This window comes from Burkholderia alba (assembly GCF_034721475.1).
Taxonomy (GTDB): domain Bacteria; phylum Pseudomonadota; class Gammaproteobacteria; order Burkholderiales; family Burkholderiaceae; genus Burkholderia; species Burkholderia alba.
In genome coordinates this window covers 1-57,671 of the sequence record NZ_JAWJWL010000030.1, presented here as the reverse complement: position 1 = coordinate 57,671, position 57,671 = coordinate 1, and the positions used below count along the sequence as shown (strand labels likewise).

The 57,671-nt window shown below is 67.2% G+C and carries 45 protein-coding genes (1 of these 45 running past the window's edge); 28 read left to right on the top strand and 17 right to left on the bottom strand.

The features are described from left to right. From RZR99_RS27080 to RZR99_RS27055, 6 genes are all read right to left on the bottom strand, one after another. On the bottom strand, positions 1-1,472 hold the 5' portion of the coding sequence (locus RZR99_RS27080) for a methyl-accepting chemotaxis protein (RefSeq protein WP_323122858.1). Its footprint begins 562 nt before the window's first position; 1,472 of the gene's 2,034 nt are visible here — the first part of the coding sequence; it begins with the start codon at positions 1,470-1,472; its stop codon lies off the left edge, out of view. A gap of 170 nt (positions 1,473-1,642) precedes the next feature. Further along, complete coding sequence (kch, locus tag RZR99_RS27075; RefSeq protein WP_323122857.1) at positions 1,643-2,815, bottom strand: voltage-gated potassium channel protein; 1,173 nt, start codon at positions 2,813-2,815, stop codon at positions 1,643-1,645. 126 nt (positions 2,816-2,941) lie between these two features. Next, positions 2,942-3,412 (bottom strand): 2,4'-dihydroxyacetophenone dioxygenase family protein, encoded by a 471-nt coding sequence (locus tag RZR99_RS27070; protein WP_323122856.1) that lies wholly within the window; start codon positions 3,410-3,412, stop codon positions 2,942-2,944. 146 nt (positions 3,413-3,558) lie between these two features. Further along, positions 3,559-4,380, bottom strand: coding sequence for a hypothetical protein (locus RZR99_RS27065; protein WP_323122855.1), 822 nt, complete (start codon positions 4,378-4,380; stop codon positions 3,559-3,561). Between the two features lie 91 nt (positions 4,381-4,471). Beyond that, a complete protein-coding gene (locus RZR99_RS27060; RefSeq protein WP_323122854.1) occupies positions 4,472-4,813 on the bottom strand; it encodes a hypothetical protein in 342 nt (113 codons plus the stop codon). A 112-nt stretch (positions 4,814-4,925) separates the two neighbouring features. Beyond that, entirely contained in the window at positions 4,926-5,906 is a 981-nt protein-coding gene (locus tag RZR99_RS27055; protein WP_323122853.1) for a LysR family transcriptional regulator, read from the bottom strand. 58 nt (positions 5,907-5,964) lie between these two features. Here RZR99_RS27055 and RZR99_RS27050 point away from each other — a divergent pair, with 58 nt between their 5' ends. After that, complete coding sequence (locus tag RZR99_RS27050) at positions 5,965-7,362, top strand: aspartate aminotransferase family protein (RefSeq protein WP_323122852.1); 1,398 nt, start codon at positions 5,965-5,967, stop codon at positions 7,360-7,362. A gap of 63 nt (positions 7,363-7,425) precedes the next feature. Next, on the top strand, positions 7,426-8,943 hold the full coding sequence (locus RZR99_RS27045) for a CoA-acylating methylmalonate-semialdehyde dehydrogenase (protein WP_323122851.1): 1,518 nt from the start codon (positions 7,426-7,428) through the stop codon (positions 8,941-8,943). Positions 8,944-9,161: 218 nt separating this feature from the next. Here RZR99_RS27045 and RZR99_RS27040 read toward each other — a convergent pair whose 3' ends face one another. Beyond that, positions 9,162-9,788: an HAD-IA family hydrolase gene (locus tag RZR99_RS27040; protein ID WP_323122863.1), complete on the bottom strand. Its 627-nt coding sequence runs from the start codon at positions 9,786-9,788 to the stop codon at positions 9,162-9,164. Here RZR99_RS27040 and RZR99_RS27035 point away from each other — a divergent pair. Continuing rightward, the gene (locus tag RZR99_RS27035) at positions 9,748-10,092 is read left to right on the top strand and encodes a hypothetical protein (protein ID WP_323122866.1); all 345 of its coding nucleotides are present in this window, start codon (positions 9,748-9,750) and stop codon (positions 10,090-10,092) included. The genes RZR99_RS27040 and RZR99_RS27035 overlap by 41 nt on opposite strands. Positions 10,093-10,255: 163 nt before the next feature. Here the strand turns inward: RZR99_RS27035 and RZR99_RS27030 are convergent, their stop codons facing one another. From RZR99_RS27030 to RZR99_RS27020, 3 genes are all read right to left on the bottom strand, one after another. Continuing rightward, on the bottom strand, positions 10,256-10,921 hold the full coding sequence (locus RZR99_RS27030; protein WP_323122850.1) for a glutathione S-transferase family protein: 666 nt from the start codon (positions 10,919-10,921) through the stop codon (positions 10,256-10,258). Positions 10,922-11,405: 484 nt separating this feature from the next. Continuing rightward, positions 11,406-11,780: a COG4315 family predicted lipoprotein gene (locus tag RZR99_RS27025; RefSeq protein ID WP_323122849.1), complete on the bottom strand. Its 375-nt coding sequence runs from the start codon at positions 11,778-11,780 to the stop codon at positions 11,406-11,408. 290 nt (positions 11,781-12,070) lie between these two features. Next, positions 12,071-12,868, bottom strand: coding sequence for a helix-turn-helix transcriptional regulator (locus RZR99_RS27020; RefSeq protein WP_323122848.1), 798 nt, complete (start codon positions 12,866-12,868; stop codon positions 12,071-12,073). A 122-nt stretch (positions 12,869-12,990) separates the two neighbouring features. On the opposite strand from RZR99_RS27020, the gene RZR99_RS27015 reads away from it, so the two are divergent. Further along, positions 12,991-14,397, top strand: a complete 1,407-nt coding sequence (locus RZR99_RS27015) for an APC family permease (RefSeq protein WP_323122847.1) — start codon at positions 12,991-12,993, stop codon at positions 14,395-14,397. A 17-nt stretch (positions 14,398-14,414) separates the two neighbouring features. Further along, complete coding sequence (locus RZR99_RS27010) at positions 14,415-15,512, top strand: DmpA family aminopeptidase (protein ID WP_323122846.1); 1,098 nt, start codon at positions 14,415-14,417, stop codon at positions 15,510-15,512. 108 nt (positions 15,513-15,620) lie between these two features. Here the strand turns inward: RZR99_RS27010 and plcR are convergent, their stop codons facing one another. Both plcR and RZR99_RS27000 read right to left on the bottom strand, forming a co-directional pair. Next, positions 15,621-16,244, bottom strand: coding sequence for a phospholipase C accessory protein PlcR (gene plcR / locus RZR99_RS27005; RefSeq protein WP_323122845.1), 624 nt, complete (start codon positions 16,242-16,244; stop codon positions 15,621-15,623). 11 nt (positions 16,245-16,255) lie between these two features. After that, positions 16,256-18,400, bottom strand: coding sequence for a phosphocholine-specific phospholipase C (locus RZR99_RS27000; RefSeq protein WP_323122844.1), 2,145 nt, complete (start codon positions 18,398-18,400; stop codon positions 16,256-16,258). 731 nt (positions 18,401-19,131) lie between these two features. On the opposite strand from RZR99_RS27000, the gene RZR99_RS26995 reads away from it, so the two are divergent. From RZR99_RS26995 to RZR99_RS26980, 4 genes are all read left to right on the top strand, one after another. Beyond that, positions 19,132-21,681 (top strand): GH92 family glycosyl hydrolase, encoded by a 2,550-nt coding sequence (locus tag RZR99_RS26995; RefSeq protein ID WP_323122843.1) that lies wholly within the window; start codon positions 19,132-19,134, stop codon positions 21,679-21,681. 720 nt (positions 21,682-22,401) lie between these two features. After that, on the top strand, positions 22,402-24,009 hold the full coding sequence (locus RZR99_RS26990) for a S10 family peptidase (RefSeq protein ID WP_323122842.1): 1,608 nt from the start codon (positions 22,402-22,404) through the stop codon (positions 24,007-24,009). A 31-nt stretch (positions 24,010-24,040) separates the two neighbouring features. Further along, positions 24,041-24,439: an EF-hand domain-containing protein gene (locus tag RZR99_RS26985; protein WP_323122841.1), complete on the top strand. Its 399-nt coding sequence runs from the start codon at positions 24,041-24,043 to the stop codon at positions 24,437-24,439. Between the two features lie 338 nt (positions 24,440-24,777). Then, on the top strand, positions 24,778-26,679 hold the full coding sequence (locus tag RZR99_RS26980) for a Xaa-Pro dipeptidyl-peptidase (RefSeq protein WP_323122840.1): 1,902 nt from the start codon (positions 24,778-24,780) through the stop codon (positions 26,677-26,679). A 119-nt stretch (positions 26,680-26,798) separates the two neighbouring features. Here RZR99_RS26980 and RZR99_RS26975 read toward each other — a convergent pair whose 3' ends face one another. From RZR99_RS26975 to RZR99_RS26965, 3 genes are all read right to left on the bottom strand, one after another. Further along, the gene (locus RZR99_RS26975) at positions 26,799-28,412 is read right to left on the bottom strand and encodes a histidine-type phosphatase (RefSeq protein ID WP_323122839.1); all 1,614 of its coding nucleotides are present in this window, start codon (positions 28,410-28,412) and stop codon (positions 26,799-26,801) included. A gap of 153 nt (positions 28,413-28,565) precedes the next feature. Next, the gene (locus RZR99_RS26970) at positions 28,566-28,796 is read right to left on the bottom strand and encodes a hypothetical protein (RefSeq protein ID WP_323122838.1); all 231 of its coding nucleotides are present in this window, start codon (positions 28,794-28,796) and stop codon (positions 28,566-28,568) included. Between the two features lie 128 nt (positions 28,797-28,924). Beyond that, positions 28,925-31,120 carry an FUSC family protein gene (locus tag RZR99_RS26965; RefSeq protein ID WP_323122837.1) on the bottom strand — a complete coding sequence of 732 codons (2,196 nt, stop codon included), beginning with the start codon at positions 31,118-31,120 and terminating at the stop codon, positions 28,925-28,927. Positions 31,121-31,325: 205 nt separating this feature from the next. On the opposite strand from RZR99_RS26965, the gene RZR99_RS26960 reads away from it, so the two are divergent. Further along, complete coding sequence (locus RZR99_RS26960; RefSeq protein ID WP_323122836.1) at positions 31,326-32,312, top strand: LysR family transcriptional regulator; 987 nt, start codon at positions 31,326-31,328, stop codon at positions 32,310-32,312. Positions 32,313-32,471: 159 nt separating this feature from the next. On the opposite strand, the gene RZR99_RS26955 is transcribed toward RZR99_RS26960, so the two are convergent. Then, positions 32,472-32,774, bottom strand: a complete 303-nt coding sequence (locus tag RZR99_RS26955) for a DUF4148 domain-containing protein (RefSeq protein ID WP_323122835.1) — start codon at positions 32,772-32,774, stop codon at positions 32,472-32,474. Between the two features lie 305 nt (positions 32,775-33,079). Between RZR99_RS26955 and RZR99_RS26950 the strand changes: the two genes are divergently transcribed. From RZR99_RS26950 to RZR99_RS26910, 9 genes are all read left to right on the top strand, one after another. Next, positions 33,080-33,541, top strand: coding sequence for a VOC family protein (locus RZR99_RS26950; RefSeq protein WP_323122834.1), 462 nt, complete (start codon positions 33,080-33,082; stop codon positions 33,539-33,541). Then, positions 33,538-33,882, top strand: a complete 345-nt coding sequence (locus tag RZR99_RS26945) for an ArsR/SmtB family transcription factor (RefSeq protein WP_323122833.1) — start codon at positions 33,538-33,540, stop codon at positions 33,880-33,882. Before RZR99_RS26950 ends, RZR99_RS26945 begins: the two co-directional genes overlap by 4 nt. Beyond that, on the top strand, positions 33,879-34,358 hold the full coding sequence (locus RZR99_RS26940; RefSeq protein WP_323122832.1) for an SRPBCC domain-containing protein: 480 nt from the start codon (positions 33,879-33,881) through the stop codon (positions 34,356-34,358). The genes RZR99_RS26945 and RZR99_RS26940 overlap by 4 nt, the downstream gene beginning before the upstream one ends. A 613-nt stretch (positions 34,359-34,971) precedes the next feature. Beyond that, positions 34,972-36,711 (top strand): cholesterol oxidase substrate-binding domain-containing protein, encoded by a 1,740-nt coding sequence (locus RZR99_RS26935; RefSeq protein WP_407655506.1) that lies wholly within the window; start codon positions 34,972-34,974, stop codon positions 36,709-36,711. Between the two features lie 535 nt (positions 36,712-37,246). Then, positions 37,247-38,509, top strand: coding sequence for a cytosine permease (gene codB / locus RZR99_RS26930; protein ID WP_323122830.1), 1,263 nt, complete (start codon positions 37,247-37,249; stop codon positions 38,507-38,509). Between the two features lie 4 nt (positions 38,510-38,513). Further along, a complete protein-coding gene (locus RZR99_RS26925) occupies positions 38,514-39,749 on the top strand; it encodes a PucR family transcriptional regulator (RefSeq protein ID WP_323122829.1) in 1,236 nt (411 codons plus the stop codon). Beyond that, positions 39,746-41,002, top strand: a complete 1,257-nt coding sequence (gene codA / locus RZR99_RS26920; protein WP_323122828.1) for a cytosine deaminase — start codon at positions 39,746-39,748, stop codon at positions 41,000-41,002. Before RZR99_RS26925 ends, codA begins: the two co-directional genes overlap by 4 nt. A 270-nt stretch (positions 41,003-41,272) precedes the next feature. Beyond that, on the top strand, positions 41,273-42,598 hold the full coding sequence (locus RZR99_RS26915; RefSeq protein ID WP_323122827.1) for a chloride channel protein: 1,326 nt from the start codon (positions 41,273-41,275) through the stop codon (positions 42,596-42,598). 270 nt (positions 42,599-42,868) lie between these two features. Next, positions 42,869-44,191: a TIGR00366 family protein gene (locus RZR99_RS26910; protein ID WP_323122826.1), complete on the top strand. Its 1,323-nt coding sequence runs from the start codon at positions 42,869-42,871 to the stop codon at positions 44,189-44,191. A 62-nt stretch (positions 44,192-44,253) separates the two neighbouring features. Here RZR99_RS26910 and RZR99_RS26905 read toward each other — a convergent pair whose 3' ends face one another. Further along, positions 44,254-45,399, bottom strand: coding sequence for an acyltransferase family protein (locus RZR99_RS26905; protein WP_323122825.1), 1,146 nt, complete (start codon positions 45,397-45,399; stop codon positions 44,254-44,256). Between the two features lie 1,164 nt (positions 45,400-46,563). Here RZR99_RS26905 and RZR99_RS26900 point away from each other — a divergent pair. The 9 genes from RZR99_RS26900 to RZR99_RS26860 form a co-directional block, all read left to right on the top strand. Further along, complete coding sequence (locus tag RZR99_RS26900; RefSeq protein ID WP_323122824.1) at positions 46,564-47,490, top strand: type VI secretion system protein TssA; 927 nt, start codon at positions 46,564-46,566, stop codon at positions 47,488-47,490. A gap of 30 nt (positions 47,491-47,520) precedes the next feature. Continuing rightward, positions 47,521-48,072 carry a type VI secretion system contractile sheath small subunit gene (gene tssB, locus RZR99_RS26895; RefSeq protein ID WP_323122823.1) on the top strand — a complete coding sequence of 184 codons (552 nt, stop codon included), beginning with the start codon at positions 47,521-47,523 and terminating at the stop codon, positions 48,070-48,072. Then, positions 48,069-49,580: a type VI secretion system contractile sheath large subunit gene (tssC, locus tag RZR99_RS26890; protein WP_323122822.1), complete on the top strand. Its 1,512-nt coding sequence runs from the start codon at positions 48,069-48,071 to the stop codon at positions 49,578-49,580. The genes tssB and tssC overlap by 4 nt, the downstream gene beginning before the upstream one ends. 153 nt (positions 49,581-49,733) lie before the next feature. Continuing rightward, entirely contained in the window at positions 49,734-50,261 is a 528-nt protein-coding gene (locus tag RZR99_RS26885; RefSeq protein ID WP_323122821.1) for an Hcp family type VI secretion system effector, read from the top strand. Between the two features lie 77 nt (positions 50,262-50,338). Further along, complete coding sequence (locus RZR99_RS26880; protein WP_323122820.1) at positions 50,339-50,764, top strand: GPW/gp25 family protein; 426 nt, start codon at positions 50,339-50,341, stop codon at positions 50,762-50,764. Positions 50,765-50,780: 16 nt separating this feature from the next. Next, a complete protein-coding gene (gene tssF / locus RZR99_RS26875) occupies positions 50,781-52,643 on the top strand; it encodes a type VI secretion system baseplate subunit TssF (protein ID WP_323122819.1) in 1,863 nt (620 codons plus the stop codon). Then, entirely contained in the window at positions 52,640-53,620 is a 981-nt protein-coding gene (tssG, locus tag RZR99_RS26870; protein WP_323122818.1) for a type VI secretion system baseplate subunit TssG, read from the top strand. The genes tssF and tssG overlap by 4 nt, the downstream gene beginning before the upstream one ends. A gap of 2 nt (positions 53,621-53,622) precedes the next feature. After that, complete coding sequence (gene tssH, locus RZR99_RS26865) at positions 53,623-56,328, top strand: type VI secretion system ATPase TssH (protein ID WP_323122817.1); 2,706 nt, start codon at positions 53,623-53,625, stop codon at positions 56,326-56,328. 168 nt (positions 56,329-56,496) lie between these two features. Beyond that, positions 56,497-57,671 (top strand): type VI secretion system Vgr family protein (locus RZR99_RS26860; protein ID WP_323122816.1); only part of this gene is annotated, 1,175 nt, incomplete at its 3' end.

Sequence of the window (57,671 nt, the reverse complement as noted above, 5' to 3'; positions counted from 1 at the left end):
CCGCCGTCCGTCGCCGCTTCCGAGGCGCCCGAGACCAGCGCGTTCGCCTGCGCCGCGTGCTCCGCGTTCTGCTGTACCGCAGCCGTGATTTCCTCCATGCTCGCGGCGGTCTGCTCCACGCTGCTCGCCTGGGTCGCGATCCGCGCGGCCATGTCGCTGCTGCCGGCGGCGATCGTCACGGTGCCGTGCGCCATGTCGGTCGACCCGCGTCGGACCTGGGCGACGATCCGCGCGAGCCCGTCGCCGATGCCGTCCACCGCATCGATCAGCCGGCCGATTTCGTCGGCCCGCGCACGCGGGCCTCGATGCGATGCATCGTCGTCGGCCGCGCCGGCGCCGCCGCGCCGGGCGCCGACACGCACGCTCAGGTCGCCGGCCGCGAAGCGCTCGGACGCCTTCGCCGCCTCGTCGAGCGGCCGGCTCACCAGCCGCCGGACCAGCACCAGGAACAGCGCCGCGAACGCGAGCACGAACCCGCCGCCGATCGCGAGGAACAGGTTGCGGGTCGAGCGCATCCCGGCCATCACCTCGTCGTCGACGGCGATGCCGCCGACCAGCCACTGCCATTCGGGTACGGTGACGAACGACACGAATTTGGCGCGCGGCCCGTCGTCGCGGGCGGCGGGGTCGGCCGACCGGTAGGACAGTTGCCCCTGCTTCGCGGAGAGCATGGCGGCATACGGCGCGACCGCCTCGTCGGCGCGCTGGCCGGCGCGGTCGGGATGGACGATGAAGGTGCCGCGATTCGGCCCGTTCGACGCGTCCAGCACGAAGTAATAGCCGTGCTCGCCGATTTTCAACTGGCGGATGCCGGCCTCGACGAGACTGATTTCCGCGCCGACGTCGATCCCGACGAACAGCGCGCCGATGATCCTGCCGCCCGCATCCGCGATCGGCTTGTACTGCGTGATGTAACGCTTGCCGAACAGCCCGGCCAGGCCGGTATAGGTCTGACCGGCCATCAGCGGCCCGTAGGCCGGGCCCTTGCGGTCGAGGAGGGTGCCGATCGCGCGGCTGCCGTCCTGTTTCTTCAGCGACGTCGTGACCCGCACGAAGTCGTCGCCGGTGCGCGCGAAGACGGTCGCGATCGCGCCGCTTTTCTGCAGGAACTGGTCGGGAATCGAGAAATCGAGGTTCAGCGCCTTGCCGCCCGCGCTGAGCAACGGCGTCGCGACGCCGCCGATGTCGATCTTCTGCGCGTTGTCGAGCGCGTAGTCGGGCGGCAGGAAGCTCGCGAACAGGTTCATCGAGCGCCCCGCCTCCGACGACAGGGCCTGGTCGAACAGACCGATCATCGCGGCGATCGACCGGTCCTTCTCGTCGATCCGGGTATGGACCTGATCGCCGAGCTGGCTGCCGGCGACATGCGTCAGCGCCCAGGTGAAGACGGCGAACAGGAGGGCAACCAGCGCGCAGGAAAACACGGCGAGGCGTGCACCGACGCTCGCGCGATTGAGAAATGGCACGTTCATGAAAACTCCGGTATTGCAGAGAGGGGGTGGCGGAACGCACGCGTCACCGCTCGCTCATGCAAGGTCTACGGCATATAGACAGGATTCTTTAATTTTGTAAGATGCCGCGGACCGGCACCGGATGCGCCGCGCGAACCCGCGCCGCGCGCCCCGTTCGCGGGGCGCGGGCGTCAATCGGCGTTCGCGCCGAACAGCAGGTGGGAGACGAGTGCGTTGTCGATGGTTTCGTCGTTCAGCGTGCGCGCGAGCAGCTCGCCCGCCAGCTGCTGCGGCGAAAACACCATGTCCGGCTTCAGCAGCCGGAGCCGCCGCAGGTTGCGGCTGTCGTTGACGAGCGCGACGGTGCGCACGGCCGGCGCCAGCTCCTTGATCGCGAGCACGATGAACGCGTTCTCGGAATCGTCGGCGCGCAGCGCGAGCACGGCGCGGGCGGTGGCGGCGCTGGCGTTCTGCAGCGTCGCGGTGTCGCTCGCATCGCCGATCACGAGATCGGCGCTCTCCGGATAGCTGTGCTCGACGTTGACGGGCACGACCACCGTCACCGCGTAGCCGCGTTTCTTGAGGCCGTCGTACACGCTGTGGGCGATCGGCGATGCGCCGACGATCAGGTAATGATTCTTGCGGATCACGTTCGAGATCCCTCCCTTGACGATGCGTTTCAGATTGCCGCCGATCACGGGGCCGATGACCGCGCTGATCGACGTCGCGAAGATGGTGATGCCGAGCACGATGATCGACGCGGTGAAGAGCCGCGCCGTGCTGGTGTGCGGGACGATGTCGCCGTAGCCGACGGTCGACATCGACACGATCGAGAAATACACGGCCGTGCCCAGATCGCGCACCGGCGGCGCGAACTGGTCGCCCAGGTAGAGCACGCCGAACACCGCGTAGATCAGCAGGGACACGATGCTCAGCAGCGCGAACAGGCCGCTCGCGGCGACGCTCGCGCGATCGAAGCGCCGCCAGTAATAGAGCAGCGCGACGGCCAGCACGCCGGTATACGCGAGCACCACCTGGCTGCGGTAGTCGCCGACCACGCTCAGCGCGCCGGCCGCGGCCAGCAGCAGGAGCGACAGCACCCAGGCGACGCGGGCGCGCAGCACGACGCCGATCGCCATCGTCGCGAGCCCGGCCGCGATCACCACTTGCGGCAGCACCAGCAGGCCGGACGTGTCGATCAGATGCAGCACGTAGCCGAGCCAGTCGCCTTGCCGTTCGATCCGTGCTTTGCGGATGACGGGATGCAGCACCATGAAGCCGTCGAGCGCCAGCAGCAGCGCGAGGTACCACTGCGGACCGATCGGCGCGAACAGGCGCCGCAGGAATGTCGTGAGTGTCTTCATCGAAGGGCGGCGCGCACCGTGCGCGCCGGGGTCGGGTGGAGCCAGCTCGAACTTATACCATCGAGGGCCGGACAGACGCCGGGCGGCGCCGGCGCGATGCTCGCGCCGGACGGGCCGCCGGCCCGGTCAGCGCGTGACGAACGGCGCGGCGCCGCGTGCGGCGCTCCGCTCGAACTTGCGCTGGCGCAGCAGCGCGACCCGGCAGTTCTCGCGCGCGGCCTCGCGGCCGTCCGCATCGAGCAGCACCAGATCGCCGCGCATCACGTTGAAGGTGATCACGTCGCCGGCGGGGGGCGACAGCGTTTCGGGCGTGTGGTGCGAGCCCGCCGGTTCGAGCACGGTGCTGCCCGGCCGCGCGATCCAGTCGTATTCCCGGTAGCGCCATTCGCCTTGCAGCGTATAGACGAACACCCGGCCGTCGTGCCGGTGGCGCGGCAAGGTCATGCCGACGGGCATTTTCAGGAGCACGGTGAGTTCGTCGCCGGCAACGTCGATGTGCAGGTACTTGATCGCGAGCCCCGGCAGGCCGGGGTCCATCGGCAGCCAGGGCAAGTCGTCATCCTGCAGGCAGGAGATCGGAGGCAGGGCGTCGAGCATCGTGGGCGGGCGGATGAATGGTTCGAGGGCGGATTATCGCAGACCGCCCGGCCGGTGCGTTGCCGGGCGGCCGGGCGCGCATGGCCGGGTGCGGCGGCTTCCGCCCGGCGTTGCGCATGGCCGCGTCCCGCCGCGCTCCCCGGCGCTCAGGCGGCCGCCAGCAGTCGGTCCGCATAGCGGCGATACAGCCAGCCGCTGCAGGCGCCGGACACGGTGGCGCCCACGAAGGTCAGGGCGCCGCCGGCGATCGCGAACAGGAGGGAGAGGGCGTCGAGATGGAGGATCGGCGCCAGGTGAAGCTGGATCAGGGTCAGCGCGATCGTCGCGACGATCATCGGCAGGCTTGCGACGAGGTGCGTGAGGCTGATGCTCCAGACATGGTCGGCCGAATCGCGCCAGCCCGCCCGCCAGTCCGTCCGCCGGTTCAGCGCGGCGTGGCAGAACAGCAGGCTGATGCGCACCGAGACGAAAAACAGCACGGACCCGACGCCGACGCTGAACAGCCCGATGAGAAAGACGGCCGCCGCGCGCTTCATCGGCCAGAAGTGCAGGATCAGGAAGATCGCGCCGGCCGTGAGCGCCAGGGCCAAGAACATGAGCAGGGTGTACGCGAGCGTCAAGCGGACGTAGCGCCAGAAGGGCGAGCCGAACTGGCGGTGCGGGCGGGCGACCGGGGCGCCCAGGACCGTGAACCGCATCGCCTGGACGGACCAGCCGAACAGCAGGGCCAGCGTGATCAGGGTGCACGCGAAGACGAGGCCGCTGGCGGCGAGCTGCATCCCGGCCGGGAGCGAGTGCCGGGTGGCGGCGATGAACTGCCGCAGCGCCTTGAGGGCGCCGTCGGCGACGAGCATCAGCAGCCAGATCGTCAACGCGGTGCCCGGGCCGGCGCGCAGGATGCCGAGCGCATCCCGCCACGCGCCTTTCACGCAGGCGCCGAGGCCGATGGTTTGAGGGTCTTGTTGCATGTTTTTCTTCCTCCGGTTGAGCGGACGGCGGCGCGCGGGCGCCGCGCCGTCCGTGAGCGTGCGGGATGGCTCGCGCGCGCGGCGCGTTGGATCAGGGGGTGTCGGACGGATGCTGCGAGTCGCGCTCGGGTACCGCGCCCACGTCGGAATATAAGCTGACGATGCGGATCTTTTCCCACGAGCCGTCCTGCCAGACGAGCTTGAAGACGGTGCCGGGCGGCAGGCTCGCCAGGCCGTGCGCGAGCCGGTATTGCGCCGCGCAGGCGGTTGCGCCGGCGGTCCGGATCACGGGATCGGATTCGATCGTCGTATCCCGCACGTTGTTCAACTGCGCGCATAGCGGCGCGCGCGTATCGATTTCGACGGCGGCGCCGGCGCGCGCCGCGCCCGGCAGGGCAAGCGCGCCCAGCAGGACGAGGGTGGATCGGTTCATGGACGGCCCCGGTGATGGCATGTAGTTGTTCGTTCCGGCTGCCGGGATATTACGTGAGATTCGGGTGATCCACCCGCGTTCGCGCGATGGACTCGCGCGGGCCGGACGCCGCTCACGGCCCCGCGTCCCGTGCCGTCCTGCCCGGCACCGCATCCGGCAACGGCGCATGCGCGTCCGCGAGATGCGATTGGAACAGCAGCGCGGCTCGCGACGGCCGCGGCGAGCGCCGCAGCAGGCTCACGAAGCGGCACGCGTAATGAAAGCGCTGCGGCGCGACCGCCTGCATCAGCCCCTTGCGCTCGAAGCTTTCCGCATAGTGGTCGGGCAGGAAGCCGAGGTACTTGCCGGACAGGATCAGCGTCGCGATCGATTCCTGGTCCGACGCGGTGGCGCTGCGCGTCAGCTTCGCGCGGTGGCTCAGTTCCATGTTCGGCGAATGGAACCCGAGGCCCGCGAACGCGTGCCGGCGCACCTGGCTCCAGGTCAGCCGGCCGTGCGGTGCGTCGAACAGCGGGTGGCGCGTGCCGCAGTAGAGCAGCATCCGCTCGTCGAACAGGTCGCCGTACACCAGGCTGCCCGAGCTGCGGTGCGCGGGGATGATCCCGACCTGATAGCTGCCGTCGATCACCCCGCGCTCGACCTCGTTGGTCGACGCGACATGCAGGTTGAGCTGCACGTCGGGCGCCTCGTCGCGAAAACGCCCGATCGCGTCGCCGAGCCGGGCCTGCGGGTTCGTCGCGGTCTTGTCGAACACGGCGATGTGCAGCTCGCCGCCCATCCGGTCGTGGATGCCGTCGACCCGGCTGCGGAACGCTTCCATCGACGCGAGCAGCCGCAGCGTTTCCTCGTAGATCGCCTGGCCCTCGGGCGTCAGCGTGAAGCCGGCCCGGCCGCGCCGGCACAGCACGAGCCCCAGGCGGGTTTCGAGATCCTTGACGTGCCGGCTGATGGTCGAGATGCCGATATTCAGTTCCAGTTCGGCCGCCGCCATCCCGCCGCACTGCACCACGCCCTTGAACACCCGCAGCAGGCGCAGGTCCATGTCGCTCAACTGCCCCAGCAGCGCGCGGCTCTTCGGTTTTCTTACTTGCATAAAAGATCAAGTAAACATTGATATTGAGTTATTTAAAAGACTATCTGGCGACCCAACAATGCGCAACATATTCATCACGAGGAGCGCCCGGGCGCTGACCGACATGACCGTTCTGACCGCACCGCACCAGGCCGACAGCCTTCGCACCGACGCCGAATGGCTCGACGCGCACTGGATGCCGTTTACCGCCAACCGCCAGTTCAAGGCCGATCCGCGGATGATCGTCGAGGGCAAGGGCGCGTACTACACCGATGCGGAAGGCCGCAAGATCTTCGACGGACTGTCGGGCCTGTGGTGCTGCGGCCTCGGCCACGGCCGCACCGAGATCACCGACGCGGTGAGCCGCCAGATCGCGCAGCTCGATTACTCGCCCGCGTTCCAGTTTGGCCACCCGAAATCGTTCGAACTGGCGAACCGGCTCAAGGCACTGACGCCCGCCGGGCTCGATTACGTGTTCTTCACCGGCTCCGGTTCCGAGGCGGCCGACACGTCGCTCAAGCTGGCCCGCGCTTACTGGCGCGCGAAGGGCAAGGGCACGAAAACCCGCCTGATCGGCCGCGAGAAGGGCTACCACGGCGTGAATTTCGGCGGCATCTCGGTGGGCGGCATCGGCGCGAACCGCAAGCTGTTCGGGCAGGGCATCGACGCCGATTTCCTGCCGCATACCCAGCTTGCCGCGAACGCGTTCTCGCGCGGCCTGCCGGAGCAGGGCGCCGAGCTGGCCGATCGCCTGCTCGACCTGATCGCGCTGCATGACGCGTCGAACATCGCCGCGGTGATCGTCGAGCCGTTCGCCGGCTCGGCCGGCGTGATCGTGCCGCCGAAGGGCTATCTGAAACGGCTGCGCGAGATCTGTACCGCGCACGACATCCTGCTGATTTTCGACGAGGTCATCACGGGCTTCGGCCGCGCCGGCGCGATGACGGGCGCGGAAGCGTTCGGGGTGACGCCGGACATCATGAATGTCGCGAAGCAGGTGACGAACGGCGCGCAGCCGCTCGGCGCGGTGATCGCCAGGAAAGACCTCTACGACACCTTCATGGCGGCGGGCGGCCCGGAGTACATGCTCGAATTCCCGCACGGCTATACCTATTCCGCGCATCCGGTCGCATGCGCGGCCGGCATCGCGGCGCTCGACCTGCTGGTGAAGGAGGATGCGATCGGCCGCGTGCGCGAGCTGGCGCCGCATTTCGAGGCCGCGGTGCACGGCCTGAAAGGCGTGCGCCACGTGGCGGACATCCGCAACTACGGCCTCGCCGCCGGCCTGACCATCGAGCACGCGCCCGGCGAGCCGGCGCGCCGCCCGTACGAGATCGCGATGCGCTGCTGGCAGAAGGGCTTCTACGTGCGCTACGGCGGCGACACGATCCAGCTCGCGCCGCCGTTCATCGCCGAGAAGCGCGAAATCGACAACCTGATCCAGGCGCTCGACGAAGCGTTGCGCGCGGTCGACTGAGCCGCCGCCCGATCCCGCCGCGTCACCCGATTACACGACTACCCGATTGCATAGAAAACAGCCATGAAACACGACAGCAGCGTCACTTCCACCATCGGCCACCTGATCGACGGCAAGCGCGTCGACGGCGGCAGCCGCGTCCAGCCGGTGTTCGATCCGGCGACGGGCGCGTCGGGCAAGAGCGTCGCGCTTGCCGACACGCTCACCGTCGAAGCCGCGATCGCGTCCGCGCAGGCCGCGTATCCGGCCTGGCGCAACACGCCGCCGCTCAAGCGCGCGCGCGTGATGAGCCGCTTGAAGGTGCTGCTCGAGGAACATGCGGACGAGCTGTGCGCGCTGATCACGGCGGAGCACGGCAAGGTGCTGCCCGATGCGCTCGGCGAGCTGCAGCGCGGGATCGAGAACGTCGAGTACGCGAGCTACGCGCCGGAACTGCTGAAGGGCGAGCACAGCAAGAACGTCGGCCCGGCGATCGATTCGTGGAGCGAGTTCCAGGCGCTCGGCGTGGTCGCGGGCGTCACGCCGTTCAATTTCCCGCTGATGGTGCCGCTGTGGATGTGGCCGATGGCGGTCGCGTGCGGCAACACGTTCGTGCTGAAGCCGTCGGAGCGCACGCCGTCGTCGACGCTGAGGATGGCCGAGCTGGCGCTCGAGGCCGGTTTGCCGCCGGGCGTGCTGAACGTCGTGAACGGCGACAAGGAAGCGGTCGATACGATCCTGTCCGACGCGCGCGTGAAGGCGGTGAGCTTCGTCGGCTCGACGCCGATCGCCGAATACATCTACACGACGGGCTGCGCGCACGGCAAGCGGGTGCAGGCGCTCGGCGGCGCGAAGAACTTCGCGGTGGTGATGCCGGATGCCGACATCGGCAACGCGGTGAACGCGCTGATGGGCGCGGCCTACGGCTCGTGCGGCGAGCGCTGCATGGCGATTCCGCTCGTCGTCGCGATCGGCGACGCGACGGCCGATGCGGTGGTCGCGGGGCTGTCCGCCGAAATCGCGAAGATGACGATCGGGCCGGGCGTCGACGCGGGCAGCGACATGGGGCCGCTCGTCACGCAGCAGCATTTCGACAAGGTCAAGGGCTTCGTCGACGCGGGCGTCGAGGCGGGCGCGAAGCTGGTGGTCGACGGGCGCGGCGTGAAGGTGGCCGGCCACGACGGCGGCTACTACCTCGGTCCGTGCCTGTTCGATCATGTGAAGCCGGGCATGCCGATCTATCAGCACGAAATCTTCGGGCCGGTGCTGGGCGTCGTGCGGGTCGCGTCGCTCGAAGAGGCGATGGCGCTGATCGACGCGCACGAATACGGCAACGGTACCTGCCTGTTCACGCGCGACGGCGAGGCGGCGCGCTGGTTCAGCGACAACATCCAGGTCGGCATGGTCGGCATCAACGTGCCGCTGCCGGTGCCGGTCGCGTACCACTCGTTCGGCGGCTGGAAGCGTTCGCTGTTCGGCGACCTGCATGCGTATGGCCCGGACGCGGTGCGCTTCTACACCAAGCGCAAGACCATCACGCAGCGCTGGCCGTCGGCCGGGGTGCGCGAGGGCACGGTGTTCAGCTTCCCGTCGAATCGCTGATCGGGCGAATCCGCCGGGTTCGGCGGTGGCGCTTTGGAAACCCGTCGCGAGACGGGTTTTTGTTTTGGGGGCGGGGAAGGCGGGGCGGACAGTCGGCGTGCCGTCGGCAGCGGCCGCGGCTCCGCCGTTGCACGCGAACGCTCGCTCCCGGTGCGGCCCAGGCCGCGAGCCTCCTTCCGTTGCGTTGCCGGACACGGACACGCGGATCTCGGCCCGTTTCAACGCATGGGCCCGCCGTTCCATCGAGCGGCAAACCCGGCGAGATCGATCAGGTTATCGCCGGCGCCGTCTGCCGAAACGCCCCACTCCTCTGCCGGCGTGCCCGCTCGATTGACCCAGAAAACCGGATAGCCGAATCTCTTTGCCCCGGCCACATCCCAGCCGCCGAACGCCGCGAACAGAATGCGGCGGCGATCGATCCCGAACCCATCCACGCCCATCCGGTACGCGCGTGGGTCGGGCTTGAATGCACGCACGCGATCCGTGCTCGGATGCGGCTCGAAGCGTCCTTCGAGCCGCGAATTCGCGATCCACGCGTCCAGCATCCTCATTGTCGGATTGGCGAGAATGGCGAGACGAAGGCCCTGCCGCTTCATGTCCGTGAGCGCGGGAAACGCATCGGGCCACGCCTTGACGCCGAGCCATGCCTGCATCAGGCCATCGCTTTTTTCCGACGTCAGGTCGAGCGCCTCGGGGTGCATTACAATCCTGAAAGCGAATGAGCTTGCCTGATGGGGCGTTGCGCCTCGCGCGCGCGAGGCGGGTCTGCCGGTCAGGCTGAATGTAACGAGATGGAGGTGGGAAATGAAGGAGGCTGTACAGCGCGTTCTGCTAAGTATGGGCATCTGTCTGTTCGCGACTTCGGCATTTAGCGAACCCCCCAGCGTGACCGACGGATGCATGAACGGCACGAAGTGCGCCACGAAGGACTTTGACCTGGAGTCCGCCGTGGCGGCACAGAATGCCAACATAAAATCGGCATCGAAAGTCGACGGTAGATCAAGTGCAACGGTTCCCGCATGGTCGAGCGCATTTGACACCCATTCTGTTCCGGGCGGAACGTCCGTCGACAAATGGCGCGCAGAGATCGATCGACGTGACCAACCTCGCAGCGCCGGCCTGCCGATGCAGCCGGTTACTCAACGTTGAACGCGCGCGGTCCGCGAACGCACGCCGAGAGGCATGGTTCGTGGGCCGCTTGCGATCGATGCGCAGCCGAAACGCGGCGCCCGACATAGCGGGCATGCAGCGCGCGCAGCGCTCGGCGAGATCCGACAACGAAGTCGCGTGCCAACCTGACCCGCAACCCTCATCAACCGGCCGACTGCCGCGCGGTGAAAACCGCCAGCTGCGCGTCGAAAGCCCGCTTGTACGCGGGCCGCGCTTCGCCGCGGGCGACATAGGCGGAGAGGTTCGGATAGTCGTCCAGCAGCCCCGATACTTTCAATCTGAGCAACACCGCGATCATCATCAGGTCGCCCGCGCTGAACGCGCCATCCAGCCAATCGGCGTCGCCGAGGCGATCGGACAACTCGCCCAGACGGACGCGGATGCGGCTCTCGACGAGCGGCAGGCGCTCTTCGTACCAGGGCTTGTCGCGCTCCAGGAACTTAGTGACCTGGAGATCGAGGATCGGCGCCTCGACCGTATTGACCGCGGCAAACATCCAGGTGATCGCGCGCGCCCTGGCATTCGCATCGTCAGGCAGCAGGCCCGCATGGCGCTCCGCGATATGGAGCACGATCGCTCCCGACTCGAATAGCGCGAGCGCGCCTTCCTCATAGGTCGGAAGCTGCCCGAAGGGATGAAGCGCCCGATGCGCGGGCGCCTTCATTGCGCTGAAGGAAAGGAGACGCACCTCGTAGGGTTGGCCTGTTTCTTCAAGCGCCCAGCGAACCCGCATGTCACGCGCGAGCCCCTTGCCGCGATCGGGCGATTGTTCAAAGGCGGTGATGACGGGGAGCAGTGGAGGGGGCATGCGGGTTCTCCTGGGTCGGATGTCTCATCGCGTGCCGGATACACCATTCCGCGCACACTGGCTCGACGTTCGAAGTCGGGTTGGATCGACATCCATGAACGGCTTTTTCTTCGAATATCGGCTTCGTATTCAATCGGATTGCCCGGTTGCGGACCTTCATGGCGGGCAGGCCCAGGCCGGGGAGCGACATCCGCGGCAATCCGCGAAGCACCCCCGGGCGGGCACGGGAAAGGTCGCGTCCGGGGCGCGGGGCCGGCACCTGGGCCGCGCGCGTCGATCCGCGGGCATGGCCGGATCGCTGTACCGCAAGCCGGGCGGGACCGCGCAAGCGGTTCCACACGCGTGAACGGGCCTCGATGCTACGAAGCGGGCCATGACGAGCATGGGCCGGCTTCCAAACCGCGAGCCCCCGGGCCGAGAGACCGGCGCCGAAGTCAGCCGCTCGCCGCCCGGACCGGCGGCGAGCAGGTAGCCACCGTACCGCTCACTCCTTGACGGCGTGCCACACGTCCTTGAAGCCGTCGCCCTTCGCGTCGCCCTTCGCCATGTCCTTCTGGAAGAAGTACAGCGGCTTGCCCTTGTACGCCCATTGCTGCGAGCCGTCATCGCGCTTGATGATCGTGTAGTCGCCCATCGGGTGATCGGTCGCGCTGGCCTTGTAAGGCGGCCAGTAGGTTTCGCACGGGCCGTTGCAGGCGCTCTTGCCGGCATTCGCCGGATCCTTGTCGAACGTGTAGAGCGTCATGCCGTTGGCCGCGACGAGCGCGCCGCCGCTCGACATCGCGGGCATGTCGTCGGCGTGGGCGGCGAGCGACGCGAGTCCGAACAGGACGGCGGCTGCGGCGTAAGCAATCTTCATGGTGTTGTCTCCAGACTTCCGGGTGAATGGGATGACGCCGACGCGGGGAAGGCGGGGCGGGCAGCGTCGTCAGGAAGACGACCGTGCATCCCGTTTATTCCCCGTGGGGCGCACTTTTTTTCGTGCGGCCGCAGCGGCGTCCGGAACCAGCCGGCGCTGCGGCCCGCTGGCGGACGCGCAGCGGGCTATTGCGCCGCATCAATCCGCGCGGCGCGCCGTGCAACCGTTCAACCATAGGCGGTTTCTTCGTCGGAGGAAAGGGGGACAGCGCGGCGCGCGAGGCGCCCCGCTCATCGGACGTCCTGTCCGAGCGCCTGCAGGAACAGCGAGAAGAGTTCCGGCTGCGACGAAATGCCGAGCTTCGAATACAGATGCCGCCGATGGACCTTGACGGTTTCCGGCGAGATCGCCAGCCGGTCGGCGATCGCCTTCGACGAATTGCCGCGCAGCACGAGCCGCGCGATCGCCATTTCGCGTTCCGACAGCAGCTCGGCGCCGAAGCTCGCGAGCGCGCGTTCGACCCGCAGCGCGACGTCGCTCTCGCCGCCGGCGCGCGCGGCGTCGCCTTGATGCTTCCAGTGCTGGCGGATCGTCGCGAGCAGCCACGGCGCGCAGGTGGCGAGCCGGCCCAGCGCGTCGACATCGAAGCGCTCGCGCGCGCCGAGCGACAGCGACAGCAACGCGTCCGGCTGCGTGCGCACGATGATCTGCAATTCGTCCTCGCCGACCGCGTCGCGGAAGTAACTGAGGAAATACTCGCTCTGCCGGAACAGGTCGGGCGCGACTTCCTCGAGCCGGTAGCAGCCGTCCGCGATGCCGTCGTGCGCCGCCTGCAGGAACGGATCGAGCAGGTACAGGCCGTTCAGATACAGCGGCACGGGCGACGGCGCATCGGTGCCGCCCAGGTCGTACTCGTCGAGCACGACGGGCACGCCGTCGCGGCCGATCGCGGTCGCGAGCGCGTTGTCGAACGGAATCATTTCGTTGAGCAGCAGAACCAGGTGTCGCCAGAAGCGAGGCTGACCGAGCTGGTCGATCGCCCGGCCGAGCGCCTGGTGCATCGCCACTTCTCTGAACAGGTGCTGCATGCGTGTCCCGGATTGGCGTAACCCCAAGGGGGAATAGCGGCGCGCAAATTGGCTTCCTAGACTGCGCGCAGTTGGTGGTCCGAGTATGGGCTTTCAAAAATCCCGCAGCAAAGGAGAACAAGATGGCGATGATGTCGGAGTCTTCCGGCGCGGTGCAGACCGCGCCCGCCGAACCGGGCGCGCCCAGCGCGCTAAGCCGGTCGCTGAGCGTGCGCGACGTGGTGATGATCACCGTGTCGGGGGTGACGCCGGCCAGCTCGATCTTCGTGATCGCGCCGTTCGCGATCCAGCAGGCGGGCAGCGGCGCGGTGCTGTCGTTCGTGATGGGCGGGCTGCTCGCGTTCGCGTTCGCGCTCTGCTACGCGGAGCTGAGCGCCGCGCATCGAAGCGCGGGCGGCGAGTACGTGATGGCGAAGCGCGTGTTCGGCCGGCTGCCGGGCTACCTGACCTTCGTCGCGGTGCTGTCGGTCAGCGTGTTCATTCCGGCGGTGCTGGCGGCGGGCGCGGCGCCGTACCTGAACAACGCGCTCGGCACGCAGTTCAGCAACCAGTCGGTCGCGCTCGCGATCGTGCTGCTCAGCTACGCGCTCGGCATCCTGAACATCAAGACCAATGCGTGGATCACCGGCGCGTTCCTCGTGATCGAGATCGTCGTGCTCGCGCTGATCGCCTGCCTCGGCTTCGCGTCGCCGCATCGCGGGTTCGACGCGCTGCTGCACCCGGTGGTCGCGAACGGCGCGCTGCTGATACCCGCGACGGCCGCCGCGATCATGCCGGCCGTCGGCACCGCGATCTTCTGCTACAACGGCTTCGGGTCGGCGGCATACCTCGCCGAGGATCTCGACGGCGGCAACCGCAACGTCGCGAAGGCCGTGATCTATTCGCTCCTCGTGATCCTGCTCGTCGAGCTGATTCCGCTGACCGCGATCGTGCTCGGCGCGCCGTCGTTCATCGAGCTGAGCAAGAGCGCGGACCCGATCGGCTACGTGGTGCGCGAACTCAGCAACCCGACCGTGTCGCGGGTCGTGAGCGGCGGCATCTTCCTGTCGGTGTTCAACGCGATCATCGCGATCGTCATCATGGTCGGGCGGCTGCTGTACAGCAGCGGCCGCCATGCGCTGTGGGCACGCCCGTGCAATCATGCGTTCACGCGCATCCATCCGCGCTTCGCGTCGCCGTGGCTCGCGACGCTCACGCTCGCGATTCCGTCCACCTTCCTGATTTTCGTGTCGAGCCTCGACGAGCTGACCGCGTTCACCGTCGACCTGCTGCTGCTGATCTATCTCGCGGTGGGACTCGCGGCGCTCGCGAGCCGCCTGGTACGGCGCGACGTCGAACATCACTACCGGATGCCGCTGTGGCCGCTGCCGCCGCTCGTCGCGATCGCGGGCGCGGGCTACACGCTCTACACGACGATCGCCGCGGCCGCGAAGCCGACCGATCTCTACATCATCGCCGGCCTGCTGGTGTTCGCGCTGTTCATGTATGCGGGCTGGGCGCGCCATAGCAACACGTTTCGAGAACTTTGAACGACGAGGAATCAAGCATGCGTACACGGGATCTGGGTATCCGCATCGGCCGGGGCACGCCGGGCCGCTTCAACGCCATCACCGACGTCGCCGGCGTGCGGGTCGGCCATCACACGCTGGATCTCGACGCGGGCGACGCGTCGGTGCACACCGGCGTGACGGTGATCGAGCCGCGCGCGGGGGCGGCGCACGACGAGCCGTGCTTCGCCGGCGTGCACGTGCTGAACGGCAACGGCGACGCGACCGGGCTCGAATGGATTCGCGAAGCGGGGCTGCTGACCACGCCCATCGCCTATACGAACACGCACAGCGTCGGCGTGGTGCGCGATGCGCTGGTGGCGGCCGAGCGCGACCGCGCGCGCGGCCGGCTCTACTGGTGCATGCCGGTCGTGATGGAGACGTTCGACGGCATGCTGAACGACATCTGGGGGCAGCACGTGACGGCCGGCCACGTGCGCAGCGCGCTGTCGGCCGCGCGCTCGGGGCCGGTGGACGAAGGCTGCGTCGGCGGCGGCGCGGGGATGATCTGCCACGAGTTCAAGGGCGGCATCGGCTCGGCGTCGCGCGTGCTGGCCGAGCGGGAAGGCGGCTGGACCGTCGGTGCGCTGGTGCAGGCCAACTACGGCCGCCGCGAAGCGCTGCGGGTGGCCGGTTATCCGGTCGGCGAGGCGCTGGCCGACCTGCCTTCGCCGTTTCGCGAGCCGGAGGCCGTCGGCGAGCCGGGGATGGGATCGATCGTCGTCACGCTCGCGACGGACGCGCCGCTGCTGCCGCATCAATGCCGGCGGCTCGCCCAGCGCGCGAGCGTCGGGCTGTCGCGCGTCGGCGGCGGCACGGAGGATTCGAGCGGCGACATCTTCCTTGCGTTCGCCACAGGCAATCGCGGGCTGCCCGCCGCGGACTACGGCCGGCCCGGTACCCCGACCACCGCCGTGCAGATGGTCAACAACGACCACATCTCCGCGCTGTTCGTCGCGGCCGCGGAAGCGGTCGAGGAGGCGATCGTCAACGTGCTGGTCGCGGCAACCGATCTGGAGGCGCGCGGCGCGCGGGCCGAGGCGATCGGCGGCGCGCGGCTGGTCGCGGCGATGCGGGAAGTGGGGTGGCGGGGGTAAGGCCGCCGCATCGTCCGGCGAGGGGCGCGCAGGCGGCGGAGCGTGCCCGGCCACGGCCTTTCGGGCGGGAAACCGGCGCGCAGCAGCAGCCGCCGCGCGCCGCGCGTGTCAGTGCCCGTTACTCGTCGCATCGTCTCCGTAGATGCGCTTGCGCAGCGCTCCGAGGCGCAGTTCGAGCACCGGACGCTGCTGCTCGCGATCGGGGATCGCCGCCGTGACCTCGGCGATGATCCGGCGGCTTTGCGCCGCGTACTCCTGATCCTGCCGTTCGCGGGCGGGCGATGCCGCGCGCGCCGGCATCGCGAGATCGCGCAGCTGCTCGCGCAGCGCGTCGCTGCGGGCGGCGCGTTGCGCCGGATCGGGTTCCGCGTCGGACCACAGCAGATCCGCGAGACCGGCCGCGCCGTGCGGGTCGATCCTGCCCGCCTGCGCGTCGCGCCGCAACTGATCGATCAGGTGCCGCGCACCGTCCTGCCGCGCGGCGGCGCTCATCGTATCGCGCTGCGCCGCGAAGGCTTCGAGCTGCGCGCGGAAATCCGCCGGCGGCGTGGTGGGGGCATTGAGCATCGAGGACTCCTGTCGGGATGGGGATGGGGCCGGGTCGAGCGCGGTGTTGCCGGCCGGCGGGGCCGCGCCCCCCGGCGCGGGTCGAGCGGCGAGCAGCACGGCCGAGATCGCGACGACCGCGAGCGCGGCGGCCGACGCGCCCCACAGCATCTGTTGCCTGTTCATGACGGACTCCTTCACTGGATGCGGCTGAACAGCGGATCGGTGACGCTGGCGCGGCCGGTCTCGACGTGTCCCGCCAGCGTGCGCAGATAGCCGGTTTCGGCGTCGGTCGTCACGCCGAAGTCGTACCAGCCGCCGCTGCCCGACAGATCCCACAGCTGCTCGACGCTCGCGCCCGCCGCGATGCTGCCCGAGCGGGCGGCGGCGCCGTAGCCGCGGTCCGAGACCGTCACGTTGCGCGTCGCCGCGCCGGCGTTGCGCACGCGCACGACGAGATTGCCGTCCGCGCGATAGCCCGCCGTGACTTCGAGCGCCGCGCCGCCGCCCGCGACCGCGCCCTGGAAGCCGCGCTGAAAGCCGTTCGGACCGGACACGGTGAAATCGTAGCGCCCCTGGGTGTCGCGAGCGGGCGACCATTGATCGCTCAGCACACGGCCGCTCTGGATCGTGTAGAAACGCGGGCCGTCCGTGCCCAGCGCGTTGTCGACATGGAACACGGCGGCCGAGGCGCCTGCGTCGTTGCCGGGTACCGCCTTGCCGCTGTTCGAGAACGTGAGGCTGAAGGTGCCGGCGCGCGCGTCGATCGCCGCCTCGGCGAACAACTCGTACGGCACCGGCCGCAGCTTGCGCTGACCGGGTTCCTGCACGGGCAGCGGCGCGTTCTGCGCCGGGTAATCGGACGGATAGCCGGGCTTCGACAGGTAGTACTGAACCCAGTACGCGTTGTCGAGCTGGGCCTTGGTCGCGGTCAGGTTCAGCAGCCCGGCCGGCACGTCGCGATCGGCGGTGCCCGCGAAGTCGAATGCGGACGTCAGATCGCCGCATACCGCGCGCCGCCACGGCGTGATGTTGGTTTCGTACACGCCGGGGTATTGATCGACGAAACGCTTCTCGATGAAGCGGATCACCGACGTGTGATCGAAGACCTCGGAGCAGGTCCAGCCGCCGGCCGACCACGGCGACACGGCGATCAGCGGCACCCGCGTGCCGAGTCCGATCGGCAGGCCGGAATTTTTCTCGATCTCGCCATTGGGGCTGACCGTCGACAGTCCCTTGCCGGGCTTCCAGGGCGGCACCGGCGCCGTGACGTGATCGTAGAAGCCGTCGCCTTCGTCGTAGCAGAGGATGAAGACGGTCTTTGCCCAGACGGACGGGTTCGACGTCAGCGCGTCGAGGATCCGCGACACGAACTCCTCGCCGAACGACGGCCCCCACCACGGATGCTCGGACGACGAGAACGGCGGAACGATCCACGACACCTGCGGCAGGCGGTCGGCGAGCACGTCGTCGCGCAGCGACGAGATGCCCCGTGCCGTCATGCCGCGCTGATACAGCGGCGAACGGGTGGAGGCGGCCTTGAACTGCGAGAACCACGCGAGCGCGTTGCAATCGAAATTGTTGGTGTTGTCGATCCGGTAGCGGCTCGACAGGAAATTCCACACGTCGTTGTACGACCCGACACCGCCTTCCTGATAAATCCGCCAGTCGATGCCCGCCTGTTGCAGCCGCTCGGGAAAGGTCGTCCACGACACCGACGCCTTCTTGTCGCCCATGAAATTGCTGGTGGCCACCTCGCTGCCGTCGGCCTTCGGCGACGCGGTGCCCGTCATCAGATACAAGCGGTTCGGGTTGGTCGGCCCCATCATCGACTGGTGATACGCGTCGCAGATCGTGAAGGCCTGCGCGAGCGGATAGTAGTAGGGCAGATCGGTGCGCTTGAAATAACCCATCGCTTCCGGCCACTGGACCGCCATCCAGCGGTCGTTGCGGCCTTCGTTCCACAGCGAGTGGAACGGATCCCAGTCGTGATATTCGGACGTCATCCACTGCGCCCAGGTCTTCGAGGTGTCCAGGTGCCAGGGTACGTAATCCCTGCCCTTGTAGTTCTGATACCAGATCGGTTGACCGTCGGGGCGCTTCACCGCGCGCGGATCGTTGAAGCCGCGCACGCCGGGAAAGGTGCCGAAGTAATGATCGAACGAGCGGTTTTCCTGCATCAGCACGACGATGTGCTGGACGTCCTGCAGCGTGCCGGTCACGCGAGCGGGTTCGATCGCGAGCGCGCGGCGGATGCTCGCGGGCAGCGCACCGGCCAGCGTGGCCGCGCCGGCCGCCTGGCCCGCGCGAGTCAGGAAGCTGCGTCTGTCGAGACGGGTCATCTGAATTCACTCCTGGTTGTCGTTGTTCCGGACTGGGGATGGCCGCACGGCCGTGGACGGCGGTGGCCGGACCGCGTGGCGCGACCCGGCGAGCCGGATCAGGGTGGTGCTTGGACAGGAAAGACGCGATGGACGACGAATGGCGCATGGCGCCGCGACCCGATGCCGATTGGCTGCATCGGTGAAATGCATCGTAGACCCGCCGATTTCACGGATTTTTCCGATGACGACGGAAATGAGCCTTGGAACGACATTGGCAATGCGCGGAAAATAATCGATTGAATCGCGCGGCAATTATCGAGTGAGGGGTTTGTATATTTTTGTATGCGCCGACTGGCGTGGGTACCGGTTTCATTGCGTAGAGCCAAGCCTGTCAAGGATTCGATGGCACCTTTGTACGCCCGCGATATGACCCGTCAATGAAAATCGGCGATATCCGTCGGATTAAATGTATCGCTCTACTTATAAAATTTCGGTTTTAACTAAACCAGCTAAACATGTGTCGGCGCCGATTATTTTCACGGAATCGGATGACAGCATTGCCGACGTCGTCGTATATTGAAAAAAACAGTGGTAAATCAATTGTTTATCTGGTTTTCATAAACGGACGGCCGCCTGCGCGAATCGCCGTGTCGAGCGTTGCCGGCTCGGCCGGCGACGCGCAGCGCAGGCGGGCGAGCCGTCGAGCGTACCGGCATGACCGGCGAGACAGGCACAGGAGGGAGGGGACGATGATACGAAGAGGAATGACGCTGACGAGCGCCCTGGCGGCGCTTTGCGTGGGGCTGGCATCGTGCGGCGGCGATTCGCTGTCGACGACCGTCGTGCCGTCCGCGACGGCAGGCGGCGCGAGCGGCAGTACGTCGAGTAGCGTGTCGACGCCGACCGGCAATTCGACAACGACCGCGACGGCAGGCGGCGCGAACGGCGGCACGTCGAGTAGCGTCTCGACATCGACCGGCAATGCGCAGCCGACCGCCGCGCCCGACACCGCGGCATCGGCCCCCGCACGCCCCGAAAAGAATGCCGACGTGTCCGTCGCGCGCTACGTGAACCCGCTGATCGGCACCGACTACGCGACGCTCGCGCCCGCCGATCCGGTCGGCTCGGGCCTGGGCGGCGGCACGTTTCCGGGCCCGACGCTGCCGTTCGGCATGATGCAGTGGAGCCCGATGACGCCCACGGCGCAATACGACGGCTCGGTCGGCGACGGCTCCGGATTTTCCGGCGGCTACTGGTACGGCGACAAGGCGATCAAGGGGTTCAGCGTCCTGCATTTGAGCGGAACCGGCTGCTGGGCGAACGGCGGCTACCTGAACGTGATGCCGAAACTGAGCACCGGCGCGAGCAGCCAGACCGGCTTCAGCCATAGCCAGGAAACGGCGCAGGCGGGCTACTACGGCGTCACGCTGCAAAACGGCATCAAGGCGGAATTCACGGCGACCGCGCGCACCGGCTTCGCGCGCTTCACCTACCCGGCGCTCGCGGCCGGCCAGCAGGCGACGATCGCGCTCGATCCGACCGTCCTCAACAACCGCGCGCAAGGCACGACGGCCGACACGATCCGGCAGGTGGGCGACCGCGCGCTGTCCGGCCGGATCGCGGGCGGCGGCTTCTGCTGGGCGGGGCAGGCGGTACCGGTCTACTACTACGCGGTGTTCAGCAAGCCGTTCGCCGCGCCGCTCAAGCTGAAGAACAATCAGCCGGTCGCGGCGACGTTCGCGGCGGACGCGGCGAATCCGGCCGTGCTGATGAAACTCGGCATCTCGTTCGTCAGCGAGGCCAACGCGAAGGCGAACCTCGATGCGGAAAATCCCGACGCCGCCGCGAACGGCGCATCCCACTGGGACTTCGACGGCACGCGTCAGGCCGCGTCCGCCGCGTGGGACGCGCGCTTGAACAGCATTCAGGTGACGGGCGGCAGCGAGGCGGACAAGACCAAGTTCTACACCGCGCTCTATCACGCGTCGCTGCATCCGAACGTGTTCAACGACGTCAACGGCCAGTATCCGGATTTCTTCACGTCGAGCCAGACGCCGCCGACCCGCACCGTGGATACGGGCCGCACGATGTACGCGAATTTCTCCGGCTGGGATATCGACCGCTCGTTCATGCAGCTGCAGGCGCTGCTCGACCCGGTCCGCGCCGGCGACATGGTGCAGTCGCTCGTGAAAGACGGCGCGACCTGCGGCGCGCTGCCGCGCTGGGCCTACTTCAACACCGAGACCGGCGTGATGCCGGGCGACGCCGGATCGCTGATCGTCGCGAACGCGTACGCGTTCGGCGTGCGCAACTTCGATACGGCCACCGCGCTGTCGATCATGAAGCGCAGCACGAAGCCGGGTGCGAATTGCGCGGGGTCGCCGACCATGGGCAGCCGCGCCGATTTCGACGCGCTCGGCTACGTGCCGTCGTCCGGCACGTCGGACGACAATCAGAGTGCATCGAACACGCTCGAATACGCGCTGCGCGACTTCGCGGTGTCGCGCTTCGCGGCCGCGCTCGGCGATACGCAGACCGCCTCCGCGCGGCTCGCGTCGAGCGGCAACTGGAAGAACCTGTTCCACGACGGCTCGATCCAGCCGAAGACGGCGGCCGGCGCGTGGTACACGAGCGGCCCGGGTTTCATGGAGGGCAACGCGGAGCAATACACGTGGTACGTGTTGCAGAACCTCGGCGGGCTGTACGCGAAGATCGGCTCGAATGCGTCGATCGTCGCGCGGCTCGATACGTTCTTCACGAACGTCAACATCGGCACCGAGAAGCCGTATTTCTACGCGGGCAACGAAGTGACCTTCGCGATCCCGTGGGCCTATGCGTGGGCCGGCGCGCCGAGCCACACGCAAAAGGCGCTGCATACCACGCTGGGCACCGCGTTCGACGCGGGGCCGGGCGGCTTGCCCGGCAACGACGACCTGGGCGCGGTGTCCGCGTGGTACGTGTGGAGCGCGCTCGGTCTCTACCCGGTCGTGCCCGGCGTGGGCGGCCTCGCGGTATCGAGTCCGCAGTTCGAGAAGATCGACGTGCGGGTGGGGCAGGCCGACGGCAGCTACCGGCTGCTGCACATCACCGCGCCGGGCACGGGGTCCGCCGACAGCGCGTCGTTCTACGTGAAGTCGCTGCGAGTGGGCGACGCGGCATACCTGTCCGCGTGGCTGCCGTTCTCGACGATCAGCGCGGGCGGCACGCTCGGCTTCGAGATGACGGGCGACCCGGCGTCGAGCACCTGGGGCACCGATGCGTCGACGATGCCGTCGTTTGCCGATACGCCCGCGCGCTAGCGGCGGCGCGATCGATCTTCGCGTGAAGGCGGGCGCGGCGTGGCGGCCGCGCCGGTTGCATGGGTTCGTCGAGCGGCGCGCGTCCCGGCCGGAAGATTCGTGTCGGCTGCTTGCGCGCTTGACTCGCCGTCCGATGGAAATGCGTGAAAATCCCGCGATCGATCCATATGACGGGATGGCGCAATGACGATAGTCGACAGGAAATAATTTCTGAATCCGCATCCCTGTACTTATTAAATTTACCGATTTTCAATCGAACCGAGAGCAATGAAATAGATGTATCGGTTTGGCGAATTTATCCCGTCGCCGGTTTGAGTCGCGTGAAATTCAACTCGCCCGGCTCGAATCGGCGATTTGAATCGGGCGAGCGCGGTGCGCGGGCGCCGGGCCGAACCGATCGCCTCAAAACCCTTGTTGGTAAAGGGATATGGGGAGAGGGCGGTCGTCGAGCCCGCGTCCGGAAAAACCTGCCGGCGAGTCGTCCGGCCGTACCCGACCTGATCCGCGGTTCCGCGGAGGCCGGGTATCGTCTGCTTAATTGGATGAATTTATATCGATCCGGGATAACGTTCGATGCATTAGTTTTGCTATCGTAAACAAATGAAAATATTTATGAAAACCGGTTTTTGAATACTGGATTACGTGTCTTTCATCGAGTAAAGTGATCTGGTAATTTTTGGTAATAATTATTCATTCACCATTAATAATCAGGCGGGCGACATGAAATTGATTCGGACACGGGCAGGGTGGGCCGTCGTGTGTGCGGCGCTGTTGGTGGCGGCGTGCGGCGGCGATGATTCGAGCATCGGCATGGGGCCGAGCGTATCGAGCAGCGCGAGCGCGTCGAATGCCGGCGCGGCGGGCCAGGCGGCCGGCGCGGCGGCGGACGCGCCATATCAGGATCCCAACACTTACTCGTTCCGCGGCAGCGCATCGTTGTCCGCCGCCGCGGCGGTCGAGAAGGCGGCCGTCACGCATCACCAGATCGTGCTGAACGGCAAGACCGTCAACTACACGGCGACGGCCGGCCACCTGACCGCGAGCGATCCCGGCACCGGCAAGCCCGAAGCGTCGTTCTTCTATGTCGCGTACACCGTCGACGGCCAGCCGGCGAACACCCGCCCCGTGACGTTCTTCTACAACGGCGGCCCGGGTTCGCCGACGGTCTGGCTGCATCTCGGCTCGTTCGGCCCGAAGCGGCTCGTGACCGGCATGCCGAACGCGAACACGCCCACTCCGTTCCCGCTCGTCGACAACCAGGAGACGCTGCTCGACACGTCGGACCTCGTGTTCGTCGATGCGATCGGCACCGGCTATTCGCAGGCGATCGCGCCGAACACCAACAAGACGTTCTGGGGCGTCGACAAGGACGGGCAGGCGTTCCGCGATTTCGTGATCCGCTACGTCGCGGCGAACCAGCGCGGCGCGTCGCCGAAATACCTGTTCGGCGAGTCGTACGGCACGCCGCGCACCGACGTGCTCGCGAACCTGCTCGAAGTGGCGGGCGTGAAGCTCGCCGGCGTGGTGCTGCAGTCGTCGATCCTGAACTACAACAGCAACTGCGACATGTCGGACGGCGAAAGCTGCGGCGGCTTCGTGCCGAGCTACGGGCTGGTCGGCGGCTACTACCGCCTCGACAAGCCGAATCCGATCGACCTCGCGCAATACGCGACTCAGATGCGCACGCTGACCGCCGACCGTTTCGAACCGGCCGTGCAGGCTTACCTGCGCACCGGCGCGCAGCCGTCGCCGGACCTGATCGCCGCGCTGTCGAACGCGACCGGCGCGAGCACGTCGGTGTGGCAGCGCTACGTGAACCTCGATCCGGGCACCTATCGCGCGAAGCTGCTGTCGGGCACCGCGATCGGCCGCTACGACGCGCGCGTCAACGTGCCGGTCAACAGCCCGCTGAACGGCGGCGATCCGTCGAGCACCTACATCACGAAGCCGTTCACCGACACGATCGCCACCTATCTGCCGAACGTGCTCAAGTACACGGTGAAGACCACCTACGGGATGAGCAACAACGAAACGATCGGCACGTGGAACTGGCGCCATGACGGCCTCGCGATGCCCGACACGGTGCCGGATCTGGCGGCGGCGCTGACGCTCAATCCGTCGCTGAAGATCCTGTCGCTCAACGGCTACCACGATCTCGCGACGCCGTTCTACCAGACCGAGCTGGATCTCGGCCGGCTCGGCGCGCAGCCGAACCTGACGATCCGCAACTACCAGGGCGGCCACATGGTGTACCTCGACGATACGTCGCGCCCCCAGGAAAAAGCCGATCTCGTGACCTTCTACAACCGCACGCCGGCCGCCCGCTGAGCGCCGCCCGAATTCGCACAGGAGCAGAAACATGAAGATTTCATCGATGCTTGCATGGGCCGTCGCGCTGACGGCGGGCGTTGCGGCGCTGCAGCCGGCGCTGGCGCAGACGGACGACGCGGCGGCCGGCCGCGCGCGCGAAGCGCAGCTCGGCGATCCTTACGTGCCGCCGGCGGCACGTAAGGCAACCGCCGGCACCGACACCAGCGGCGCCGCGCTGCGCGCGCAGGTGGCGAGGAAGCTGCAAAGCCAGTTCAACGACGCCGCCGCGCAACGCAACGGCACGCTGACGCAGGAGCAGGCCCGCGCGGCCGGGCTCGGCTACGTCGCGAACAATTTCCGGCAGATCGACGCGAATCGCGCCGGCCGGGTGTCGTTCGACGACGTGCAGCGCTATATGCAATCGCAAAGCGCGATGCAGAACCGCTGACGCGCCGCGTGCCGATCCGCGCGGCATCGTGCGGATCGGGCCGTAGCGCATCGGGCGGAGCGCGCGCCGTTGCGCGCGCAGTCGCCGGCCTCGACAGGAACCGCCGACGCACGGGTTGCGACGACCCGTGCGCGGGTTCGTCGCGTCCGCTCGATCGACGCGCGTCGCGCGGCATCGCGCCGCCGACGCGCGGACCGCCCCCTTTGACGCCGCGCATCGCGCCGCGCATCGCCTCCCGATACGCGGCGCGGCCTGCGCTCGCGAAGCGCGTCAGGCGCCTGCCGACGCGGGTCGTCGCGACGCGAATACCAACCTGTGGATTCATGAAGGGGATGCTCATGCAGTTGAAATTCCAGCTTTGGACGGCCGGGCTGGCCGCCGCTGCCGCGCTGGCCGCCTGCGGCGGCGACGACGGCGGCACGCCGCCCGCCGCGAATCAGGCGTCGCAACCGTCCACCGTCACCGTCGCGCCCGAACCCGCGCCGTTCAAGCCGCCGACGCCGGTGGCGGAAGTCGGCGCGCAGTTCGCGTCGTCGCCCACCGGCCTGCCGTATCCGAAGCTCGACACGCTGTATCCCGGGCACGACGGACCGACGGTCGACAACGGGATGATCCTGCCGTGGCTGTCGATGCGCGCGCCGACCCGCTTCAAGGTAACGGTGCAGACGCCGTTCGACACCGATCACGACGGCAAGCCGGACCGTATCGCGCTGCGCGTCGTGCAGCCGGCGGAAGTCGCCGAAGGGCTCAAGACGCCGGTGATCGTGCGCCCGTCGGTGTACTACGCGGACCCGACCTATGCGACGCAGGCGCGCGCGCCGTTCCTCGGCGAAGCCGAGTATCTGCGGATGGGTTTCACGATCGTCTACGCGGATTCGATCGGCACCAACGAATCGGACGGCTGCTGGTCGGTGATGGACTCGGTCGAGCGCGACGCGATGTCGAGCGTCGTGCGCTGGCTCACCAACGATCCGGCCGCGCCGGGTTTCGACGAGCAGGGGCGCAGGCTGGCCGCGAACTGGTCGACGGGCCACGTCGCGATGGAAGGGATCTCGTACGGCGGCACGCTGCCCACGATGGTCGCCGCGACCGGCGTGCCCGGCCTCGAGGCGATCGTGCCGGTCGAGGGGATCAGCAGCGGCTACGACTACTTCCGCTACAACGGCGTGATCGCGGACATCGACGACACCGTCACGCTCGGCGACTACATGCAGGAGGAGCAGGCGCCAAGCCGCGCGTCGATCTGCGAACCGGCGCGACTCAAGGCGGTGGCCGATTCCGACGACACGACCTATGCGTACAACGCGTTCTGGAAGGCCCGCAACACGGTGTCGCTGGTCGACCGGATCAAGGCGGCGACGCTGATCGCGCAGGGCCAGGCGGACAACAACGTGAAGACCAAGAACGCGACGCAGCTTTACGACGCGCTGTACCGGAGCAACAAGCCGGTGCAGCTCTGGCTGCACAGCCGCAATCACGACGATCCCGCCTGGCAGAAAGAGTGGCAGAAGCAGATCCTGATGTGGTATTCGCGCTATCTGTTCGGCGTGAACAACGGCGTCGAGCGGCAGCCGACCTATGTGCGCGAGACGCCGGCGGGCGACATCCCGGCGGGCGCGACGCTCGACACCGGCGAGAACGATACCGGCGACACGCTGGTCGGGCACTGCCACTCCGGCCACAATCCGCGCGACTGCATTCCGACCGGCGAACTGTTCATCAAGGAAGACGCGTGGCCGAAGACCGCGCTCACGCCGTACTACCTGCACGGCAACGGCGCGACGGGCGGCCTGCTGACCCCGGATGCGTCGGATGGCCCGCAAGCCCCGTCGGTCGGTTTCAGCAAGTCGGCGGGCGTGAGCTACGAAACGAAGCCGCTCGCGAATGCCACGCGCTATGCCGGCGCGATCAAGGTCGCGATGCGCGGCCGCTTCGCGCCGTCGGTGACGAACGTGAAGGCGACGCTGTCGGTCGACGGCCACGACGTGACCTACGGCTGGGCCAACCCGCGTTTCTACAAGGGGCTGGACGCGGCGCAGAACATCGCGCCCAACACGCCGTACGACTTCGTGCTCGAGATGATGCCGCGCGATTTCACCGTGCTGCCGGGCAGCAAGCTGAAGCTGACCTTGCAGGGCTACCAGGGAACGTCGCAGGTGACGCTGGACCTGACGCAGAGCGCGCTGCAGATGCCGATCGTGCCGAAGGTGCGCGCGGCGGAGGTGATGCGCGCGAACTGAGCGCGGCGACGGCGGCCGGACACGCGCGGTCCGCGGCGATCCGGCCGCCGCGATGCAAGGTTGTTTTGGCCTTGGACGCGCGGCTTCACGGCCGCGCTTTTTTTGTCTGTCGTGCCGGCTCAGAGGTAGCCGTAGCAGCGCCTGAGCTGCGCATAGTCGTAGAAGTGGCTGGCGGGCGACAGCTTCGCGCCGTCGCAGGCGGGCTGGAAATCCGTTTCGCGCTCGTTGTACAGCATCTTCACGATGAGCCGCGAGCCGTTGCCGTACACATCCCATTGCAGGTTCGCGGCCATCGGCGAGACCTGGTCGCCGCGCCACGGGTTGTTCGCGTACGCATAGGTTTGCGCTTGCGGCACCGGCACGAATACCTTTCTCAGGTTCAGCCGCGACGCGAACGGGATCACGATCTCCGCGTGCGTGAAGCGCAGTTTCGCGGCGTTCGTGCGGTCGCCCTTCGCGATCGCATCGATCTCGCCGAAGAAGTCGTCGAGCAGCCCTTGCGCCATCCGGTACGTGACCGGATTCGCTTCGCGAATGCCCGGCCCCTTCTGATAGAAGTCCTGCGCATCCTGCATATACGCAAGGAATTCCGCCTGCGGGGCCGCGATGTATTTTTTCAAGGCGATGCCGCCGGTCTCGGCACTCATCGCGGGCGCCGCCTGCAGCAGGTTGTACAGCACGTTCACCGCGTCCACGGCCGACCGGATGCGGGTCTTGCCGTCGCCCTTCAGCGTATTGACGAACTTGCCGTCCGCGGAGGCGAACGCATAGGTGCCGGTATTCGAGAACGTGTAGCCGGCCGTGCCGAGCTTCGCGACGAACTCGGGTTTCAGCAGGCCGGCGAGCACCGTCCGCGCGACGTCGGCGGCTTCCGGCGCGGCCATGATCGCGTCGAGCTTCGCGTTCACGGCCGCGTCGTTCGCATACGCCTGGTATGCGATGCTGCTCTGGTAGGTCGCGTAATACGGGTCGTCCGGCGATGCGACGAGATCCGTCGCGGGCTTGAGCGCGTGGAAGTACAGCAGGAACCGGTTGGTGCCGGCCGGCTGCGCGAGCGGCGCGCCTTGCGGATAGAGCGCGGGGGCGGCGGGCAGCGTGATCGCCGCCGCGAGCGACGGCCGGTTGGCGGCCAGCGCGCCGCTGAAATAGCGCGAACTGTCGACCGCGCGATCCTGGCCGGAGCTCACGACGACGATGCGGCGGCTCGCGTCGAAAAGCGCGGGCAGGCGTTGCAGCAGCCGCGCGGCGAGCTGCTGGTGCTCGCGGATGCCGGTCTGCGTGAGATTGCCGTAGCCGGGCGTCGAGATCCCGGCCACGCCGTAGCCGAGCAGCGCGTTCGCCTTCATCATCGTCAGCGTGTCGGCCTTCAGCTGCTGCCCGAGCGGAGTCAGCGCGCCGTCGGCGTCGGCCTTCAGCAGCATGTCGTAGACCGCGCCGTCGTATTTGAAACCCGACAGTCCGCGCGAGCCGTGGCGGGCCACCATCTCAGTGTAGAGCGGCGCGTAGCCGGCCGGCGGTGCCTCGTAGGTCGACGCGTCCTGCTGCGGACGGTAAGGCGTCTTGGTCTGGTAGTACGTGGCCGGCGCGGGCGCGGGATCCGGCTTGCCGGCGGGCGTGTCGGGACGCGAAGTCGCGGGCGTGCCGATCTGCGGAGCGGTGGCGGTGTCGCCGCCGCAGCCGGATAGCGCAACGAGCAGGACGAGGACGGCGGGATGGGCGGCTGGGCGTTTCATCGAGGCGAGGGCGTGGAACCGGGGATCCGGCGCGTCGCCCGGTCAGGCTGCGCGGCGCGTGAGGCGAGCCCGGAGTGTCGCAGACGATTTTGACAGTAGAAAGTCAGATATCGGAAAGCCGTTCGTGAACTTCGCGAGCCGCGTCGCGTTGCTTCAACTGCCGAAGTACACGTTGCAGAAGCTGACGGGACCCACGCAGTCGTTCGCGTCGCGGGCGGGCGTGTGCTCGACGGGTGTCTTGCCGGCGCTCTGCGCGAGCGGCGCGGCGGGGGCGGAAGGCGTCGTCGGCTGCGCGGCGGCGGGTGCGCCGCTCGGTTGCGCGCAGGCGACGGTAGCGGCGACCGACAGCGACAGGGCGACGACGGCGATGGACAGCGGCTTCATGGTTTTCTCCTGGATGATGACCGTTGGGTTGGCGGTGGCGAAACGATATGACCGCCCGCCGCGCGGATTAAGCGCCCGGCATGGGGAGCAGCTTTCCATCCCGTACAACGATCGCGGCGCGGCCGGCGTCAGCGCCGCGCCGCGCGCGCCGGGCGATTGAACGGCGCGTCGCGGTCGAGCAGCGCGCTGCGGATGAAGTGCAGGCAGCCGACGATGCGCAGCATCCGGTGGCGTTCGTCGGCGATGCCGTACCACGCGTGCCGGGTGAGCTGAACCGAGCGGATCGCGGTATCGACCGCGCCGAGCGCGTGCGCGAGGCGGTCGGCATCGGGCTCTTCGAACAGGCGCGGCAGCGTGCGCAGCACGCGGTCGATCGCGTCCGTCCAGCGCTGCGCCTGCGTCGGCTTCGATGCGTCGAGCGCCTGCAGTTCGACGCGCAGGTCGATGACCGCGTGGCCGACCTCGAGTGTCGCGAGCAGCCAGCACAGCGCGTCGCGATGCTGCCGCGAACGTTGCGTGAGCAAGGTGCGCAGATGCGACATCAGGTCGTGCGAGCCGGACTGGAAGCGCGGATTGAGGCCCCGCAGCGGGCCGTCGCAGGCCAGCGTCACCTGGCGGCGCAGGTCGCGCGTGATCTTGCCGGTCAGCCAGCGCATGTCGGTGGGGAAGATCACCGCGAACGCGACCGCGGCGGCGAGCATCGATACGACGAGCGCGAGCCCGTTGTTGATCAGCAGGTCCGGCGCGTAGACGATCACGTTGTCCGGGCCGGCCAGCAGGCAGAAGAACACGGCGAAGCCGATGCCGTAGCCGGACATGCCGGGCCGGGTCGCGAGGAACGCGCCGAACGCGAGCACCGGGGCGAGCGCCGTGCACAGCAGCGGGAAGCCGTCGATCTCCGGATAGACGTGGCAGACGAACAGGTAGCCCGTCAGCGTCGCGAGCGCCGCGCCGGCGGCCATCTGCGCGACGAATTTCGGCGCGCGCGGCGCGGTCGAACTGAGCGCGCAGGCGATCGCGGTGCCGATGACCGCGAGCCCGCCGCTCGGCCACGCCGACGCGATCCAGAATGCGCTCATCGCGCCGAGCGCGACGACGGTGCGCAGGAACGTGAAGCCGACGAAGTACGCGTTGGTCTTCGCCGTGTAGCGCGTGACGGACCGTTCGAGCACGTGGCTGTCGAGCGCGAGCGATGCGTAGGTTTCGGTATAGCCGAGAAATTCGTCGACGAAGCGATAGAGCAGTTCGACGGCCGTATCGAAATCGAGCACGCCGTCCGGGCCGGCGCCCTCCAGGTCGCGGCGCGACGCGCGGGCGCGCTTCGGCAGCGCGGCCAGGAAGCGGCTCAGGTCGAGCCAGGCGCCGGTCGGCTTGACCGCGCCGCGCCCGATCTCGCCGCGCAGCGCGTCGAACACCGAGGACAGCGCGTCGACATGCGGCGCGAGCGCGCGCGTCACGGCCTCCGACGGCTGGGCACGCAGGCGCTTCAGCAACTGATGAAACGCATGGAGCCGGGTACACGCGTGCATGAATTCGCTGTTCAGCCGCGCGAGCCGCCGGCTGCGCGCGCGCATGTGCGGATCCTCGAACGACGCGAACGCCCGGTTGGCCTCGAAGCCGACGATCTCGTCGACGAAATCGGCGAAGCGCCGCTCGAATGCGCCGCGCTCGATCCGTCCGCCCAGCGTCTGCGACGCGAACGTCACGAAGCCGAGATGCCGCGCATTCAGCGAACGCATCAGCGCGCTGCTCGAACTGAGCGGCAGGATCAGCGCGCTCACGGCGCCCGAGCAGAAGATGCCGACCGCGACCTCGGCCGCGCGCGTGAGCGCGGACAGGAACAGCGCGTTCGGCGTCGTCACGGCCGGGATGCCGATCAGCGCGGCGGTGTAGCCCGCGAGCACGTAGCCGTACCAGCGGAAGTGGCGGTTGCGCACGGCGGCGGCGATGCAGCCGCCGACCCACAGCGCGATGCCGGCCAGGTACAGCTCGGGCTGCTGCGCGAACAGGCCGCCGAGCAGCAAGGCCGCGACCAGCCCGACGCCCGTGCCGACCACGCGATAGAAGCTCTTCGCGAACACCATCCCGCTCATCGGCTGCATCAGCACGAACACGGTCGTCATCGCGATGCGCGGCTGCGACAGGTCGAGCCGCATCGCGATGCCCATCGCCAGCAGCGCGGCGGCGACCGTCTTGCTCAGATGCAGCCAGACGAGCCCGTCGCTCGTCGCCCAGTGCCGCCCGAGCGCGTGGGCCTGTTGCAGCCGGTTCCGCCATCGTTGCGGATCGACGAAGGTTCGCTCTGACGCAGACTCGTGCTTCATGGTGGGGGACGGTGCTTCTGGCAGGCGCGGATCGACGGCCTCCGGCCTGCGCAACCACGCCAGTGCGACCGGAGAAGCGCCGATTGTAGGAGTGGGCCGCGCCTGCATTAACGCAGCGGCCGGGAAACCAGAGTTTCCGTGGGCGCAACAATGCGGATGCGGCGCGGGAGGACAATGGCGCCTCCTCAGCAGGCTTCGAACGGGAATGGATACGCTACAGAACATGCGAGTGTTCGCGCGCGTGGTGGAGGCGGGCAGTTTCACCGCCGCCGCGCTATCGCTGAATTCGACCACGGGCGCGATGTCGCGCGCGGTCTCGGAACTGGAGGCCCGGCTGCGCACCCGCCTGATGAATCGCTCGACCCGGCGTCTCGCGTTGACGCCCGCCGGCGAAAGTTACCTGCTGCGCTGCCGGCAGATCCTCGCCGACGTGGACCGTGCGGAGGAGGAGGCGAGCTGCGCGCACGAACGCCCGGCCGGCGTGCTCCGGATGCACAGCTTCGCCAGTGTCGGCCAGCACTATGTCATGCCGGCGCTGACCGCGTATCGCGCGCGGCACCCCGACGTGTCGATCGAGCTGACGCTGTCGCAGCGGATGCCCGACCTGTTCGACGGCAGCAATGACGTCGCGGTGGTGACCGCATCGTCGCTGCCGGATTCGGAGCTGGTGTCGCACCTGCTCGGCGCGACCTTCAACATCCTGTGCGCGTCGCCCGACTACCTGCGCGAGCATGGCGCGCCGCAGCGTCCGCAGGAATTGACGCGGTATGACTGCCTGACCTTGCAGACCCCCGCGTTTCCGACGCACGAGTGGCTGCTCGAAGGGCCGGACGGCGTCGAGCGGATCGAGGTGAGCGGACCGGTGCAGACCAATACCGCGGAATCGCTCGCGGTCGCGATGCGCGGCGGAATCGGGATCGGCATGCTGCCGCTCTACGCGGCGATCGACGACTTGCGCAGCGGCGCGCTCGCGCGGGTGCTGCCGCGGCATACGCTGCAGAAGATGAATGTCTATGCGCTGTATCCGTCGCGCCGGTTCGTCGACGCGAAAGTGCGGACCTGGGTGGAGTGCCTGCGCGCGCAGATGCCGCAACTGATCGCCCGCGACGAAGCGATGCTGGCCGCGCTCGGCGGCGATGCGCCGTATGCGATCCCGGCGGTTGCGCAGGCGGGGCATGCGCTCAGTCATTGACGTGGTATCGCGGGCCGGCCGCCTGCTTCGGCGCGGGTAGCTCGATAGCGACGGAGCGCGAGGACACGAGGACACGAGGACACGGCCGGCCTGCACGTGCCGGCGGCCGGCCCGCCCGCGACCGGCCGTCCGCTGCCGGTCGCGCTTCCGCCCATCGCGCTACCGCGCGCGCATCGCGGGCGCTCCCGCCTGCGACGTGCCGGCCGCCGCCGGACCGTATGCCGCCTCGGTCGCCTGGCGTGCCGCGAGGCGCCGGGTGTCGAGTCGCCGCTGGGCCGCCTGGATGTCGTCCGGGTAGTTCGACTCGTTGCCGCGCGCCGGCTGGTAGCCGACCGACTCGAGATCGATCAGCTCCTGCACAACCTGCGCGCGCGTGAGCGGGACGTTCGACGACTGGGCGAACGAGAGGGCCGGTGCGGCAAGCAGGACAGCTGCGGCAGCGGCGGCGACGATCGGTTTCACTATGACCTCCGGAGGGATTCGATGCAGTTCGTGACGGCGTGTCTGAACTGTTGACGGCAGTCTACGCAGCGGTGTCCGCCGGAAAAACCCCGGATCGGCGCACGCAGCCTTCCCGATCGAACAACATTGGAAACAGCCGGGATGGCGAAGCGATGGAATCGGCGGTCACGGTTTCGCGACCGGTTCGCTATCCCCGTCGGCGTCGCGCGGGGGCAAGCAGGCGGGGCCGGATCCTCAATGTCCGGATTGACAAACTATTTAACGATGGGGAGAATTATTTTCGTCAACGTTAAAGGAATCGAGCGATGAGTTCCTCCCTCCGTCATCCGGCGCTCGCCAGCGCCGTGTTCTATCGCGACCCGGTCGCCGCGCTCGACTGGCTCGAACGCGCGTTCGGATTCGAGCGCAGCATGATCATCACCGACTCGGACGGGCGTCTCGCGCACGCGGAGATGACGTTCGGCGACAGCTACCTGATGGTCGGCGCCGAGTGGGCCGACTACATCGCGAGCCCCGAGGCGGTCGGCGGCAAGAATACGCAAACCGTGCACGTGCAACTGACGGACGGGATCGACGCGCATTGCGAGCGCGCCCGTGCGGCGGGCGCGGTGATCCTGCAGGAACCGCAGGACGAGTTCTACGGCGATCGTACCTATCGGGCGCGCGATCCCGAGCGGCACGTGTGGACTTTCGGCCAGACCGTGCGCCACGTATCGCGCGAGGAAGCGGAAGCGGCCAGCAACCTGAAGATCGAGGGCTGGCGTTGAGCCGTGCGGCGCGCGCTTCGGCCGCGCTGGACCGCACGCTGTCGGCGCTCGCCGATTCGAACCGGCGCAGGATCGTCGAACTGCTGCGCGAAAGGCCGCTGCGCGCCGGCGAGCTGGCCGACGCGGTGGGCCTGTCGCCGCCCGCGTTGAGCCGGCATCTGCGCACGCTGAAAGCCGGTGGCCTGATCGAGGAGACGCATCCCGAGTTCGATGCGCGGGTGCGCATCTACACGCTGCAGCCGAAACCGATGGCCGACCTGAAAGTGTGGCTCGAGACGACCGAGCAACTGTGGGCCGGCCAGCTCGCCGCGTTGAAGCGGCACGTGGAGCGGCGCCGATGAGCTCGCGCGTGCTGGTGTCGCTGCGGATCGACGCGCCGCCCGACATCGTATTCGACGCGTTTACCCGCGATATCGCATCGTGGTGGCAGCCGAACCGGCTGTTCGCGTTTTCGCCGGACCGGCCGCCGGGCGCGCTGCGCTTCGAGCCGCGCGAAGGCGGCCGTTTTACCGAAACCTATCCGGACGGCGAGGTGTTTGAAGTCGGCCGGGTGCTGCGCTGGGTGCCGAGCGAACTGCTGCGCTTCACATGGCGGCAGGCGAGCTTCGCGCCGGACCAGCGGACCGAGGTGGAAGTGCGTTTCGATGCGGTGGAGGCGGGACGCACGCGGGTCACGGTCGAACATACCGGATGGGACAGCGTGCCCCAAGCGCACGTCGCGCGCCATACGTTCCCGGATCAGGTGTTCCTGCAACGCCATGGCGAGTGGTGGCAGGCCCTGCTGCGGGCGCTCAAGGGCCGCAGCGAACCGGATTAGCGGCGGGGTGCCCGGCGGTCGCCCCCCGGGCTGTTCGATCTCGCGATGCGCGTCGTGATCGCGGCGATGTATCCGGGTAGCCGGCGGCCGGGCGCGGTACCGCGATCGTTGTCGCTTGGATGGAATCTCATTTGACGGCAACGCCGTCGATCAATTCGCCTGGAAAAATCTTGATTGAAAACGATCGAATTTATCGAAATTTTTAAAAGATTAATTTGGATAAATGTGATCATAAAATAATTCATAATAGATTGGTATATCTAATGTTTGGCGAAAATAAGATCATAAATCCAGACGTAGAAACCATATCGGTTTCTTCTCTTCTCCGGTAAGGCATTTTCCGAAGTTAGAGGGCTGCGATGCCTGCCCGTCTGACCATGACGTTCGCCTTGACTCCCCGGTGCGACTGCATTAAAACCGGGCCTGTCCGATTGGATGGCGATGGGTTCGTCAATTGTCGATTCGGCATGTTTTTATAAACAATCCGATTGATCAATTCCAGGAATTTCATGCGACTGATTGTCGATCAGGTTGCCGATATGGCGCAGCCAAATCCGATCCGGACATTCACAATGAAGAACAAATCGAGAGATAAAAATCAATGACCGATTCAATGCGAGACCAATCCGAACCTTCCCGCCGGGCATTCCTGTCCGACATGGCCAAGCTTGCCGCCGCGGGGGTCGTCGCGGGATGGACGCCGATCTACCAGATCGCCGCTCACGCGCAGACCGCTTTGCCGACCCCGCCGGACTTTCCGGCCGACATCGCGCTCTACAAGCAGGCCTTCCAGAACTGGAGCGGGGAAATTGCCGTATCGAACGTGTGGACCGCCGCGCCGCGCTCGGCCGACGATGTCGTCGCGATCGTCAACTGGGCGCGCGCTAACGGGTTCCGCATCCGGCCGCGCGGCCACATGCACAACTGGTCGCCGTTGACGATCGCCCCGGGCGGCGCACCCGCTCAGGTCGTGCTGCTCGACACGACGCGCTCGTTGACCGCCGTCGCGGTCGATACGTCGTCGAGCCCGGCGCGCGTCACCGCGCAAACCGGCGTGTCGCTCGAATCGCTGCTTGCCACGCTGGAGCAATACAACCTGGGCGTGACGGCCGCGCCGGCGCCCGGCGATATCACGCTCGGCGGGGCGCTCGCGATCGGCGCCCACGGCACGGCCGTGCCCGCGACGGGCGAATCGCCGCAACCCGGCCATACCTATGGGTCGCTCAGCAATCTGGTGCTGTCGCTGACCGCAGTGGTGTTCGACCCGGACAAGCAACGCTACGGGTTGCGCACGTTTCAGCGGACCGATCCGGAGATCGGCGCGTTTCTCGCGCACGTCGGCCGCGCATTCATCGTCGAAGTGACGCTCGAAGCCGGTCCGAACCAGCGGCTGCGCTGCCAGAGCTTCGTGGACATCCCGGCCTCGGAACTGTTCGCCTCCGCCGGCTCGCGCGGCCGGACGGTCGCGTCGTTCCTCGAGCGGTCGGGCCGGATGGAGGCGATCTGGTTTCCGCAGACCGCCAGCCCGTGGCTCAAGGTCTGGACGCCGACGCCGAGCAAGCCGTTCCTGTCGCGCGCCGTCACCAAGCCGTACAACTATCCGTTCTCGGATTCCATTCCGCAGTCGCTGTCGGATCTCATCAAGCGCATCGTGATCGGCGGCGAGCGCTACCTGACGCCGCTGTTCGGGCAAACCCAGCTGGCGATCGCGACCGCCGGTCTCGGGCTCACGTTGAGCGCCGATATCTGGGGCTGGTCGCGCACCGTGCTCCAGTACATCCGCCCGACGACGCTGCGCGTCACGGCGAACGGCTATGCGGTGCTCGCGCGCTACGCCGACGTGCAGCGCGTCATCCACGAGTTTGTGCAGTTCTATCAGCAGCGCGTCGACGTGTACAAGGCGCGCGGCGAATATCCGATGAACGGTCCGCTCGAGATCCGCGTGACGGGGCTCGACCAGCCGGCGGATGCCGGCGCCGGCGCGGTACCCGCGTCGCTGTCCGCGCTCAAGCCCCGGCCGGATCACCCGGAGTGGACCGTCGCCGTCTGGTTCGACATTCTGACGCTGCCCGGCACGCCGTCCGCGAACACGTTCTATCGCGAAGTCGAGCAGTGGATGCTGTCGAACTACACCGGCTCGTACGCGACGCTGCGCCCGGAATGGTCGAAGGGCTGGGGCTATACCGACACGGCCGCGTGGGATGACGACACCATGCTCGGCACGACGATTCCCAATCTCCATCGCGAGGGCCAGCCGGCCGCGAGCGGGTGGGATGCCGCGCGCAACACGCTCAACCGGTACGATCCGCATCGGATCTTTTCGTCGCCGCTGCTCGATCGCCTGCTGCCGTAAGCCGCCCGTTCCGGCCCGCGGAAGCGAGGCCGGGGGCGAGCGAAACGCCTTCGGCCAATAGGCTTCGTCCGGCGGGCGGCGCGCCCGGCGTTGTCTCGCGACGCGTGCCGAGCGTGATGGTGTAAGGGCCGTGGCCTCGGGCCCGCAGGGGCCCGGGCCGACCTTGCGCGTGACGTCGGCCGGCATGCGATCCGGTCCGATCGTGCATTGACGCGATGGATGTGCCGCGGCGTCCGCCGCCCGTCCTTTTTAAATCGACGCCGGTATTGCGATTCGTCAAACGAAGCCATGCGCGGCTTGCACCGGATTTATTTACCGCTTCAAGGCGTAGCGCTTTGCACATTAAAATGGCGGCCTGACCGCCAGTAAGCCCCTCCACGTAGTGCATCTTGAACTGTTTCGATCGTTCGACTTGCAGCGTTTCGCCTAATTTCAGGGATTCACGACATGGCATGCGATGCGCGGTCAGGCCGTGTACTGCGATCGCAGCACGTCACCCGTCACCATTTGCGCTGAAACGCTGGGGATTAAAACGATGACAAAACAAGGCGAATTTTCATTAAGCGAAGTACCGAGAGAAGCGCGCAAGGGCTTGCTGTCGATCACGATGGTGCTGCTCAGCTTCACGTTCTTCACGGGCACGATGTTCGCGGGCGGCAAGATCGGGGTGGCGTTCGGTGTCGTCGACATGCTGTGGATCGCGGTGATCGGCAACCTGCTGCTGGCGATCTATGCGGCGGCGCTCGCGCTGATCGCGTCGCGCAGCGGATTGAATTCGGTGCTGATGGGGCGCTTCTGTTTCGGCGAGGTGGGCAGCAAGCTGTCCGACTTCCTGCTCGGCTTCGCGGAGCTGGGCTGGTACGCATGGGGCACGGCGACGGTCGCGATCGTGCTCGTCAAGCTGCTCGGCTGGCCGGCGAGCGTCACGACGCCGCTGATGATCCTGTTCGGGCTGGGCTTCTCGATCACCGCGATCATCGGCTATCGCGGGATGGATGCGCTGTCGCGCGTGTCGGTGCCGCTGATGTTCGTGCTGCTGGTCGTGTCGATGTGGATCGCCACGCGCGACATCGGCGGCTGGCGAGGGCTCGAGCGGATCGTGCCGAGCCACCCGATGGGCTTCTCGGCGGCGATCACGATGGTGTTCGGCACCTTCGCGAGCGGCGCGACGCAGGCGACCAACTGGACCCGCCTGGCCCCGAACGGCCGCACCGCCGTGATCGCGAGCCTGATCGGCTTCTTCGTCGGCAACGGGCTGATGATCGTTGCCGGCGCCTATTGCGCGATCGTCTACCAGCAGCCCGACATCGTCGAGGTGATGATGCTGCAGGGGCTGTCGATCGCGGCGGTCGTGATGCTGTGCCTCAACCTGTGGACCATCCAGGGGCCGACGATCTACAACGTGTCGGCGGCGGGCTGCCATCTGCTGCGCACCGAGCGCCGCCGCACGCTGACGCTGGTCGGCGCGACGATCGGCATCGTGCTCGCGATCGGCGGCATGTACGAGATGCTGATCCCGTTCCTGATCCTGCTCGGCTCGATCATCCCGCCGGTGGGCGGCGTGATCATGGCCGATTTCTGGTATCGCCATCGCGGCCGCTATCCGGCGATCGCGTGCGCGCGGCTGCCGCGCTTCAATGCCGCGGGGCTGGTCGCCTATGCGATCGGCGCGGCGCTCGCCTATGCGTCGCCGTGGATCGCGCCGCTCGTCGGGATCGCCGCGTCGTCGCTCAGCTACATCGTGCTGGTGCAACTGACGGCCCGCCTGTCGCGCGCGCCGTCGGCCCAGGGGGAGTGAGCCGATGAGCCTGACCGTCGGCGAAATCCTGCAACTGCCCGGCCTCGAGGAACTGGCGCTGCGCGCCGGGGAGCGCGGCATCCCTCGATCGGTGCGCTGGTACTACGTCGCGGAGAACGAGGGCATCGCCGACTGGGTGATGGGTGGCGAACTGGTGTTCGTCACCGGCATCAACCATCCGCGCGACGAGCAGAACCTGCTGCAGCTGATTCGCGAGGGCGCGAAGAGCCGCATCGCGGGCATGGTGATCCTGACGGGCGAGGCGTTCATCCGCCGCATCCCGGATTCGGTGATCGCGCTCGCGCAGGAATTGGACATCCCGCTCATCGAGCAGCCGTATCTGCTGAAGATGGTGATCGTCACCCAGCTGATCGGCACGGCGCTGGTGCGGCACGAGAATACGCTGCGCTCGCAGCGCGACATCCTGAACCAGCTGCTCACGGGCGACTACCCGAGCATCGACATCGCAAACCATCGCGCGCACAACCTGCAGCTGCGGCTCGACCGCCCGCGCCGGGTGGTGGCGCTGCGGCTGGCCGGCGTGTCCGCGCTGTTCGACGGCCACGATCCGGACGCCGCGGAGGCGCTGCTGCAGGATGCGCGGCTGACGGTGCAGCGGCACCTCGAGGAGTGGGGCAGCGAGCAGGAGGATGCGCTGCCGCTCGTGATCCAGGGCGAGCTGTTCGTGATGCTGATGCCGTGCGACGACGCGCAGTTCCGCAAGGGCAAGCAGATGCTCGCCGCGCTGCATCTGCTGCTGGGCCGGCAGATCGGCGCGCTGACGCTGTACATCGGCATTTCGGCGACGGTCGGCGCGGCACGCCACTACTGTCGCGCGCTGATCGAGGCGCGCCAGGCGCTCGGTGTCGCGGAGAGCATGCGTCCCGGCAAGGGACTGTGCGACTACAGCGATCTCGGCGTGCTGAAGCTGCTGGCCGCGATCCCCGATCCGGTACTGATCGACAGCTTCGTGAAGGAAACGCTGGGCAGCCTGATCGACAGCAACCGCAAGCACCCGACCATGCTGATCGAGACGCTGGAGGCGCTGCTGCAGGAGAATGGCAACACGATCAAGGCCGCCGAGCACCTGGCGATCCACCGCAATACGCTCAACCACCGGCTGCGCCGCATCGAGCAGCAATCCGGCCAGTCGCTCGCCGATCCGCAGTTCCGGCTGAACGCGTCGGTCGCGCTGCTGGCCTGGCGCATGTCGGACACTCAACGACAGGAATTGTCATGAAAATCGTCAACGCGACGCTGCGCAAGCGCAGCGGTCTGTTCACCATCGATCTCGACGGCGCGCGGATCGCGCGGGTCGACCCGCAGGCGGCGCGCGCAGCCGCCTGCGAACAGGATGTCGATGCCGACGGCCAGCTGGTGATCGCGCCGCTCGTCGAACCGCACATCCACCTCGATGCCGTGCTGACCGCGGGCGACCCCGCCTGGAACATGAGCGGCACGCTGTTCGAGGGCATCGAGCGCTGGGGTCAGCGCAAGGCGACCATCACGCACGAGGACACCAAGGCGCGCGCACACATCGCGATCGGCATGCTGCGCGATCACGGCATCCAGCATGTGCGCACGCATGTGGACGTCACCGATCCGACGCTGGCCGCGCTCGAGGCGATGCTCGAAGTGAAGGACGAGGCGCGCGGCCTGATCGACCTGCAGATCGTCGCGTTCCCGCAGGAGGGCATCGAGTCGTTCGACAACGGCCGCGCGTTGATGGAGCGGGCGATCGCGATGGGCGCCGACGTGGTCGGCGGGATTCCGCATTTCGAGAACACCCGCGAGCAGGGCGTCAGTTCGATCCGCTTCCTGATGGATCTCGCCGAGCGCACCGGCTGCCTCGTCGACGTGCATTGCGACGAGACGGACGATCCGCACTCGCGCTTTCTCGAAGTGCTGGCCGAGGAGGCGCGGGTGCGCGGGATGGGGCCGCGCGTCACGGCGAGCCATACGACCGCGATGGGCTCCTACGACAACGCGTACTGCTCGAAGCTGTTCCGGCTGCTGAAGCGCTCGGCGATCAACTTCGTCTCGTGCCCGACCGAGAGCATCCACCTGCAGGGCCGCTTCGATACGTTCCCGAAGCGGCGCGGCGTGACGCGTGTGGGCGAACTCGATCGCGCGGGGCTCAACGTATGCTTCGGCCAGGATTCGATCCAGGATCCGTGGTATCCGCTCGGCAACGGCAACATCCTGCGCGTGCTCGACGCGGGGCTGCACATCTGCCACATGATGGGCTACGAGGATCTGCAGCGCAGCCTCGATTTCGTCACCGACCACAGCGCGAAGACGCTGCATCTCGGCGAGCGCTACGGGATCGAGGCGGGCCGCCCGGCGAATCTGCTGGTGTTCGACGCGGACAGCGACTACGAGGCGGTGCGCCGCCAGGCGAAGGCGAAGCTGTCGATTCGCGGCGGCGAGGTCATCATGCGCCGCGAGCCGGAGCGGCTCGGCTATCCGGCAGGCGTGTCCGGACGGGGGTGAGCCTTTCTCGGCAGCCGGACGGGTGCGGCCTTTCGTGCCGGCATCCCGGCCGCGCCCGGCGAGCGAAGCCGGGCTGCCGGTCGGCGCGGGGCCGATTGCCGGACGGATACCGGGCGAGGCGTTGCCTCGCTCGGTTCATGCTCAAAGCACATTAATTCAGTAGAAAAATCAATTTGCCTCATAGTTTGACGAGGCATACGATCACGGCCATCCTGAAGCGTCGTTCGGCTCGTCCGAGCGGCGCATCCTCATCTCCGACCGATCGCCGCCATGTCCGCGTCCTCCGCCTCCTCCTCCTCCTCGTCCGTCCAACGCACGGGCGTCGCGCGGCCGGTCCGCCGTTCGCTGGCGGCGCTCGCGGTCGTGACGCTCCTCACCGGCGTGGGCGCCGGATTCGGCGGCATGCTGCTCGCGTTGCTGCTGCACTGGATTCAGCACGTCGCCTACGGCTACAGCGCCGCGCACGTGATCGGCAGCGAGAGCTTCCTGCAAGGGGTGACCGACACCACGCCGCTGCGCCGCTTCCTGGTGCTGATCGGCTGCGGGATCGTCGCGGGCGGCGGCTGGTGGGCGCTGTATCGCTACGGCAGCCCGCTCGTCAGCATCCGCAACGCAATGAAGGCGGACGATCCGAGGATGCCGGTGGTCAGCACGACCGTGCATGCGCTGCTGCAGATCGTCACGGTCGCGATGGGCTCGCCGCTCGGCCGCGAAGTCGCGCCGCGCGAAATCGGCTCGATGTGGGCGGGATGGCTGTCGCACCGCGTGGGGCTGTCGGTCGCCGACAGCCGCATCATGGTCGCGTGCGGCGCGGGCGCGGGGCTCGCGGCGGTCTACAACGTGCCGCTCGGCGGCGCGGTGTTCGTGCTGGAGGTGCTGCTCGGCACGTTCGGCTGGCGCGCGCTCGTACCCGCCGTCGCCACCTCGGCGATCGCGGCGGTCGTCGCGTGGATCGGGCTGGGCAACGACCATCAGTACCGGGTGTCCGGGCTCGAGTTGAGCGCGTCGCTCGTCGTGTGGTCGGCCGTGTTCGGGCCGCTGTTCGGCGCGGCCGCCTACGGCTTCACGCGGCTGACGGCGCGCGCACGCGCCGCGGCGCCGAAGGACTGGCGCCTGCCGGTGTTCGCGCTGCTCAATTTCGCGATCATCGGGCTGCTGGCGATCCGGTTTCCGCAGTTGCTCGGCAACGGCAAGGGGCCGGCCGAGCTGAGTTTCGAAAGCCATCTCGGCATCGGGCTCGCCGCGGTGCTGCTCGTGCTGAAGGTCGCCATCACGGCCGGCAGCCTGCGCGCCGGCGCGGAGGGCGGGTTGCTCACGCCGGGGCTCGCGAACGGCGCGCTGCTCGCGCTCGTGCTCGGCGGCCTGTGGAACCTGGCGTGGCCCGGCACGTCGCCCGGTGCCTTCGCGATCGTCGGCGCGTCGGCGTTCCTGGCGGCGTCGATGCAGATGCCGCTGACCGCCGTGGTGCTGCTGCTCGAATTCACGCGCGTGAATCACGATTTCCTGATCCCGATCCTGCTGGCGGTCGCGGGCTCCGTGTCGACCTTCAAGCTCGCGACGCGTCGCGCGGAACACCGGCTCAAGACCCTGGGCTGAACGGCGCGGCCGGCGGGACCGCCCGCCGCGATGCCGCGCTCTATGGCGCCGGGCGCGTCGCCGCCGCATCGCACCGGCCGGCGATCCTTTCGCCCGGATCGGCGCGCCGCCATGCCGCGCGCGTTCTCTTCCTTCGTTGACATCGCACACGGACCGCCGCCGGCGCCTTGACGCGGACCGGGCGGTTTTATGCAAGAATCCGCCCGCCCCGCGCCGGCGTGCCGCGCGCGGACTCGCAAACGAATAAATGACGAGACGAGGAGCACATAGTTGATTCAGCGCATTTCGGGTTTCTTCACGCAGGTCGTGCATCGCGTCCTGCCCGATCCATTGATCTTCGCGATCCTGTTGACGATCGCGACGTTCGCCCTGGCCTTCGGCCTCACGCCCAAGACGCCCGCGCAGCTGATCATGCTGTGGGGCTCCGGATTCTGGAATCTGCTCGCGTTCTCGATGCAGATGGTGATGATCCTTGTCACCGGGCACGCGCTTGCCAGCTCCGGGCCGGTGAAGCGGCTGCTGGTCGCGCTGGCATGCTCGGCGCGCACGCCCGGACAAGGCGTGATGCTGGTCGCGTTCGTCGCCGCGCTGGCCTGCGCGATCAACTGGGGTTTCGGCCTCGTGCTCGGCGCGATGCTGGCGCGCGAGGTGGCGCGGCGCGTGCCCGGCACCGACTACCGGCTGCTGGTCGCGTCCGCGTACATGGGTTTCCTGAGCTGGCACGGCGGGCTGTCGGGGTCGATTCCGCTGGTGGCCGCGACGCACGGCAACCCGATGGAAAAGACCGTCGGCCTGATCCCGGTATCGCAGACGATCTTCACCGGCTACAACGCGTTCATCACGATCGGCCTGATCGTGATGCTGCCGTTCCTGGCTCGGATGATGATGCCGAAGCCCGGGGATGTCGTGACCGTCGATCCGAAGCTGCTGGAGGATCCGCCGGGCGTCGAGCGCAAGCTCGGCCCGGATGCGACGCTCGCCGAACGGCTGGAGGAGAGCCGCCTGCTGTCGGTGTTCGTCGCGCTGCTGTGCTTCGTTTTCATCGGCGTGCGCTTCGCGCAGAAGGGCTTCTCGCTCGATATCGACACGGTCAACCTGGTGTTCCTCGCGGCCGGCATCCTGCTGCACAGGACGCCGATGGCCTACGCGCGCGCGGTGGCCGGGGCGGCGCGCGGCGCATCGGGGATCATGATCCAGTTTCCGTTCTACGCGGGCATCCAGGCGCTGATGGATCACTCCGGTCTGGCCGGCGTGATCACGAACGGGTTCGTCGACGTCGCGAACGTGCACACTTTTCCGCTGCTCGCCTTCCTCAGTTCGGCGGTGATCAATTTCGCGGTGCCCTCGGGCGGCGGCCACTGGGTCGTGCAGGGACCGTTCATCATGCCGGCCGCGCAGGCGCTCGGCGCGGACCTCGGCAAGGCGGCGATGGCGATCGCCTACGGCGAGGCGTGGACCAACATGGCGCAGCCGTTCTGGGCCTTGCCCGCGCTGGCGATCGCGGGCCTCGGCGTGCGCGACATCATGGGGTATTGCGTGACGACGCTGCTGTTCTCCGGCGTGGTCTTCGTCGCGGGCATGTATCTGTTCTGACCTGACGGCAAAGCGGCGCGCGCCCCGCATGCCGGGGGGCGCATATCGCCGAGGTATCGGCGCTAGCCCCGCTGCGCGGCGATGCGGGCGGGCACACCCGCGAGGCGGTGTCTCAGCCAGCGGTTGAGCGGCTCCGCGAAGCCTCGCGCGATCGCGGCGGCGAGCACCGCCGATCCGGCGAGAAAGACGGCCAGCAGCGCGAGTTTCGCATCGCCGTGCGTGGCCGAGGGCGCGTAGAAGGTGCGCAGCGCGCCGAGCACGATCAGGTGAAACAGGTATAGCTCGTAGCTGAGACCGCCGAACCACGCGAGCGCGCGCGCGATGCGGCTGCGCGCCGCGATCGGTCCGGCCGGCTCGCCGTGCGCGCCGAGCAGCAGCACGGCGGTGCCGAGCGCCATGGCGGTCACGCCTAGGACATGGGTCTGCGCGATCGGCGCGGCGAGATACAGCACGGCCATCGCCGCGATCGTGGCGAATTGCAGCCAGCGCCCCATGCTGCCGTGCAGCCTGACGCGTTGCGCGAGCAGGGCGGTGCAGCAGCCGATCGCGATGCCGTCGAAGCTCGCGAAGTACGCATACAGGAATTCGCTCTCGTCACCCTGGTGCATGAAACGGTACGCCGGCCCGATCGCGATGATGACGAGCCAGAACGCGATGAGGCGCGCGTCGCGCCGCAGCGCGATGCAGAGCAGCGGGAAGGCCAGATAGAACACTTCCTCGACGGATAGCGACCACAGTACGCCCAGCGCGTAGTTGAACCAGCCGGCGTGGCCGATCAGCACATTCATCCAGAACGTCAGCGATGCGGCATTCACGAGCCAGAACGACAGTTCGATGCCGGACTGCGGATGATTCTGGAAAATCGGAACGCGCGCGGCGGCCAGCAGGTTCACGGTTGTGAGCAGCAACAGCAGGCACGGCAGGATGCGCGCGATGCGCGGGCCGTAAAACCGCCGGGCATCGACGCGCGCCAGTTCGCCCCAGCGCGCCCGCGCATTCGACGTGATCAGGTAGCCCGATATCGCGAAGAACATCGTGACGCCGTAATTGCCGTTGCGCGCCACGGCGCGGATCGCTTCCCAGCCGACCACATGCGCCAGCGTGGTGTCGTCCAGTCGGTAGGCGATGTTGAAGTGGTGCAGCAGAACCAGCAGGATCGACAGGCCGCGCAGGATGTCGATGCGCGCGTTGCGTAATCCGATGCTCATGATGGTGATGACTCGCGATGAGGTTGGGGGCGCGTCGGATTCTAAGCTCAATGCGCCGAAGGCGATGAACCGGACGAGTCGCGCTCGAGGAGGGTGGGATTCGGTTGCCCAAATATATGGCAGTCCTACTCAAATTGGAAGAAGTGATGCGCGAACCGGGACGATGAAGCATTGACCCCGTGAAGGGGTGCAAGCGTCCATTTCAGCATCGCTTGATTGATTTGGATTGCAGATTAATTTGGCGGGGCCGGTAAATCCTGAAGGCATCGATCGGCGTCGTGTCGATGATCGACCGGGCGGCGCCAAGTAAATGGATGGAAGAGATGTCGTCGGATATGAGCGGCCGTTCGCGCAATGCGGGCTGGTCAAACGGGGAAATTTTACTTATTACATTTAATTAGAAGGAAATTTTGCTAACCAATCGGTTGATTGCGTGGCCTCGGTTGATTATTGGTGTTCGATTGAGGACTCTGAAAATTCAATCCGATGATTGTTTGCTAAAACAGTTAACTACGCATCTGATTGTGCATGTGGAAACGATCCCATCGACGCCATTACCCATTTTAGAATGAGGAATCTGGTCGAATATCATGCAGAAGGATTGATTAATTTCAGCTTGCACTGATAAGGACGAGGGATTATATTTGCCCCTGATGCAAGGTATTCAGTTCGATCACATTTAACAGGGAACCCCTCTATCGATATTTGGAATCGATTGCACGCTGTCGTTTGAATGCTGAGTATGGCTCTGTGTCCATTTTGCTTCAAGTGGGCCCCAGGCCTTTACCTGCAAGGATCTGACGCCCATGCGGCGTACCATCTGCTGCTCGCTTTCCAGGGGCCGGCAGTGTGAATCCTTATTGGTCGATGCATTCTGCTCAGATACATCTAGTAACAAATTACCGCCGAAAGTACGCTTGACGTATTTTGGGTGGAGGGTGTTGCATCGATTTTTATTGCCCCGTTTTTGCATCGCGATAATCGTCTCGTCGATTAACTGGTTACGTCCTAGTTTTTGGCGGAGACTGCGGTCGATTTGTGCGTGGCACCAATGGCCTTGGGTTTAAATATAGAGACGTTTGTCTCATTCGTCAAATTTTGTTTGATGCGCGTTGCCGTGACTGAATGAGACGTCAATATCATTGGTAATTTCGAGGAGTTGTAATGATCGAGGGTGGACAGGTCGAATCGCCGCCAGAACCCGATGCACTGGACTTCGACGAGGATTTCGTCCGGATCGATGCGGCAATTTGTGAATACGATTCGGTGGGAAATGCGCCGCAGCGAAAAGGCGAGGGCGCCTTTCAATGGGTTCCTATTGAAAATGCCTGCCTGGTGCTATTGAAAAAGGCCAAGGATATCCGCGTGGCGATCTGGTACATCCGGGCCTGCATGGTGCGGCGCGGGCTGTCCGGGCTGGCCGACGGCGTGAGGCTGCTCGCCGGCGTCATGAGCGCACCCGCCGACGAGATTCATCCCCGCGCGCTGCCGGGCGAGTCGGCCGGCGAGATCCACGCGCTGCAACTCGGCTGGATTGCCGGGCCGCAGTTCGCGCATCAATTCGGCTGTGCGCGATTCGAGGGGCGGGACGTGACGCTGGCCGCGTTGGCGAACGGCGAGGCCGCCGCGATACTGGACGATCGGGATTATCAAGAAAAAGCACATAGTGTTCTGCATGACATTCAGGATTCCTTTTTAAAAATAACGGAATCGATGCGAGTCGCCGGGCAACCGTTCGAGATCTCGCGGGTGATGGATCTGCTCGGCCGGGCGCTGTCCAGATTGGGGGCGTCGCCTGCCGGAACGGGCTCGGCAGCGCCTGCCGCGCCGCCGTCGCCCGTGGTGGAAGCCGGGCGCGGCCCGCCGGGAGACACCGGCGCCGCCCTGGCGACGCGAGAGGACGTCGAGGCCGTGCTGGAGCGCGTAGCCGAATATTTCCGGATTCACGAACCGAGCCATCCCGCGCCGATTTTTCTATCGCGCATCCAACGCATGCTGGGCGCGGGTTTCGAGGAAGTGATGGCGGAGCTGTATCCAGAGGGAGCGGCGCTGGCGGCCCAGTTGGGGCGTCCCGTCGGATCCGTCAAATGATCGATGTGTTTATGAGGAGGGCTGAAAGCCATGGTGCGTCAGAAGGACGGGCAAAAATTCATCGGGGAAAGCCGCGCTCCCCGGGTTCAGATCGAGTACGACGTCGAAGTCTACGGGTCGCAGAAGAAGGTCGAGCTGCCTTTCGTGGCGGGCGTGATGGCGGATCTGTCGGGTGACAACGTCGAGCCGCTGGGCGCGGTGGAGGAGCGCCGGTTCTCGGAGATCGACGTCGAGAACTTCGACGAACGGATGGCGCAGATCGCGCCGTCGCTCAGCTACCACGTGAAGAATGTGCTGACGGACGACGGCACGTTGATCCCGATCGACCTGAACTTCACGTCGATGGATTCGTTCGAGCCGGCGGAAGTCGTCAAGCGCATTCCGGAGCTGTCCACGCTGCTCGAGGCGCGCAATCGGCTGAAGGAGCTGCTGACTTACATGGATGGGAAGGCGGCGGCCGAGGACCTGATCCACGAGCTGCTGAAAAATTCGAAGTGGGCGGATGACGAAGCCCCCGCACCCGCGCCGGCGGACGCCGCCGGACCGTCCGGCGACGCCGCGCCGCCCCAGGAGGTCAAATGAGCACGCTCAATCAGCTGGAACCGTCGGCGGAACGCATCGTCGTCGACGAACCGCTCGACGACGATCTGAAGGGCATCCTGCGCCGCTCGTTCCGGCCGCGCACCAACGAGGCCGCCGAGGCGGTGCAGAGCGCGGTCGAAACGCTGCTGACCTATGCGCGCCGCAGCCGGGTGGTGGTGCGCGAGGACGTCGCGCAGACCATCGAGCAACTGGTGGCGGAACTCGACAAGAAGATTTCGAGCCAGCTCACGCAGGTGCTGCACAACAAGCGCTTCCAGGCGCTCGAAGGCGCGTGGCGGGGGCTGCATTATCTGGTGTCGAACACGGATACCAGCGAGAACCTCAAGATCCGCTATCTGAACGTGTCGAAATCCGATCTGGGCAAGACGCTGCGCCGCTTCAAGGGCGTGGTGTGGGACCAGAGCCCGATCTTCAAGATGGTGTACGAGCAGGAGTACGGGCAATTCGGCGGCGAGCCGTTCGGCTGCCTGATCGGCGACTACGAGTTCGACCACAGCATGCAGGACGTGTCGATCCTGACCGAGATGTCGAAGATCGCGGCGGCCGCGCATGCGCCGTTCATCGCGGCGGCCGCGCCCGGTCTGCTGCAGATGGACAACTGGAACGAGCTGTCGAACCCGCGCGACGTGTCCAAGATCTTCACGTCGACCGAGTACACCTTCTGGCGCCGTCTGCGGGAGAGCAACGATTCCCGCTACCTGGCCTTGACCTTGCCGCGCTTTCTGGCACGGGTGCCTTACGGGCCGAAGACGCAGCCGGTCGAGGAGTTCGGCTTCGAGGAGAAGGTCGATCCGGATCGCGCGGAAGATTTCTGCTGGGCCAATTCCGCCTATGCGATGGGCGCGAACATCACGCGTGCCTTCAAGACCTACGGATGGTGCACCAAGATCCGGGGCGTCGAGTCCGGCGGAGCGGTGGAGGTGCTGCCGAAGTTCGTGCTGCCGTCGCAGGACAACGAGGTCGAATTGCACTGCCCGACGGAAATCGCGATTTCGGATCGCCGCGAGCACGAGCTGTCGGAATCCGGCCTGATGCCGCTGGTGTACCGGAAGAACTCCGACACCGCCGCGTTCATCGGCGCGAAAACCGTGCATCGTCCGGCGATCTACGAGGACGACGACGCCACGGCGAACGCCAACCTGTCGTCGCGCCTGCCGTACATCTTCGCGACCTGCCGGTTCGCGCACTACCTGAAGTGCATCGTCCGGGACAAGATCGGCTCGTTCAAGTCGCGCGAGGATACGCAGCGCTGGCTGAACGACTGGCTGATGAATTACGTCGACGGCGATCCGTCGATCTCGAGCGAGACCACCAAATCGCAGCGCCCGCTGTCCGCGGCGGAGGTGGTCGTCGACGAGATCCCGGAAAACCCCGGCTACTATCGCGCGCAGTTTTTCCTGCGTCCCCATTTCCAGCTGGAGGGTTTGACCGTGTCCCTCCGGCTGGTCTCGAAGCTGCCGTCGACCAAGCAGGAATCGGCGAGCTGACCGGCGACGGCCGGCCGGCTGCCGCGCATCGCGATTCGGGCGGCGGCCTTCGAGGCGTCGCCCGGCGGCATCGAGGCTGATGGCGCCGGGCGGTAATCGGTGTGTACACGGTGGGTTAGTTGGTCTTCTTAAAGTAATTTAGGAGTTCTGAGAATGGCAAATGCGTTGGTTGATTATTTCTTGCAGATCGACGGCGTCGAAGGCGAGTCGACCGATCAGCAATATCCGGGTCTGATCCAGATCCAGAGCTGGCAGTGGGCGGAAGAAAACTCCGGCCGCTGGGGGTTTGGCAGCGGCGGCGGTGCGGGCAAGGTCGAAATGAAGGATTTCGAATTCCGCATGGTGTCGAACAAGGCGTCGCCGAAACTGTTCCTGATGTGCGCGACCGGCGATCACATCGCCAGCGCCAAGCTGATCTGCCGCAAATCGGGCAAGGGGCAGCAGGAATTCCTGACGATCACGTTCGCGAGCGGTCTGGTGTCGTCGTTCCGCACGCTCGGCAACATGCCGTTCTCGCTGCTCGGTCACGGCAGCGGCGAAGTCGACAACGTGCTGCCGACGGATGAAATCAAGGTCAATTTCGCCCAGATCGAGTTCGAGTACCGCGAGCAGCGCAACGACGGCACGATGGGCGCGGTGATCAAGGCCGGCTACGACCTCAAGCTGAACGCGCCGATCTGATCGGACCCAGCGTCTTCTTGTTCGAGCAAACCATGGATCGTGTTGCGGCCTAGGACGCAACACGCGGGAATACGCATGTGAGCGCGCATCTCTACAACAAGCTGTCGAGGCGGTTTCGCCGGGATTCGCTCCAGGAGGTAGTGGGATATCACCTGGTCGAACTGATGAACTGTGCGTTGCGCGGCGCGCGAATCGGCGCGCCGGACAACAGCCCTGTGGCGCATTCGGTGCTGAACTACGGCTGCCCGCCGATGCAGGCGGCCGGCGCCACCCGGATCGATCCGGTGCATGCGGCTTCGCATATCTGCGAAGTGCTGCGCCGGTTCGAGCCGCGCGTGGACAGCACGCGAACGAGTGTGCGGCCGAGAGCCGGCGGCGGCAGACGTGCGCCGCAGACGCTGTACTTCGACATCCTGACGACGGCTCGCGACGATGGAGCCGAGATCAGGGTGAGCCTCGCGCTTGACTACCTGAGCGGATTTTTCAGTCTGGTCGGCGATTGATGAACTGCGAACGATCATGAACTTCCTGGACCATTACAACGATGAACTGCGCCAGTTGCGCGACGCGGGTGCCCGCTTTTCCAAGGAGCATCCGCAGGTCGCATCGGCGCTCGGCCTGCATCCGGATGCGGTCACCGATCCGTTTGTCGAGCGGTTGCTCGAAGGCGTAGCCTATCTGTCGGCACGGGTGCAGACACGTCTCGATCGCGAATGCGCGGAATTCGCGCAACAGGCGCTCGGGCGTGTCTGCCCGCTATTCATGGGCGCGACGCCCGCGCTGACGACTTTTGCCTTTCATCCGGATCTGGATTCGCCGGAAGCGTTTCGCGGCAGCACGCTGCCGAAGGGCTCGCTGGTCGCGGCCCGTTTGCCCGGGCGCAAGCTGCCCGTGACGTTCGCCACCGCGCGGGACGTGACGATGCTGCCGCTGCGCCTCGCCAAGGTGGAGTGCAGCCGCAGCCTGAACGGCCTGCCGACGCTGCTCGCGCAGCGCCTGGCGTCGTCGCAGGCGGTGTTGCGGTTCCGTTTCGAACTCGAGGGCGTGTCCACGATCGGCGAGCTGGGGCGCGGCGAAACGGGATTCGAGCCCTTGCACCTCAGCCTGGCCGGCGATCTGCCGCGTGCGTACGCGCTTCATCAGGCGCTGCTCGCATCCAGCAGCGCGTGGTACGCGGTGGTGCCGACCTCGCGCGGCGACGAGGTGCTGACGCTGCCGATGGCGGGGATCCGCCTGTCCGGCGTCGACGACGCCGAAGCGCTCCTGCCGCCCGATTTCGGCGGACTGCCCGGCCTGCGGCTGCTGCGCGAGTATTTCGCGCAGCCGACCCGTCTGCTCGGCGTCTATCTCGACGCGCTCGCGGCGATCTCCTCGGCCGATCCGACCGCGCGCGCGTTCGAACTGTTCTTTGCGTTGCAGCACGTGCCGAACGGACTCGTCGGCGAAGTCGACGCCAGCCAGTTCCGCCTGTTCGCGACGCCCGCGATCAACCTGTATCCGAAGCGCTTCGATCCGGTTCCCTACGACGCCAATTTGACCGAGCAGTGGATTCCGGTGGACCGGATGTCGCCGGCCGCGCATCACTTGTGGGGTTTGACCGAGGTGCGCGTGTGCGAAAGCAACGGCAAGTCGCATGCCGCGCGCTCGGTGCTGGAGACGGGCGGCTACGAAGCGCGGGGCGAGGCGATTCGTTACAGCCTGCGGCGCGAGAACGCGCTGCTCGCCGACGGCGCGCGGCGCGATCGCTTCGATCCGCTGGCGAGCCACGATCTGATTGCCGTGTCGACCTTCGACGATACCGTCGAACTGGACGATATCGCGTCGATCGCCGGCAAGGCGCTGGTGGCCGATCGCGACTGGCGGCCCTCGGCGCTGCTCGACGCGGAGCTGAGCCTGCTCGATCCGGTGGCGGTGCGGCGCATCGAATGCCTGTGGCCGGCCAGCACGCCGCGCGGGATGCCGGCCGTCGACGCGTGCTGGGAAGCCGTGTCGCATCTCGGCCGCAATCCGCTCGCGCTCAACGGCGAACGATCGCAGGACATCACCGCGCGCGTCGTCGAACAGCTGCTGCTCGCGATCAATCACGAGGATGCGCTGGACCGGCAGCGCGTCGACAGCCTGCGCTCGGTGCAGCTCGGCGCGCGTTTCATCGCCGCCGGCCGGGCGACGCCGCTCGCGCTGGTACGCGCGATGCGCGTCGAGATCGACGTGGCCGAATCGGCGCACGCGGATCGCGGCGGCTGGCTGTTCGGGCGCCTGCTCGCGCAGGCGCTCGCCGAGGCGGTGACGCTCAACGACGGCGTCGAAGTCGTCGTCAAGCTCGACGGCGAACCGGTCAGCACGCATCTGAACACGGCCGCCGGCAGCGGGAGGCTGTCGTGAAGCTCGCCCGCGTCGCTCAGGCGCTGACGCCCCGCCGGACCTTCTTCGAACTGATGCGCCGGGTCGAGGTGCTGGAGCGCGAGCGGAGCGGCTCGGCGCGGCGGGTGCGCCGCAGTCCGGCCTGGCTGCGCATCGAGCAGTCGGCCGACATGCGCTTCGCTAGCACGGAGGTCGATCGGGTGAAGGTCGATCTGCCGCGTCTGATCGAAGTCGACGATCACCCGCGCGTCAGCGTGATCCAGCGTCACTTCGGCCTGTTCGCCCCGTACGGTCCGCTGCCGCTGCATGTGACCGAACACGCGATGCAGGAGTTGCGCTTCGAGCGCAACGCGGCGTTCGAGCGCTTTCTCAACGTCGCGTGCGGAGATCTGGCGTGGCTGCATTACATCGCGTGGTCGTCGATGCATCCGGTGCTCGGCTACGAACGCGCGCGCAATCCGTTCGTCGAGCGCGTGACTGCGCTGGCGAACGCGAGCGCGCCGTCCCGCCGCGATGCGACGACGGATCACGCGCACGCATGCCGGTGCGCGTTTCCGGGCATCTATTGCGCGCCGCGCCGCTCGCTGGCCGACCTGCAGCGGGTGCTGGCCCGCTATTTCGGCGTGCCGCTGCGCGTCGCGCCGCGCTTCGGCCGCTGGATTCCGGTGCCGTGCGCGCCCCGCGGCGGGCGGCGAGTGGGCGCATGGCGGCTCGGCGCGCGGATCTGGGATGTGCAGCATTCGATGGAGATCGTGATCGGTCCGATAGAGGCCGACGAGTTTTACCGTTGGCAACGCCGATCGGCGGCTGTGATGGCGGTATGCGCAGTCGCGACGGATTTCGTCGACGGCAGGATCGATCCCGTCATCAAGGTTCAGGTGCGCACGCGCCCTGAGCTGGCGGGGAAAGTGGGGCGCATGCGCATCGGCGTCGATGCGTGGTCTCGGCCGAATCATGCGCTGCGCACTCTGACCATCTACGAAACTTTTCGGGACTAGACGTGAATCGCGAACGTATTTTCAACTGTCTCGGCCGCACCACCTATGCGGCTCTTGTGGACGCCACGGCGCTGGGCCGGTCGCGGCGGCACACCTTCATCGATCTCGATCACTGGGCGCTCTGCCTGCTGCAACGCGAGCAGAGCGACCTGGCCAAGCTGTTCGCCGAATGGGGCCACGACGTCGGCGACGTGAAGCGCCGGCTGGAGAAGGCGCTCGATGCGTTCGACGTCGGCGGCGAATCGCTGCGGGACATTTCCGGCTCGCTGGAGCGCAGCGTGGGTCCGGCCGTGATCTGGAGCCAGGTGGCCGCGCCGTCGGGCAAGGTGCGCTCCGGTCATCTGCTGCTGTCCTGGCTGGACGACGATCTGACGCGCCGCTGGCTCCGGCAGCGGATCCCGCAAGGGATCACGGAGGCGTCGACCGACGAGATCGTGAAGCGCTACGAGGCGCTGGCCGCGGGCTGGCCCGAGGCCATCGAGAGTCCGTCGCAGGCCGACGGCGATGTGCCCGCCGACGGGCCGGCGCCGGACGACGCGCTCGCGAAGTGGGCGACCTGCCTGACCGATCAGGCGGCGCGCGGCGAGCTGGACCCGGTGGTGGGGCGCGACGACGAATTGCGGACCGTGATCGACGTCCTGTCGCGGCGGCGCCAGAACAACCCGATCCTGGTCGGCGAGGCCGGCGTGGGCAAGACGGCCGTGGTCGAGGCGCTCGCGCAGAAAATCCACGCCGGCGCGGTACCGCCGGGGCTGCTCGGCGCGCAGGTCTGGGCGCTCGATCTGGCCCGGCTGCAGGCGGGGGCCGGCGTGCGCGGCGAATTCGAGCAGCGTCTGAAGAGCGTGATGGACGCGGTGCTCGCCGCGCCGAGCCCGGTCATCCTGTTCTGCGACGAAACCCACACGCTGATCGGCGCGGGCGGCGCGGCGGGCACCGGCGACGCGGCGAACCTGATCAAGCCGATGCTGGCGCGCGGCCAGCTGCGGATGGTGGCGGCCACCACCTGGTCCGAGTACAAGCAGTACATCGAACCGGACGCGGCGCTGACGCGGCGGTTCCAGGCCGTGCCCGTCGAGGAGCCGGACGACGCGGCGGCGGTCGACATGCTGCGCACCATCGCGCCGCGCTTCGCCGCGCACCATCGGGTGCAGATCGTCGACGCCGCGCTTTGCAGCGCGGTGGCGCTGTCGCGCCGCTATCTGCCCGCTCGGCAGTTGCCGGACAAGGCCATCAGCCTGCTGGACACCGCCTGCGCGCGGGTGGCGATGAGCCAGAGTTGCGCGCCGGCCGAGCTGGAACGGCTCGAGCAGCAGGTGCTCGCGATCGGGCAGACCCTCGGATGGCGAGCCAACGACCGCCGCATGGGCGTGTCGACGCCGGGCGACGAAGCCGAGCTGGAAGCGCGGCGCGACCGCCTGAGCTTGCAGGCGCGCGCGCTCGAAAGCGTGGTCGAGGATCAGCGCGGCGAGGTGCGAGGCTGGCTCGCACGCATGAACGCGGTCGCGGGATCGCCGGCGGCGCAGGACGGCGCCGCGCAATGGGACGCGCACGGCGACGCGGACCGGTGGGTGCGACCGTGGGTCGACGAGCACGTGGTCGCCGAAGTGCTCGCGGAATGGACCGGCGTGCCGGTCACGCAGCTCGCGCACGACGAAGCGCGGCGGATGGTCGAGCTGGAGCGCTCGCTCGGCGAGTGCATCCACGGGCAGGCGGGCGGCATGCGCTCGATCGCGCAGGCGCTGCACGTCTCGCATTCGGGGCTCAACGATCCGCAGCGGCCGCTCGGCGTGATGCTGCTCGCCGGGCCGACCGGCACCGGCAAGAGCCAGGCGGCGGCGAAGCTCGCCGAACTGCTGTTCGGCGGCGAGCGCAATCTCGTGCAGTTCAACATGAATGAATTCCAGGAGGCGCATACCGCGTCGACGCTGAAGGGCGCGCCGCCGGGCTATGTGGGTTACGGCAAGGGCGGGCGGCTGACCGAGGCGATCCGCAAGAAGCCGTACAGCGTGCTGCTGCTCGACGAGTTCGACCGCGCGCATCGGGACATTCACGAAGTGTTCTACCAGGTGTTCGACCAGGGTTGGATGGAGGACGGCGAAGGCCGGCGCATCAGCTTTCGCAACAGCCTGATCCTGTTGACCACCAATCTGGGGGACGCGGAGATCGAGGCGGCGTGCCAGGCCGATCCGCAGGTATCGCAGGCGAAGCTCGAGGCGCTGGTGCGCGAGCGGCTGGAGGGGCGGTTTTCCGCGGCTCTGCTGGCGCGGATCCAGATCGTCGCGTTCCGCCCGCTCGACCTCGATGCGCTGACGGGCATCGCGCGGCAGGCGCTCGACGAGATCGGGCAGCGCCTGGCGCAGACTGCGCTCGGTTGGCGCGCGGACGATAACGTCGCCGGCTGGATCGCGCAGGCGGTGGCGCGCCATCCGGCCAACGGCCGCGCGGTGCGCGACCTGCTGCGTCAGCACGTGATGCCCGCCGTCGCGCGCGGCGTGCTGGCCGCGCGTGCGGAAAACCGCGTGCTTCGGACGGTGCGGCTGTCGGCGGGCGATGCATTGTCGCTCGCCTTCGACGACGACCTTGACCCGATCGCCGAGGCGGTGCATGTGCCGGCCGAGCCCGCCGGCGCGATCGCGGCGGACGTCGTCGCGATCGCAGCCGATGTGCAGGCGGATGCGGGATCGAAGGGGGAACCGGCATGCGTCTGATCGAACTGCGCAGCGATGCGCTGGACCCGGGCTGCATCGCGCTCGCGCTGGTGGTTCAGGAGAACTTCTCGNGCTTCGCCTACTCCTACACGGGCGTCAGTTACTCCGAGGTGGGCGTGGATCTGAAGAAACTCGGCATGCAGGTGAAAAACTGATGGGAGAGCCTGCATGCGTCTGATCGAACTGCGCAGCGACGCGTTGGCCCCGAGCTGCATCGCGCTCGGCCTGACGGTCCATGAGCATTTTTCACGGGAGCCGTCGTACCGGCTCGACGTGCTGAGCCGCGATCCGGAGCTGGACTTCGACGCGCTGCTGGGCACGCCGCTGTCGGCCGACATCGACCTGGGCGGCGGCGCGGTACGGACCTTCAGCATGAACATCTTCGGCGGCTACGACACCGGCCAATTGAGCGGGCAGTACACCTACACGCTCGACCTGAGAAGCTGGCTGTCGTTTCTGGAGGAAAACCGGAACAGCCGGATCTTCCAGAACCTGACGGTGCCGGAGATCGTCGAGCAGGTGTTCCAGGGGCATCGGCGCACGGACTATCGCTTCGAGCTGGAAGGCGCCTACGAGCCGCGCGAATACTGCGTGCAGTTCCAGGAGAGCGACCTGAACTTCGTCAAGCGGCTGCTGGAAGACGAGGGCATCTACTTCTGGATCGAGCACGAGACGGACCGGCACGTGGTGGTGATGTCCGACACGCAGCGTTTCGACGATCTGCCGTTTCCGTATGGGCAGCTGGAATATCTGCCCGACGGAGAGGAAGCGCGGGCGATCCAGGGGCGCGAAGGGGTGCAGCGGCTGCAGCGGACGCGGCGGGTGCGCTCGAACAACGTCGCGCTGCGCGATTTCAACTACTGGGTGCCGTCGAACCGTCTGGACAGCGATGCGCAGACGCCGCCGGAGCCGGCGCTGTCGGGCGTGCCGCTCGAATACTACGACTACGCGGCCGGCTATCAGGATCAGCAGAACGGCGAACGCCTCGCGCGGCTGCGGCTGGAGGCGTTCCAGGCCGATGCGCGCGTGCTGATCGGCGAGGCCAATGCGCGTAGCCTGGCGACCGGCCGCGCCTTCACGCTGGCCGGGTATCCGGCGGTTTCGCGCAATCGGCGCTACTACGTGATCGGCAGCGAGCTGTCGTTCGTCCAGGACGGCCCGGACAGCACGTCGCAAGGGCGCAACGTCGCGGTGAAGTTCCGCGCGCTGGCCGACGACCAGCCGTACCGGCCGCTGCTCGTGACCAAGCGGCCGGAGGTGCCGGGCATCCAGAGCGCGACGGTGGTGGGGCCGCAGGTGTCGGAGGTCTACACCGACAAGCTCGGGCGCATCAAGGTGCATTT

Coding starts and splice junctions, on each gene's coding strand:
- kch (WP_323122857.1), bottom strand. CDS start 2,815: ATGAAGACACTCACGACATTCCTGCGGCGCCTGTTCGCGCCGATCGGT.
- RZR99_RS27070 (WP_323122856.1), bottom strand. CDS start 3,412: ATGCTCGACGCCCTGCCTCCGATCTCCTGCCTGCAGGATGACGACTTG.
- RZR99_RS27065 (WP_323122855.1), bottom strand. CDS start 4,380: ATGCAACAAGACCCTCAAACCATCGGCCTCGGCGCCTGCGTGAAAGGC.
- RZR99_RS27060 (WP_323122854.1), bottom strand. CDS start 4,813: ATGAACCGATCCACCCTCGTCCTGCTGGGCGCGCTTGCCCTGCCGGGC.
- RZR99_RS27055 (WP_323122853.1), bottom strand. CDS start 5,906: ATGCAAGTAAGAAAACCGAAGAGCCGCGCGCTGCTGGGGCAGTTGAGC.
- RZR99_RS27050 (WP_323122852.1), top strand. CDS start 5,965: ATGCGCAACATATTCATCACGAGGAGCGCCCGGGCGCTGACCGACATG.
- RZR99_RS27045 (WP_323122851.1), top strand. CDS start 7,426: ATGAAACACGACAGCAGCGTCACTTCCACCATCGGCCACCTGATCGAC.
- RZR99_RS27035 (WP_323122866.1), top strand. CDS start 9,748: ATGAAGGAGGCTGTACAGCGCGTTCTGCTAAGTATGGGCATCTGTCTG.
- RZR99_RS27040 (WP_323122863.1), bottom strand. CDS start 9,788: ATGCCCATACTTAGCAGAACGCGCTGTACAGCCTCCTTCATTTCCCAC.
- RZR99_RS27030 (WP_323122850.1), bottom strand. CDS start 10,921: ATGCCCCCTCCACTGCTCCCCGTCATCACCGCCTTTGAACAATCGCCC.
- RZR99_RS27025 (WP_323122849.1), bottom strand. CDS start 11,780: ATGAAGATTGCTTACGCCGCAGCCGCCGTCCTGTTCGGACTCGCGTCG.
- RZR99_RS27020 (WP_323122848.1), bottom strand. CDS start 12,868: ATGCAGCACCTGTTCAGAGAAGTGGCGATGCACCAGGCGCTCGGCCGG.
- RZR99_RS27015 (WP_323122847.1), top strand. CDS start 12,991: ATGGCGATGATGTCGGAGTCTTCCGGCGCGGTGCAGACCGCGCCCGCC.
- RZR99_RS27010 (WP_323122846.1), top strand. CDS start 14,415: ATGCGTACACGGGATCTGGGTATCCGCATCGGCCGGGGCACGCCGGGC.
- plcR (WP_323122845.1), bottom strand. CDS start 16,244: ATGAACAGGCAACAGATGCTGTGGGGCGCGTCGGCCGCCGCGCTCGCG.
- RZR99_RS27000 (WP_323122844.1), bottom strand. CDS start 18,400: ATGACCCGTCTCGACAGACGCAGCTTCCTGACTCGCGCGGGCCAGGCG.
- RZR99_RS26995 (WP_323122843.1), top strand. CDS start 19,132: ATGATACGAAGAGGAATGACGCTGACGAGCGCCCTGGCGGCGCTTTGC.
- RZR99_RS26990 (WP_323122842.1), top strand. CDS start 22,402: ATGAAATTGATTCGGACACGGGCAGGGTGGGCCGTCGTGTGTGCGGCG.
- RZR99_RS26985 (WP_323122841.1), top strand. CDS start 24,041: ATGAAGATTTCATCGATGCTTGCATGGGCCGTCGCGCTGACGGCGGGC.
- RZR99_RS26980 (WP_323122840.1), top strand. CDS start 24,778: ATGCAGTTGAAATTCCAGCTTTGGACGGCCGGGCTGGCCGCCGCTGCC.
- RZR99_RS26975 (WP_323122839.1), bottom strand. CDS start 28,412: ATGAAACGCCCAGCCGCCCATCCCGCCGTCCTCGTCCTGCTCGTTGCG.
- RZR99_RS26970 (WP_323122838.1), bottom strand. CDS start 28,796: ATGAAGCCGCTGTCCATCGCCGTCGTCGCCCTGTCGCTGTCGGTCGCC.
- RZR99_RS26965 (WP_323122837.1), bottom strand. CDS start 31,120: ATGAAGCACGAGTCTGCGTCAGAGCGAACCTTCGTCGATCCGCAACGA.
- RZR99_RS26960 (WP_323122836.1), top strand. CDS start 31,326: ATGGATACGCTACAGAACATGCGAGTGTTCGCGCGCGTGGTGGAGGCG.
- RZR99_RS26950 (WP_323122834.1), top strand. CDS start 33,080: ATGAGTTCCTCCCTCCGTCATCCGGCGCTCGCCAGCGCCGTGTTCTAT.
- RZR99_RS26940 (WP_323122832.1), top strand. CDS start 33,879: ATGAGCTCGCGCGTGCTGGTGTCGCTGCGGATCGACGCGCCGCCCGAC.
- RZR99_RS26935 (WP_407655506.1), top strand. CDS start 34,972: ATGCGAGACCAATCCGAACCTTCCCGCCGGGCATTCCTGTCCGACATG.
- codB (WP_323122830.1), top strand. CDS start 37,247: ATGACAAAACAAGGCGAATTTTCATTAAGCGAAGTACCGAGAGAAGCG.
- RZR99_RS26925 (WP_323122829.1), top strand. CDS start 38,514: ATGAGCCTGACCGTCGGCGAAATCCTGCAACTGCCCGGCCTCGAGGAA.
- codA (WP_323122828.1), top strand. CDS start 39,746: ATGAAAATCGTCAACGCGACGCTGCGCAAGCGCAGCGGTCTGTTCACC.
- RZR99_RS26915 (WP_323122827.1), top strand. CDS start 41,273: ATGTCCGCGTCCTCCGCCTCCTCCTCCTCCTCGTCCGTCCAACGCACG.
- RZR99_RS26905 (WP_323122825.1), bottom strand. CDS start 45,399: ATGAGCATCGGATTACGCAACGCGCGCATCGACATCCTGCGCGGCCTG.
- RZR99_RS26900 (WP_323122824.1), top strand. CDS start 46,564: ATGATCGAGGGTGGACAGGTCGAATCGCCGCCAGAACCCGATGCACTG.
- tssB (WP_323122823.1), top strand. CDS start 47,521: ATGGTGCGTCAGAAGGACGGGCAAAAATTCATCGGGGAAAGCCGCGCT.
- tssC (WP_323122822.1), top strand. CDS start 48,069: ATGAGCACGCTCAATCAGCTGGAACCGTCGGCGGAACGCATCGTCGTC.
- RZR99_RS26885 (WP_323122821.1), top strand. CDS start 49,734: ATGGCAAATGCGTTGGTTGATTATTTCTTGCAGATCGACGGCGTCGAA.
- tssF (WP_323122819.1), top strand. CDS start 50,781: ATGAACTTCCTGGACCATTACAACGATGAACTGCGCCAGTTGCGCGAC.